Consider the following 57,671-nt stretch of genomic DNA (forward strand, 5'->3'; position numbering starts at 1 on the left):
GGTTTTGAACTCTAATGCCAAAAATCCGCATCAACAAGCTACACAGCATTGAGTCCAACCGTGCTAACACCATTTTGGAAACGATGGAACAAGCAGGGTTGCAGCCAGAATATAACTGTCGTGACGGGCACTGTGGTGCATGTCGCTGCAAGCTTGAGTCTGGCGAAGTGGAGTATGTGGGTTTTGCCATGGCCTATACACAAGGCAATGAGATTTTGCCGTGTATCTGCCGCGCGAAAACAGATGTGGTATTGAGTGACGTCAATTACGTCCTAAAAGAAAAACGCGCTTAATCTTTTTTGACCAAGAAACAAAGAGCCAGCAAAAAATATGCTGGCTCTTTTTCTTTCTGTGTGAACGTGTGAACAAAAACAAATCGCGCTTAACTCAACATATTTATTTCACTAGACTGCTCGGTACAAACATTTCTTTGACTTTCGTGACGGAGAAATAGTCCCCAAACATGGGTTTCTTTTCTAAGTAACGACGCAATACATCCGCCGCGACCGTGCTGATCACCTTATTCGCTTCCTTTCGCGCATACTCACGGTTTAACTCCAGCACCATCCCCCACTCACCACCATGCGCTGATAAAGCCACAGAGAATTGTTTTCCGTTGAGTTTACCGGTCACCAAAGCAAGGTCTGTCGCGCATTTTTCACGCGTCGCACCCGCTAAAGCAAACGCCGCAGCAAGAGGATTACTGTGATCGATAGTCTCACTGCCTTTGGCCGAAAGCACCCAGCCATGACCACTCTGCTCCGCAATATTCTGCTCAGATTGCAGCCAACTGGTTAAGTAACCATAGCTACTCTGCTCCGCCGTCGCTAAAGTTAAGTCTTTCTCTTTCAACATATGGCCAATGTGTTCTAGCATCGGCTCGTCCACGCTCACTACGTTACTTTCCAGTAATTTGTAGATCAACTGCATCACTTTGACGCGCTCATCAAGGGCATCTTTTGGTCCAAACAGTTTCACTTCAATAAATGGCAAACTTGAGCGGTAACCTAACTCGTAGCCTTGTGGCAATTTCAGCGCATCGAGCTTATCTGAAATACCAGATTCAGACAGACCAAAGGTATAAAGACGGCTACATTGATACGCTTCATTGTTTGGCCACTGGGCTTTGAGATCTGGCAGAATCTGCGTTTCAACCATAACTTTAAATTCACGAGGGACACCCGGCGTGAAATAGAACAGGGCATCATTGATGTGCATCTTGAAGCCGCAAGCCGTACCTATCGGGTTGTCTACAATTTCGGCTATTTCAGGCAACATGGCTTGCTTGAGGTTACTGTCTGGCATAGGGCGATTACGCTCACGGTACATCTCTCCCATGCGAGTCAACCACGCTTTAAACAGCACAATTTTGCATTCGGCGGCTTTGGCTGCCGCTGCCGCACTCATATCGTCTGTGGTTGGTCCTAAGCCACCATTGACGATGACAACATCGTTGTTAAAGCTCAACATGAGTAGCTCTTCGACCAAGGCATTCATTTGATCCCCAACGGTCGAACGCTTAGTCAGGGCAAAACCTTGCTCATACATGACGCTTGAAAGCCAAGCGGCATTCGTGTCGACAATGTCACCGTGAAGCACTTCTTCACCCGTACTCAACATGGCAATTTTCACGAATCGTATTCCTTAAATAATCTGGAGTCATTCACTCTTAAAGCGATATATTTCGGTTAGACCAAACTCTTATGCCAATTGTTTCGGCTAAATTGATGACAACTGTTCCCATAAAGGTCACTTTAAGGGATAATTGTGAGCTCGATCATCTAACACAACTTGGAGACCCTTTGTGTCAAAGCAAATCTTAAAAACTACAGCTTTGAGTGGACTCATTCTTACCGCTTCTGCATCTGCTACCGAACAATACGACTTCAGTAAGCACATAGAATTTTCGTACAGCACCAACTGTCTTCAAGAGTACTGTGTCAGCGACAACTTGTATAGCTACAAGCCTACGACTACGTTGTCTTTAGATGAGCCGAGTAATGAACTGAATTTAGACGCAGGTACGCAACCTAAGCACTACATTGTCCCACAAGATAAAGACTGGGACTATCTGATGGGTCAAACCTACACCATTCTCGGTTTGAGTGTGGCGACAGTAGGCTTGATGACTTTGTTACCAGAAAGCATTACCAAGTGGGATGACGATGCTCGAGACATCAGTAATCTAGGTAGCAAGTGGAAAGACAACGTTTCCTCTGGCCCAGTATGGGACCGCGACGAGCACTTCTTAAACTACATCATGCACCCTTACTTTGGTGGTGTGTACTACACGGCGGCACGCCACGCCGGATACAACGAATTTGAATCGTTTCTTTACTCTTCTGTCATGTCGACTTTCTTCTGGGAATACGGCGTAGAAGCGTTTGCAGAAGTACCATCATGGCAAGATATCTTCATTACGCCATTTTTCGGTGCCGTGGTTGGTGAAATCATGTTGGAAACGGAGCAAAATATTATCGCCAATGGCGGTGAAGTTTTAGGCTCCGAAACCGTGGGCGATGTGTCACTGTTTTTCCTTAACCCTGTTGGTCATATCCATTACTGGGTCAGTAACGCATGGGGTGGCAGTGCTGAAGTCAACTTTGTTTCTAATCCTTGGTTTGGTAATCAGGATGCGGCCAAATATGCGTTGGATTCTGGCTACGCATACGACAACCAGTTCTACGGGTTTGATTTCAAAGTCACATTCTAACCAATCATTTTTGTAGCGGGCGACCTCAACGGTCGCCCTTTTTGTGCCTTACCACTGAATTTCTCCATCCACTTTTGGGATTAGGTGAAAAACTTGACCTTAGTCAAACCTGTCATACATCGATAGCTTCTACACTGAAATCAGACAAGGATTATTTCTTTTAATCAACAAGTTGCTTGATGTGTCAGGGGGAAGTTATGAACAGTGTATTCATCGTTAATTTCGTTGGTAGAGCCTCTCCAACAACGATCAAACAGTTAGCGGCTATTACTCATGAAAATGGGGGTAAATGGCTAATCAGCAAGGTTAACTTCATTGAAGACCAAGTGGCCGCAGTGATTAAAATTGACATGCCATCACAGCACGTTCAAACCGTTAAAGATGCCTTCAGCTCTCACCCAGACTTGGTTGTTCAGTTTGTTGATTCAGACTCAACCACTCACGACAAAGAAACCATCTTCCAACTTCGTCTCGATTCGAATGATCGTGCCGGCATTGTCAATGAGATTACCCACGTGCTCGACAATCAAGGCATCAGCATTCTTGATATGGACTGCCAACGCGTATTTATTGCTGGCGGCGGCGGTGTCAGCTCCAGTTTGTTTACCGCTAATATGGCGATTAAATTGCCTGTCGAGCTTGATATAGAAGACGTCGCCAACGAGCTAGAATCCTTGAGTGAAGACACTCGCGTGATTATCGAGTCTTAACAAACAAAAAGAGCAGCCAACTGGCTGCTCTTATCTATATAGCCGAACTTACTGTACCGACCATAGTGATAAACTACGTTTGAAATCTTCGTAACCAAACTCGTTGAGTTTTTGAATCTCACCATTGGTGCGCTCACAGTATACGGAAGGCATCTTCAGACCGTTGAACCAGTTCAGTTTCACCATAGTGTAACCTGCACTATCAAGAATGTGCAGACGCTGGCCAACGTGCAGAGGCTGGTCAAACTTAGCCACACAGAATTGGTCACCTGCCAAACATGAACAAGAACCAATCACGTACTCATGTTCACCATTTTCTGATGCTTCAAGCACTGATGCAGGTTCTTTGTAGATCAGCGTATCAAGGCGGTGTGCTTCTGTTGCAGAATCTACGATTGCCGTTTTCATGCCGTTTTCAACCAAATCCACCACGGTCACAACCAAATCGGTGGTTTTAGTGATGATCGCTTCACCTGGCTCTAAATACATCTGTACGCCGTGCTTCTCAGAGAACGCTTTCAGCGCTAGACCCAGCTTTTCTACATCGTAACCTGGCCACGTGAAGAACACGCCTCCGCCCATGCTGACCCAATCAAGTTTGTTGAGATAAGCACCGAAACGCTCAGAGATGGAATCCAGTAGCGCGATGAAGGCGTCCACATCTTTGTTCTCACAGTTCATGTGGAACATCACGCCATTAATGCTATCGAATACCGCCGGATCAATATGGTCAGCCTGTACACCCAAACGTGAGAACTGGCGAGCAGGGTTTGCTAAATCTTGGCTTGCGTAACTCACACCTGGGTTCAAACGCAGACCGATAGACGCTTTGCCTTCAACGATATGACGGTGCGCTGCCAGCTGAGACTGTGAGTTGAAAATGATTTTATCGCACAGATCCGCGACTTCACGAACATCATCTTCGCTATAACCCACACTGTAAGCGTGCGTTTCGCCACCAAACTTTTCATAACCTAGCTTCACTTCGAACGGCCCTGAGCTCGTCGTACCGTCTAGGTAAGGTTTGATGATGTCGAATACACCCCAAGTAGAAAAGCACTTCAGTGCCAATACCAACTTAACCCCAGAAATTTCTTTTAACTGCTTAGCAATCTCTAGATTTTGGATCAACTTTGCTTCGTCAATCATGAAAAATGGTGTTTTCAATTGCTCTTTGTTCATATTTATCATCACTTTAACTGAACAAAGCCGGTGCAACGCACCGGCTTGAAGATAGGACTGAATAATACAGCGAAAGGCTTACTTCAGTGTATGAATCGTTGGTTGACCAGGAGCTAGCTCTAGCACATCCCAATCCAAGCCGATAGCTGGCATGGTTTCTAGGAACGGATCTGGATCCAACTGTTCCATGTTGAATACGCCAGCCTCAGCCCAAGCACCGCGGAAATACTGCAGTGCAGCAGTAATCGCAGGAACACCTGTGGTGTAGGCAATTGCTTGGTGCTCGACGTCTTTGTAAGCGACTTCGTGGTCTGCGTTATTGTAGATAAACACGCTACGCTCTTTGCCGTCTTTCTTACCTTGAACCCAAGTACCGATACACGTTAAACCGGTGTAACCTGGAGCCAAAGACGTTGGATCTGGCAGCATCGCTTTCAATACTTGCAGAGGCTGAACCACCGTACCGTCATGGAGTGTTAGTGGCTCTGGACTCAACAAACCAATGTCACGCATGCAGTTGAAGTAGTTTAGGTAACGATCACCAAAGCCCATCCAGAATTCAATGCGCTTAGCAGGGATGAACTCTTTCAGCGAGCGAACTTCATCGTGCGCCATTGAGTACACTTTGAAGTTGCCACATTTCGGGAAATCAAACTCTAGCATACGAGTGTGGCAAGGAACGCGCTTCCACTCTTCATTTTCCCAGTAGAAAGAATCCCCTTGGATTTCCAATAGGTTCGTCTCTGGGTCAAAGTTGGTTGCAAATTTCTTACCGTGATCGCCTGCGTTGATGTCCATCACGTCAATGGTGTCGATCTCATCAAATAGGTGCTTCACTGCATACGCAGCGAAAACAGAAACAACACCAGGATCGAAACCTGCACCAAGGATACCCGTGATGCCCGCTTCTTCGAACTTAGCACGGTATTTCCATTGCTCGTCATAAGCTTCTGGTACTTGCTGACCTTCACTACATAGGTCAACCGCTACCGATGTATCTAGGTAAGACACTTTCGCTTGGTAACACGCTTCCATAATGGTCAGGTTTACCCAAGGAGGACCTGCATTGATAACCAAATCAGGTTTTACTTCCTTAATTAGTGCAACCAGCGAGTCCACATCGTCAGCATTCACAGCACGAGCTTCAAGTTTCTTACTTGAATCTTTCAGGTTGTTACGACCATGAATCGACTCAATGATCTTTTCACACTTGTCTAAAGTGCGAGAAGCGATAGTAATGTCACCTAGAACATCGTTGTTTTGTGCTGCTTTGTGTGCAATTACCCAGCCTACGCCGCCTGCACCAATTTGTAAAATTGCCATAGTTTTCCGTTACCTTTATTGCGCTAGCTCAGCCGCTAGAGTGTTGATTTTAGATAGTAAAGATTCAAAATCTGACATCTTCAGACATGGGTTAAGAATCGTGAATTTCAGCGCGGTTTTGCCATCTACGATTGTTTCACCCAGGACTGCCACACCGCGAGTCAGTGCCTCCAGTCTCAGCGTTTTATTCAACTCATCCAGATCCGAACCTAGAGTAGAACGGAACAAGACAGTGGATAGTGAAGGTTCAGCCAATAGCTCGAAGCCCTCTGTATTACGCACTAAGTCAGCCACCTCAAGTGTTTGACCTAGAATGTGGTCGTACATCGCGCCTAGCGCTTTCGGACCCACGTTTTGCATCGTCATGAAGACTTTCAAAGCGTCAAAACGTTTAGTGGTTGCGATCGATTTGTCCACCAAGTTTGGCAGTTCGTCGTGTTCGCGGTTTAAGTAATCGGCATGGTGCAACAAGAACTTGAAGTTCTGCTTGTCGTTAACAAGCACAGCACCACAACTGATTGTTTGGTAAAACAATTTGTGGAAATCAACACTCACTGATTGCGCACGTTCAACGCCTTTCAAGCGCGCTTTCTGACTGCTCAGAATCAGAGCACCACCGTAAGCACCGTCAACGTGCATCCACAGATCGTGTTTTTCTGCCACGTCAGCAATGGTGTTCAAATCGTCAATCGCACCGTGGTCTGTCGTACCTGCCGTACCCACGACAGCAAATGGAATCAAACCTTCAGCTTTCGCCTGCTCTACCGCAGCTTCCAGCTTAGTCACATCCATTGTGCCATTTGCGTGTGCATCAATGGTCAGAACGGCTTTTTCGCCCAAGCCCATCCAAGAAGCGGATTTTTGCACTGTGAAGTGCGACTTCTTAGAACAGATAATGCGCAGTTTGTCAGCGTAATCTGGAAGACCAAGCTTCTGGATTGAGTGACCACTCAACTTGTCTGCAATCCAATCACGAGCCAGCATTAGGCCCATTTGGTTGCTTTGAGTACCGCCACTGGTGAAGATACCGTCTGCTTTCGCACCCAACTCATACTTGTCGCACAGCCAGTTAATTACTTTCTGTTCAACGTAAGTAGCTGATGAAGATTGATCCCATGAATCCATTGATTGGTTCAGTGCCGCGATCATTGCTTCTGCAGCCACCGCTGGCATTAGTGGTGGCGTGTGCAAATGCGCGATACAGTCAGGGTGCTGAGTAAAGATAGAGTTCTTAACAACGAGCTCTGTTGTTTCGTCGATGATCTCTTTTAGTGGCGCGTTTTTGTTGTCTAGATCAACCGCGTAAATCGCAGATTCTAACGCTTTCGGATCCATACCGGAGTACGGTGCATCCACTTCTTCAAACGCGTTCTTTAGTGCCGCAGTCGTGTGGTTCATCACCGAGGCGAACTCTTTACTGCCGTTTACGCCTGTGTGGATAAAGTGTTTTTTCCACTCGGCATTTTCTTCAACAGCTTTCAAATTGCCACCCGCAGCGAGAATCGCTTCTTCCAAAATACGTAGGGCAAAATCAATCTGCTCAAAAGAGATGATGAGAGGAGGAAGGAAACGGATAACCGAACCGTCACGACCGCCTTTCTCGACCATCAAACCGCGCTCTAGCGCAGCACGTTGAATGGCAAGAGTCAGTTGACCGTCAGACACAGGCTCACCAAACTTATTCAATTCTGAGCCTGGCTTACGAATTTCAACGCCCAGCATCAAGCCTTTGCCACGAACTTCCGCAATACAATCCACGCGTTGTTGAATTTTTTCCAAGCCGTGACGTAGGTACTGACCTGCCACATTTGCGTGTTCAACAAGGTTATCACGCGTGATAATTTCAAGCGCTTTTGCACCAGAAACCATCGCGAGCTGGTTACCACGGAAGGTGCCCGTGTGTTCACCCGGACGCCATGTGTCATGCTTTTTGTTAATCACTAGTAGCGACATTGGTAGGCCACCACCAATGGCTTTAGATAGACACAATACGTCAGGAACAATGCCCGCTTCTTCAAACGCAAAGTTATAACCTGATTTGCCGACGCCACACTGGATTTCGTCGAAAATCAATAGCATACCGTGTTCGTCACAGATACGACGAAGTTCACGTAACCAAAACGCTGGAGCAGGAATAACACCGCCTTCACCTTGAACAGGCTCAACAATGATTGCTGCAGGTTTCATGATACCTGCCTCGTCATCGTTAAGCAGACGTTCGATGTAGCGAATACTCGCTTTTGCACCTTCGTCACCACCCAGTCCAAACGGACAGCGTAGGCTGTATGGGAAAGGCATAAAATGCACATCCGACATCAAACCAGTACGACGAGCCTTGGTATTCAAGTTACCCATCATACCCATGGTGCCGTTAGTCATACCGTGGTATGCACCGCGGAAAGCAAACATGGTGTTACGACCAGTGGTTTGTTTCGCCAGTTTGATGGCCGCTTCCACAGCATCCGCGCCAGATGGGCCACAGAACTGAATCACACAGTTGTTGCCAAGCTCTTCAGGTAGGAAGGCTTTCACCGATTTGATGAAATTAGTTTTTGCTGTCGTCGCAATATCAAGCGTTTGATATGGAAGACCAGAATCGAGCTGCTCTTTTAGCGCTTGATTGATTTCCGGGTGGTTGTAACCCAGTGCCAAAGTACCCGCACCAGCAAGACAGTCCAAAAAGATCTGACCGCGAGTATCTTCCACTAGACAGCCATAAGCCTGCTTAATTGCGATAGGCAAACGGCGTGGGTAAGAACGTACTTCTGACTCGTGCTCAGCCTGATCAAGTAACACTTGATCTGGCGTTAAATCATAAATTCCTTCAACAACAGGAACTTGAGAAGAAAAGATAGTCGCGATAGTGTTAGTATCGACTTCAAAGGCGGTGCTCATACATTTTCCCTTGAAATAAAAAAATGATTCTCGCCCCCGGCGCACTCAGTAACTCTTAGTACGTAATTGGGACATGACCAAGCCTTCCGATTGGCGTTAAATAACGGGTACGGAATAGCGACCATTACATCGAATGGTAAAGTATCGGTCTTAAAATCAAGGCTCGGTAATGCTTCTGTTTTGCAAAACAGGGCATTCAGGAAGTATGAAGCTGATTAATGTGTGATTATTAAAAAAGTTCAACGTTGGGTTTCCCATTTACATGCCGCTGCTTAAGCAACATTAGTATCCCGTCTATCGACAAAAGGCTCTGTCGATACCTACCCTACGTAGTGTCACAATCAGCTTGAATGGTCACTACGCGTGTCCCCCAGAACTACTGTCCGAGATTGCGCGCGAATTTAGCACAATTAGAAATAGACTGGCAACAAGTTTTAATAATAATTTTGCCGATTAGCTCGCACTACGAAATGCAAGAATAGAGAATAACAAGAAGAAAACGGGACGAAACGAAGCACCACGGGCAACATCGACTTGAAGAATCGGTGAAAACAAAAAAGCCCAGCATTTCTGCTGAGCTTTCGTGTTTGGAGCGACACACGAGGTTCGAACTCGTGACCTCAACCTTGGCAAGGTTGCGCTCTACCAACTGAGCTAGTGTCGCATCTGTTCTCACGAACGATATTAAATGGTGCCCCGGGCCGGACTTGAACCGGCACGACTCGAAAGTCGAGGGATTTTAAATCCCTTGTGTCTACCAATTTCACCACCAGGGCACACAAAACTTGTTATGGCCTTCACCATCTCGATATCGCTTAACGCCATATCTTTAAATTTGGAGCGACACACGAGGTTCGAACTCGTGACCTCAACCTTGGCAAGGTTGCGCTCTACCAACTGAGCTAGTGTCGCAAATGGAGGCGCGTCCCGGAGTCGAACCGAGGTCCACGGATTTGCAATCCGCTGCATAGCCCCTCTGCCAACGCGCCTTACATCGCCCTTAAGAAGTTAGTCTCTCTTGGGTACGGGATGCATTCTACCCATTCATTAAAACGAGTCAACACTATTTTTTTGTTTTTTAAATCGTTTGAGCACAAAATGTGCTAAAAGCTGCAAATTGCTTATTTTAAAGGCAGATTTTTTCTAAATATAGTCAAGATTATCTAGAATAATCCTTGTCTTACACAACTTATACTTACGCCTTGCTCGCGAACTTCACGCATAAAAAAACGGGCTTGCGCCCGCTTTCTCAACATTAGTGATGTTCTTCATTCAACAAGTCATCTTTCGCAGCCATCAAGTACTGCACCATCGACCAGTAAGTAAGGAATGTGGCAATGTACAATGCGCCGAAACCTAACCAAACCATCCAATCGTCATAACGCCAAATTAATACCCATAGCGCAAACATTTGAGTCATGGTTTTTACTTTACCGACCCAAGAGACAGCAACGCTCGCTCGTTTGCCGATCTCTGCCATCCACTCACGCAGTGCTGAAATAATGATTTCCCTTGCGATCATGGTCACGGCTGGAATCGTTACCCAAATGGAATGGTAATGTTCTGTAATCAAAATCAAGGCGGTTGCCACTAGTACTTTATCCGCCACTGGATCGATAAACGCACCGAAACGAGACGTTTGACCCAGTTTTCTTGCTAACATCCCATCGAGCCAATCGGTAAAACCGGCAACCCAAAACACCATTGCCGCAGCAAAAGGAGCCCATGAATAGGGAAGATAAAACGCAACGACAAACACTGGGATGAGAAATAATCTCATTAGTGACAATATGTTGGGGATGTTCAAACGCATATTATTATTCTCTTACACTTTGCGCGCTAATGGTGCTGGATTTTCACTATTGTTTCAATGCTTGATAGATAATTTCTGCCAAAGAGTGACTGATGCCCGGCACTTTGGCGATTTCTTCAACACTTGCACGCTTGAGCTCTTGTAAGCCTCCCGTGTATTTCAACAGCGCCTGACGGCGTTTGGGCCCTACGCCTTCAATGCCCTCTAACGCACTCGTTTTACGCGTTTTTCCGCGCTTCGCTCTGTGCCCTGCGATGGCATGATTGTGGCTTTCATCACGGATGTGCTGGATTAAATGTAGAGCCGGATCATCACTTGGCAAATGAAACTCATCGCCATCAACCGTAATCAAAGTTTCCAAACCTGGTTTACGAGTGACCCCTTTTGCGATACCGATCATCACGGGTCGCTTCGGCCAATCTCCCCAGTATTGCACGATGATTTCGTGTGCTCGATTAAGTTGCCCTTTACCACCATCAATAAAAATAATGTCTGGAATTTTCTCGACATCCAGTTGTTTGGCGTAACGACGCTCTAAAGCTTGCCCCATGGCTGCATAGTCGTCACCACCAGTGATTCCGGTAATGTTGTAGCGACGATACTCTTGCTTTACCGGACCTTCACTGTTGAACACCACGCATGAGGCAATCGTGCTTTCACCCATGGTATGAGAAATATCGAAACACTCCATGCGAGCAATCGAGTCCATCGCAAGAACGTCACGTAACGCCTTAAAGCGTTGATTAATCGTCATCTTATGATTGATTTTGGTCGTCATTGCCGTCAGCGCATTGGTATTGGACAATTTGAGGTAACGACCACGTGACCCTGATGGCGAGGTATGAAATTGTACTTTCCGCCCAGCGACATCACTGAGAGCCAACTGAATCGCCTCAACATCCGCAGCCAGTTCCTGATTTAGAATGATGCGCGATGGAATCGTCCGAGCTTCGTTGTGGCTCAAATAGTATTGCGTCAAAAAGCTGTCAAACACTTCTTGCGCATTGGTGTTTTGAGGAATCTTGGGAAAATGACTGCGACTTCCCAGTACCTTACCTTGGCGAATCATCAAGATATGGATGCATGCAATGCCATTTTCTTGTGCAAAACCGAGCACATCCATATCTTCTTGGCTATCTTCCGAAACATATTGTTGTTCCTGAACACGACGAATCGCTTGGATCTGATCACGAAATTTTGCCGCATCCTCAAACTTAAGTTGCTGGCTCGCAATCTCCATTTTTTGCACTAGGAGCTCTAGAACTTGGTTATCTTTACCTTGTAAAAATAGACGTAAGTAACCCACCAGCTCTGCATAGTCGACATCAGAAATGACACTGCTGACACAAGGGCCCGCACAGCGACCAATCTGGTACATCAAACAAGGACGCGTTCGGTTAGCATAAACGGTGTCTTCACACTGTCTCACCGGGAAAATTTTCTGGATCAAGTGCAAGGTTTCACGTACTGCACCTGAGTCCGGATAAGGTCCGAAATACTCGCCTTTTCTCTTCTTAGCACCACGATGCAGAGAGACCCTAGGATGGCGATGGGCACTAAGGAAAATATAGGGATAAGACTTATCGTCTCGCAGCAGGACATTATACTTCGGCAAATATTGCTTAATGTAATTATGCTCAAGAATCAGCGCTTCCGTTTCGGTGTGCGTCACGGTCACATCAATTTTGGCAATATTACTCACCAATGCTTTGGTTTTTTCGCTGTCAACTTTTTTGCGGAAATAGCTTGAGAGGCGTTTTTTGAGATCTTTGGCTTTACCGACATAAATAACAACAGCCTCGGCGTTATACATACGATAAACGCCAGGCTGATGAGTTACTGTCTTGAGGAAAGATACCGAATCAAAAATTTGAGTCACACTAGAGAGTCTCGGTATCTAACATTCCGTGGCGAATCGCCAAATGGGTCAACTCTACGTCACCATTAATCGATAGCTTGCTAAACAAACGATAACGATAGCTGTTGACAGTTTTAGGACTGAGATTTAACTGCTCAGAAATATCTGTCACTTTCTGACCTTTCGTGATCATCATCATGATCTGAAGCTCACGCTCAGACAGATCCTTGAAAGGGTTTTCGGACGCAGGCGAAAACTGGCTTAACGCCATTTGCTGCGCAATTTCTGGTGAAATATAACGTTGCCCACTATGGACAATACGAATTGCATTCACCATTTCATCTGGGCCAGCGCCTTTGGTCAAATAACCAGAAGCCCCCGCTTGCATCACTTTAGTTGGAAACGGATTTTCCGTATGAACAGTTAAGACGATGATTTTTACATCTGGATTAACACGCAAAATTTTCTTGGTAGCTTCCAAGCCGCCAATACCAGGCATGTTCATATCCATTAAAACGACGTCTGCATGATTGCTACGACACCATTTTACCGCATTTTCACCGCTATCAGCTTCTCCTGCTACGTTCATTCCACGGACGTCTTCAATAATACGTCGTATCCCTGTGCGAACCAGCTCGTGATCATCTACAAGGAAAACATTGATCAAACTTGTATCTCCACACTATTAATTGGCTCTGTTCCACATCAAGTGTGGATATCAGTACAGTTGCCTATATTACCGCATTTACCGAGCTCGGTACTTCTATGAATATGTGCCGAAACGCAAACTTTAGCAAGGACTTATTGGATGCGAGAGCAAATATCAAAGGTCACTCTAACAATTTTGTTTTTAAAAGGAGACACTTACTTCGGAGCAATCGTCAGGAATTTTATCTCCATCATATTTATCACGCTCTAGGCGTACAAACTTTAAGCAAATGTGCAAGAAAAACCACTTAATTTCACGCGTTTGAGTGACAATTTGCTAACATCAGGGCAGTTGTTCTTAATTGGAATTCGGATTTGACCATCACTCACGGTTTTGTCTTAACTCGACATGCACGCGATCGCTTTTCAGGCACTCAAATTGAACTGTGGCTCTCGACAGAAGATGGGCCGCACCAATTGCTTATTGATGGCGAAAAACCGGTGTTTTTCATCGATGATACTCAGCGTGAAGATGCCCAACGCTTAGCAAGTGAACACCATCCCGATGTTAAAGTGGAATTCAAACCTCTTCCATTGAAAGACTTCTCACACACCCCTATGGCAGCGTGTTACTGTCAAACCAATCGAGATGCTTATACCCTCTCATCATTACTTACTCAACACGACATTACGGTGTTGGAGTCAGACATTCGCCTTGCCGATCGCTACTTAATGGAACGCTTTATCCGCGGATCTTTGGCGTTTACTGGTACTTTTAAAACGCAAAATGCCCATGTTCAAGTCACCAATGCCAAGTGTCGGCAAGGGGATTACACGCCAACGCTTAAAATGGTTTCACTCGATTTAGAGTGTTCAGAAAAAGGGATTCTTTATTCCATCGGTTTAGATAGCCCGATGGATAGCCGAGTGATCATGATTGGTGAGCCCGAAGCGGCCGACACACCCATTCAGTGGGTCCAAGATGAAAAACAATTACTGCTTGCTTTGATTGCTTGGTTTGAGCAATTTGACCCAGATGTTATCGTCGGCTGGAATGTCATTGATTTTGACTTTCGATTACTGCAAAAGCGCGCAGAGTGGCATCAGTTGAAACTGACTCTCGGCCGAGGCAACCAAACTAGCTATTTCCGCTCATCGAGCCAAAGCCAACAGGCATTTATTACCATTCCCGGCCGCGTTGTCCTAGATGGCATTGATACCTTAAAAACCGCCACCTACCACTTTCGTTCTTGGTCGTTGGAGTCGGTTTCACGAGAACTATTGGGCGAAGGTAAAGCGATTCACAATGTGCACGATCGCATGGCCGAAATTAATCACATGTTTCGCCACGACAAGCCTTCCCTCGCGAAATACAACTTACAAGATTGCGTCTTGGTCAATCGTATTTTCGCTCACACTCATCTGCTCGAGTACGTGATTGAACGGTCTAAATTAACGGGCGTCGAACTGGATCGTGTCGGGGGCTCTGTGGCGGCCTTTACCAACCTCTACCTACCGCAATTGCATCGCGCAGGTTACATTGCGCCCAATTTACAGCCTGAGAATTGGGTTGCGAGCCCTGGTGGTTACGTTATGGACTCGCTGCCCGGACTTTACGATTCTGTTTTAGTGCTCGATTTTAAGAGTCTTTATCCATCGATTATTCGATCGTTTCTGATCGACCCACTTGGGTTAGTTGAAGGGCTTAAATTAGAAAGTGGCAAAGCGCCACACCAAGCCGTTCCGGGCTTTCGTGGTGGCCAGTTTCATCGCACTAAGCACTTTCTGCCCGAGATGATCGAGACATTGTGGCATGCTCGAGATGTCGCGAAACGCAACAACGACAAAGCCTTCTCTCAAGCAATTAAGATCATCATGAACTCATTTTATGGGGTACTTGGCTCATCGGGCTGCCGTTTTTTTGATACTCGGTTGGCCTCAAGCATCACGATGCGCGGGCATGAGATCATGAAGCAGACAAAATTGCTGATTGAACAGCAGGGCTATCAAGTCATTTATGGTGACACGGACTCAACCTTTGTTTCGCTCAATGGTCGTTTCGAGCAGCCAGAAGCCGATGCAATTGGTCGCCAATTGGTTAGCCTGATTAACCAATGGTGGAAGCAACATCTTGAGCAAGAGTTCAATTTAAACTCCATCCTTGAACTTGAATACGAAACCCACTATCGCAAATTTTTGATGCCAACCATCCGTGGCGCCGAAACAGGCTCGAAGAAACGGTATGCAGGATTGATTCAACAAGGCAGCGAAGAGAGAATCGTATTTAAAGGCTTAGAAAGTGCGAGAACGGACTGGACGCCATTGGCACAACGTTTCCAGCACCAACTCTATATGATGATCTTTCACGACCAAGATCCGACTGACTATGTGCGTGAGATGGTTGAACAAACTCGAGCGGGGGCATTTGATGATGAGCTGGTCTATCAAAAACGCTTACGCAGAAAACTCAGTGACTATCAGAAAAACGTTCCGCCTCAAGTTCGGGCGGCAAGAATGGCCGACGAAATCAATGCGCGCTTAGGGCGACCACTTCAATATCAAAATCGAGCACGTATTGAGTATCTCATTACGCTCAATGGGCCAGAACCCAAGGAATACCAATCCAGCGCGATCGATTACCAACATTATGTCGATAAACAGCTCAAACCGGTTGCCGATGCCATTCTACCTTTTATTGGTAAAGACTTTAGCCAGTTAGCCGATGCGCAATTAGGTCTTTTCTAATCCACTTCCACGACTGGAGTGAGTCGGTTGGCGTTGATGCAGTATTGGATAAATGAGTTGTGTTGCAATGAACGGCTGTAATACCAGCCCTGTATCGAGATGTGCTCTTTCGCGGGAATGTGGTTCAATTGCTGTTGCGATTCAACCCCTTCAATAACCACTTCTAGTCCCAGTTGCTCGGCCACAGAAAGAAGGCTCATGAACACTTTTTTTCCTTTCTCGTTATCAAGTGCCAAAACAAAGGAACGATCGACTTTAATCGCGTCGACTTCAAATCGATTGAGGTAAGACAACGAGGAGAAACCCGTCCCAAAGTCATCAATATACACCGCTACGCCCAATTGATGTAGCAGGTTAAAAGAACGCGCCAGTACCTGCTCATCCACCAGCAACGTCTCTTCGGTGATTTCAATGTGTACTTGTGACGCGACAGGAGCCAAAATGTATTCCAGTTTATCCATACACTCTTGGTCAGCAAGAAAAGCAGGGGTAAGGTTGATGCTAACAGGCACATACAAGCCAATGCGGTTCCACTCTTGAATGTCTTTTGCGACCGTTTTCAGCACCCAAAGATCCACATCTTTCATCAAGCCCGCTTCTTCGAGCCATGGCAAGAACGTACCGGGATACACCAGCGTGCCATCGGGTTCGATAGCTCGAATTAACGCTTCACAACCAACCACACGGCCGGTTTGATGAGAAACTTGCGGTTGATATTCCAGGCAAAACTCTTTGCTACCAATGTGCTCTAATCGTTGTTCAACTTCCTGAGCACGGCGAGCGCGATCATTTGCAGTCGCAATGGGGTCATCTTTTAATGTGTCCGCTTCTTCTCTGCGTCTCACGTACACCGTATCAAGAAAATCAATTTTGATTTCGCGATTGCTGTACAACCGATTGAGGTTTCTCACCGATGGATAGTAGATCACCACACCAACGGCAATGTTAAAGAGTTGCAGCAGCACCCCACCCCAGTCACCAGATGTTGCTAACCACGCGTTAATAATAATTGGCGCATTAAAAGGCACACTTGCGCTTGGCACGTTGATAACACCGACTTCAATCGCAAGCAAGGTCGTCACCACGTGCACCGCCGGTGTTAAAAAAAACGGTAAAAACATACGTGGATTCAAAATAATGGGCAGACCAAACAGCAAAATTTCATTGACGTTAATTAAGCCAATAGGGATAGAGGCGATCGCTATTAATTTGAGACTTTTCTGCTTCGCAAACAATAACATGGCGATGACTAATGACAGTGTTGCTCCGCTCCCTCCAATGAAGACAAAGGTCCCCATCATGGAAAGGTTCATCGCATAATGTCCTTCACCTCCGGCGACAAAGGTGGAATAGTTCAACGAACTTGCTTGCTGTAACAGCTCAACCAGTGGCAACAGTGCGTAGTAACCGTGAACACCGAGGAACCATAACAACGAGTTCATCGCGGCAAAGGTGATACCAAACTCATACGGCTCATTGGCATAATCGAGTTGTACTAATTTCAACCCATCACCAAAGCTGATCATGCTGAATATTAAGTAATTAATCACCACGACAATAAACGCAGTTAGCAGTGCGGGTAAAACAAGATTCAACGATTCTTTGACCAGCTTACCTCCACTGTCGGAGTTGGTGATGCGCAATTGAGGCACGTGCAGCAAATGCGCCAAGATAGGAATCGCGTACAGCGGCGTCACAATCGCAATGACGATGTGAAACATTTTCAACGTGTCATCAGCGGGTACGACATGACCAACAATAAGGAGAAAAATAATCGAAAGTAGGGCCATCGGTGGGCGAGCTAATTTCCATTGCATCGCCAGCACATAAGAGATGGTCGCCGTCATAAGATAGGGAAAAAACGCCGCAATCGCGTTATGCACATCATACAGTGCATTGATCCAGCCACTTCGACCACCGCCAACAAACTCCCCCATACTGGCAAAGAACAGCGCAAAAGCCGATAACATCAAACAGGGAATCAGCCAAATCATCCCTTCGCGAATTGCCTGCAATGATGGGGCGAGTCGTTTGCTCACCTTCTTCAAATTGATGCCAACGACCGTCCACGATAAGCTTGCCTGCTTTTCCATGTGCTGATCCTGTAATCGCCTTCACCTTTTAAAGTTAGCACAGAACAGCAGATAGACTACATTAGTAATCACTAAATCATCAATTGAGAACGGTATGATTAGCCGATTTTAAATTCCGTTTTTTGATATTGCTTCACTAGCCACTCACCAAACCCATCCAATAGCCCTATAACCGAACGTTTGGGAATGGCTTGACCCGCCAACAATATCGTTAGACGACGAATCTCGACTTCTTTTTCTGGATGGTATTGAAGGAATTGGCGGCCACACTCTAATGGGTCGTCGTACCAACGCTGATCTTTGTACATCACCAATGAATAGCTTGCCCGCAAAAGTTTTTTAGCGATGACCTTTTGCGGTTCAATTTGTTGCTCAACGGAAGTCGCGCGAGCAATTTTGTTGCGATATACCGCAAGCCAATCCTCGACATCCATATTCCAATGCTTAGCGATTTCCCAACTAGGAACATATTCACCAAAACACTCCGCAAGATCACTACCATACACACAGACACAGCAGTGTTTGAGCATAAAGCCCCAAGTAAAAAGACTGTCTAAAGAAGCAATGTCTCGTACTTCCGCCGTTTTTACCGCCACTCCGGTCACTTGGGGAAAACTTTTTTGCACGCGCCATTTCAACGTGTTAAATACCGTGGCTCTTTGCTCGGTAAATGGACGATGGGTAACCACAACAATATCGAGATTCGACTTGCCTTCCTGCGCCGTTTTCCTTGCGACACTGCCATAAACATAGACGCTGTGGAGGTTGTCTCCCAAGCCACTTTTTAGGCACATCAATACATCTTTGATAACGGGCTCAAATTTCGCTTGGAAAGGTTGTTTGGGATCGATAACAGGTAGAGTCATTAATCGGATACGAAGTTGATAATTCTAAGAAACGCCCAATCTTCGCTTAGCTTACACGAGGAATCAAGCCTTGAGTGCGCAACTGATCTCGGTCGTCGCGACATTCAGATACAAGAGTAAGACTTTGGTGCGCAAATAGACAAGTTATTCGATTCCAGTACTCGCAAGTTACGCAGAGTTGAGTATATAATTCGGCGATTTTGATCAACCCTAAAACGCGATAGGAACTGATATGCCAAAGGCAAGTGAAATTAAAAAAGGTTTTGCAATTGAATCTAACGGCAAAACCCTTCTGGTTAAAGACATCGAAGTAACAACTCCAGGTGGCCGTGGTGGTTCTAAGATCTACAAAATGCGTTGTACCGATCTAGCAACTGGCGCTCGCGTCGAAGAGCGTTACAAATCTGATGACGTGGTAGAAACGGTGGAAATGAACAAAAAAGCTGTGTCATTTTCTTACGTCGACGGCGATGACTACATCTTCATGGATAACGCAGACTACTCTCAATACGTTTTCAAACACGCTGACGTTGAAGATGATCTGTTGTTCATCAACGAAGATACTCAAGGTATCCACGTTATCCTAGTTAACGGTGAATCCGTAGGCCTAGAGCTTCCTTCATCTGTTGAACTTGTGATTGAAGAGACCGATCCATCAATCAAAGGCGCTTCTGCATCTGCTCGTACTAAACCTGCTCGCCTATCAACTGGCTTAGTAGTACAAGTACCTGAGTACATTGCAACAGGTGATCGCGTGATCATCAACACGGCAGAACGTAAGTACATGAGCCGAGCGTAAGCATGGCAGATTTAATCTCTTACGATGATGCGATAGACGCGGCTTACGACATTTTTCTCGAAATGGCGCCTGATAACCTAGAGCCAGTCGATGTCATTCTGTTTACTGCACAATTTGATGATCGTGGCGCTGCTGAGCTGGTTGATATCAGCGATGATTGGGCTGGTCACGTTGGCTTTGACGTTGACAAAGAGATCTACGCAGAAGTACGCATTGGTCTCGTTAATGAAGAAAATGATGTCCTAGACGATGTGTTTGCTCGCATGCTGATTAGCCGCGATCCAGACCAAAAGTTCTGTCACATTCTCTGGAAACGAGATTAAGAAGCAAAAAAGGCTTGCCAATGGCAAGCCTTTTCATTTCTGCTCGTTCTCTTAGCGCTGTGGCTTAGAGCGGCTACCCGCTTGGTTGCGGCTATTGGTTTTGTTTGTTTGACCATCGGCCTTACTTGGCTTGCGTCGTGCCGCATTGTTGCTGCGACCTTTTGGCGTACTCACGCGCTCTTCATGACGTTTTACCGCGCGGCGAATCTTCTGACTACGGGCACGGTCACGCTTACGTGATGAGTTATTCAACTCAATCATGGTCTCTTTCTCTGGACGAAGCTCTACCAACTCGCGTAGGTAGTTCACGTCTTTCAGCTCAAGCTCCATCCAACCGCCACGTGGCAGTTTCTTATCAAGATAAATGTCACCATAACGTACACGTTTTAAGCGGCTTACTGTGCAATCCTGAGATTCCCAAAGACGACGAACCTCACGGTTACGACCTTCATTGATCACCACGTAAAACGTATGGTTCATACCTTCACCGCCAGTATAAACCACGTCTTCAAAGCGAGCTAAACCATCATCGAGCTCAACGCCGTTAACGAGGTTACGTACCTTGTGCTCATTCACTTCGCCAAACACGCGAACTAGGTATTCACGTTCAACTTGACGACTTGGGTGCATTAGGCGATTTGCCAATTCACCATCAGTGGTAAAAAGCAACAAACCAGAGGTGTTTGCATCAAGACGACCAACAGAGATCCAGCGAGAGCCACGGATTTTTGGTAGACGATCAAAAACAGTACGGCGACCTTCTGGGTCGTGACGCGTACAGAGCTCACCTTCAGGTTTGTAGTATGCCAACACTCGGCAAATCACCTCTTCCTGAGCTTTCACGGACACAACGTGACCATCGATGCGCACTACTGCTTGCTCATCTTCTAGTCGTTCGCCCAGTTTCGCGACGATACCGTTCACACTCACACGTCCTGATTTGATTAATGCTTCCAATTCACGACGTGAGCCATGACCAGCTCGTGCCAAAACTTTCTGTAATTTTTCGTTCATTTATCTACCTAAATTGTCGTCTTCTCAGACGTCTTAGTCTTACCAAGCTAGACCCGTTTACAATGTCTACCCGATGCTCGGAATCGAGGCGCCGATTATACGGGAAAATTTCATTCAATGTAAGATCTCCCCTTCGACGAGCTGTGGAAAACTGCGCATATCCATCCGTGATATCGAGTCAGTTAACCATCTAAGAGTATTAGAAATACCATACTCCACCACCACCAATTTCCTACTTTGGTTCATGGGTCTACTTTTCGGACACTGATAAAATTATCAAGCAATTTTATGTAACGCTTGCAGTCAATATCATCACAAAACAAAAGGAATAATCTATGTCTGGAACAACGGTTGATTTGAACTGGATATTTGGTACCGCACAAGACGACGATCTGAAAGGCACCGTAGGATCGGAAACCACTGATATATTCTTTGGCTTTGGAGGTGACGATAAGTTCGTCGGCTTCGGGGGAAACGACTATATTTTTGGCGGATGGGGTAACGATACCCTGCTAGGCGGTCGTGGTAATGATTTCATTTCCGGCGGCTCAGGAAATGACTTTCTCTCCGGAGGTTTAGGTAATGACACCCTCTTTGGCGGAAGCGGTGACGACATCATTTATGACTACGAAGGGAATAACTTTCTCAGCGGCGGTTGGGGTAATGACACGCTGGTCGTAGGACACGGCGATTCAATGCTCAGCGGTGGTTGCGGAAAGGACACGTTTGTTCTCACCAACCATTTGCCGATCAACGTACACGATCAACAAGTGCCAGTGAATGACATTGAAGTCAAAGCCGAGATCCTCGACTTTAATCTGTGCTACGACAAAATTTCGTTCAATATCGGCAAAGATACCAATGGAGATGGTATTCGCGACACCTTTCTTCAGTCACGAGATGAGCTTGATCTCTCGTTCAATCAATGGGGAGACGCTGTATTCTCCAGCGAAGAATGGGGAGTCGAACTCACCCTCACAGGCATTTCTCAATACGATATGAATTGGATTGATCATTACGGTATTGAGCTGTTTGATTTTGCTTGATAAGTGCGAGTATCGTCACTTAAAAACAAAGGGAAGCTAAGCTTCCCTTTGAACTATACGTCATCACTAACATCATTACTCAAATGGTGCTGGGTCACCAGAGCCAATACGTGCAACAACCGCATCACCTTCACTAAAGTCAATCACCGTCGTTGGTTGCTCGCCCAAGTAACCCCCGTTAAGAATCACATCAACCGCGTGTTCAAGTTTATCGCGGATCTCTTCTGGATCGGCTTCCGTTACCTCTTTGCCTGGCAAAATCAGTGATGTCGACATCAATGGCTCACCCAACGCATCAAGCAGATCTAGGGCAATACGGTTATCGGGTACACGAATACCTATGGTCTTACGCTTAGCGTTCATCAAACGACGCGGCACTTCTTTGGTCCCTTTAAAAATAAAGGTGTAAGGACCTGGAGTGTTGTTCTTTAACAAACGAAACGCCGTGTTATCCACACGTGCGTAAATGGACAACTCTGAAAGGTCACGGCACAACAGTGTGAAGTTGTGTTTTTCGTCTAAGCGACGGATCTGGCAAATTCTGTCTAATGCTTGCTTGTTTTCTAATTGACAGCCCAACGCGTATCCTGAATCGGTTGGATACACCACCACTCCGCCATTTCGAATGATTGCTACGGCTTGATTAATCAAGCGAGCCTGTGGGTTTTCTGGATGAACGTAAAAAAACTGGCTCATGGTAATTCCTCATTATCGAACCTCTCGGCTCTATAGCTCTGGGGCAATCGTAGACACGGTTTGAATTTTGTCTACCGGTTCTAAACCCCAATCTTTCCACACTGGTTCAACCCCCGCGGGTAACCAGAGGTTTCTTCCCAATTCCATCCACGGAGACGGATAATGAAAATCACTGCCTTGGGAAGCTAATAGTTTGTATTGTATTGCATAATCAGCCAAATTGCGCCTTTCTTGCTGCGATTGTTGTGGCTGCGCTACTTCCATCGCATCGCCACCGGCCTCGACAAAGGCTTGTAACAAGCGTTTCAACCATTTCGCCGTCAAGTTGTATCGCGCTGGGTGTGCAAGCACCGCTTGGCCCCCTGCGGCATGAATGGCTTTCACTGCGTCATCAATTGAACACCAGTTTGGCGGGACATAACCCGGGTTGTTACGCGTTAAGTATTTTTTAAACACCTGCTGCATCGTTTTGGCATAACCATTATCCACCAGCCATTTGGCAAAGTGAGCACGGGTAATCGGCGCTCCATCAGCGATTTGTCGCACCTCTTCGAGCACACCTTCCCGTGTCGCTTTTTGCAAACGTTGTGCAATCAGCTCAGCGCGGTTAACACGATGTTCTTGTTGCTGCTCAATCAGTTGATTCAGTGTCATGTTGTTAGGATCAACATTTAATCCCACGACATGGATGTCTTTATTCTGCCAAACCGTGGATATTTCAATGCCATTAATGATTTTAATTGGCAATTGCTTCTCATCGACATAACGATGTATTTCCGCCAACGCTTCTACCGTATCATGATCGGTCACCGCGAGCACATCCAAGTCAAACGTAAGGGCTCGCTCGATGAGTTCTTGCGGTGAAAAACGACCATCCGAGGCCGTCGTGTGGCTATGTAAATCTATTCTCATATATTTGCTACTAGGGGGTTGACTTTTTACCCTTGCACTAGTTAACTAGTACACAAATACAAAGTACCTGACTATAGGGCCGACCATGTTACAAGAATTTAACCACAACCAGAAAGCGAAACTTGCTCTGCATAACGAGAATGTCAATGCAGCAGAGCTCGCTTGGTGGCGCACTTGGACAAGTTCTTGGTGGGCTAACGTGTACTTTTAATAAAGAAAATGAATCACACAAAGCCCGCTAACCATGCGGGCTTTTTATTTTGTTGCACATCTCACAATCAACTGATTAAACATTCATCAAAACGAACAAATTCTGCGTTGGGTGAACGTTTGCTTTGTGCGAGTATGTACAGCAGGAAGACAAAGAATTGAATAATAAGGAGGTCTTGTGAACAAGGCCATTAACATCACCACACTAGGACAGCTAGAGCTTCTGTCAACGACGGTTCCTTACCATTCGGATCCTACGCGCCTTTTTCACACTTTGTGTGAAAACAAGCGCGATAGCTTATTGCTCGAATCAGCTGAAATCGATTCAAAACAAGATCTTAAAAGCTTACTGATTGTCGATTCCGCGGTACGTATGGTTTGCCATGGCCATGTCGTGACCATGACGGCACTCAGTGACAACGGCAAGAATCTGTTAACGCATTTGACAAAGAATGTCGCGCAAGAGGTTGAACATCAGTTTGATGGACAACAACTTACTCTCACCTTCTCAAGCCCAGATGACCGCCTAGATGAAGACTCTCGCTTACGTGAAGCCTCTAGTTTCGACGCATTGAGACTGGTTCAACACAGTTTTGATTTGGCGGAAAAAGACAAGCACGCGATCTTTATCGGCGGTCTGTTTGCCTATGACTTGGTGGCCAACTTTGAACCACTGGGTGAAGCCCACGCAATAAATCAATGTCCTGACTATGTCTTCTACGTGGCAGAAACGCTGATGGTGGTCGACCACCAGACCGAGAGTTGCCATTTACAAGCAACGCTTTTTGCAGACGACTCACAAAAAGAAGCACTAAATCAGCGTATTGAACAAATCCGCACTCTGTGTGCTACCCCGAAAGCGCTACCTAAAGCCATTCATCTCGATAAGGTTGAGGTCGATACCAATATCAGCGATGACGCCTTTTGCCAAGTGGTACGCGACCTAAAGCAATACGTAGTCAAAGGCGACATTTTCCAAGTCGTACCATCACGCCGCTTTACCCTGCCCTGCCCGTCACCATTGGCGGCGTATAAAGAGCTCAAAGTCAGCAACCCAAGCCCTTACATGTTTTACATGCAAGATGAACTCTTTACGTTGTTTGGCGCATCACCGGAAAGCGCGTTGAAATATGAAACGCAAACCAATCAGGTGGAGATCTACCCCATTGCTGGTACTCGACGCCGTGGCAAGCGAGCCAATGGTGAGATCGATTTCGACCTCGATAGTCGAATTGAACTCGAACTTCGCACTGACAAGAAAGAAAACGCCGAGCACATGATGTTGGTGGATCTCGCTCGAAATGATGTCGCACGCATTTCTCGCGCAGGGACACGCCACGTCGCCGATTTACTTAAAGTGGACCGCTACAGCCATGTGATGCACTTGGTCTCACGCGTTGTTGGACAATTACGTGACGATCTTGACGCACTACACGCCTACCAAGCGTGTATGAATATGGGCACATTAACGGGCGCTCCGAAAATTCGTGCCATGCAATTGATTCGTGATGTTGAAGGGGCTCGCCGTGGCAGTTACGGTGGGGCTGTCGGTTACCTCACTGGCGAAGGGACACTGGATACCTGTATCGTGATTCGTTCGGCTTACGTTGAAAACGGCATTGCACAAGTGCAAGCCGGTGCCGGAGTGGTCTTTGATTCCGCCCCCCAAGCCGAAGCCGATGAGACGCGCGGCAAAGCTCAGGCAGTCATCTCTGCCATTCAGAAAGCCCACAAGGAGTCGTAAAGATGGCGGACATTGTATTTATCGATAACTTCGATTCATTTACCTACAACTTGGTTGATCAGTTCCGCTCTTTAGGCCACCAAGTAAAGATTTACCGCAATAGTATTGCCACAGACACTATTGTAGACGCGATTGAGCAACTCGAGCGCCCAGTGGTGCTGCTCTCTCCAGGGCCAGGCGCGCCATCAGAGGCGGGCTGTATGCCAGAGTTAATTGCTCGCGTCAAAGGCAAAGTCCCAGTGATTGGCATTTGTCTCGGCCATCAGGCAATTGTGGAAGCCTACGGCGGCACCGTGGCTGGCGCAGGCGAGATCATCCATGGCAAAGTCTCGATGATGGAGCACCAAAGCCATGCGATTTATCAAGGGTTGCCATCCCCACTGGCTATTGCGCGCTACCACTCGTTGGTGGCAACACACGTACCGCAAACACTGACCGTAACCGCCGAAGTGAATGGCCTTGTTATGTCGGTGGTTAACGAAGAAGACAAAGTGTGCGGTTTTCAATTTCACCCAGAGTCCATCATGACGACACAAGGTGCGACGTTGTTAGCCAACGCGATTAACTGGGCATTAGCATAAGGATTGGGAGAAAAGATTATGGAAGCCATCATCAACAAACTGTATCAGCAAGCATCTCTGACAGAGCAAGAGAGCCAACAACTTTTCGACACCATTATTCGCGGCGAGTTAGACCCCATTCTCATGGCTTCGGCCCTAACCGCACTGAAAATCAAAGGGGAAACACCCGATGAAATTGCCGGTGCAGCCAAAGCATTACTTGCCAATGCGCAACCTTTCCCGCGTCCTGATTACGATTTTGCCGACATCGTGGGCACGGGTGGCGATGGCCACAACACCATCAATATCTCGACAACCGCAGCCTTTGTGGCCGCAGCCTGTGGGTTGAAAGTCGCTAAGCATGGCAATCGCAGCGTTTCAAGTAAATCTGGCTCTTCCGATCTACTTGATTCATTTGGCATCAACCTCGCGATGAGTGCAGAAGATACTCGCTCAGCCGTCGATAACATTGGCGTCGCCTTTTTGTTTGCACCTCAATACCATAGCGGTGTGAAGCATGCGATGCCTGTGCGCCAAACCATGAAAACGCGCACCATCTTCAACATCTTAGGCCCTTTGATTAACCCTGCGCGCCCTAACATCGAACTGATGGGTGTATACAGCCAAGAACTGGTTCGCCCTATCGCAGAAACCATGTTGAAAATGGGCATGAAACGCGCCGCGGTCGTGCATGGCAGCGGCTTGGATGAAGTCGCTATTCATGGCGACACCTTGGTCGCAGAAATCAAAGATGGCGTGATTCACGAATACACTCTCACCCCAGCCGACTTTGGCGTCAATACACATCCATTGGAAGCGATTAAGGGTGGTGATCCGGAGGAAAACAAAGCCATCATCACTCACTTACTCACCGGAAAAGGAACGGAAGCTCAATTGAGTGCCGTTGCCGTCAACGTCGCCCTGCTCATGCGTCTTTTTGGTCATGAGGATCTTAAAGCCAATACGCAACAAGCGATCGACGTAATGAACTCTGGTAAAGCGTATCAACTGGTCGAAAAATTGGCTCAACACGCCTGAGGTTTATGATGACAAACAGCAACGAAAAACTGTCAGAACACGTTTCTCTGCAGGAAGCACAAATGGCGGAAGTCCTAGCCAAGATAGTTCGCGATAAATACCAGTGGGTAGCCGAGCGTAAACACGCGCAACCATTGGCCAGTTTTCAAGCCACATTGACACCATCGGATCGCAGCTTTTACCAAGCCTTGCGGGGCCAACGCACGGTATTCATTACCGAATGTAAGAAAGCCTCCCCATCAAAGGGATTGATCCGTGAAGATTTCGACTTGGATTACATCGCGTCGGTGTACAACCACCACGCAGATGCGATTTCGGTACTCACCGATGAGAAATACTTCCAAGGCAGCTTCGACTTTCTGCCCCGAGTGCGTCAGCAAGTGCGCCAGCCTGTGTTGTGTAAAGATTTTATGGTCGATAGCTATCAAGTTTATCTCGCTCGTCACTATCAAGCCGACGCCATTTTATTGATGTTGTCAGTCCTCAATGACGAGCAATATCAAACACTGGCAGATGTTGCCCACCAGTTGCAAATGGGTGTGCTGACAGAAATCAGTAATGACGAAGAGCTTGAGCGTGCTGTGAAGCTGGGGGCGAAGGTGATTGGCATTAACAACCGCAACTTACGTGACCTCACCACCGATTTGAATCGCACCAAAGTACTCGCGCCAACTTTGCGTCGCCTAGCACCAGAAGCGATTGTGATCTCGGAATCGGGCATTTACACCCACCAGCAAGTGCGCGATCTCGCCCAATACGCTGATGGCTTTTTGATCGGTAGCTCACTGATGGCAGAAAAAAACCTCGAGCTCGCGGTACGTAAAGTGACACTGGGTGAAAACAAAGTCTGTGGTCTCACTCATCCGGAGGAAGCCGCCAAAGCCTATCAAGCTGGCGCTGTCTTTGGTGGTTTGATTTTTGTAGAGCAATCCAAACGTGCTGTAAATATAGAGCAGGCAAGACTGACGATGAGTGGCGCTCCGCTCAATTATGTTGGCGTGTTCCAAAATCACCCCGTTACCTTGGTGGCCGAAACCGCAAACCAGCTGCAACTGCATGCGGTGCAATTACATGGCAACGAAGAAGCCGATTACATCGCACAACTGCGCAAGCAACTCAACGAATCGATTGAGATTTGGAAAGCCTATGGCGTGACCGACCAAGCACCGACTCTACTTACTCAAGATGTTGATCGTCATCTTTTCGATGCGCAAGTCGGCCAACAAAGCGGTGGAACAGGGACTACGTTTGATTGGGCTTTATTGGATGATCCAAGCCATATCATGTTGGCTGGCGGTCTCAATCCAGACAATGCACAAAAGGCAGCAAGCCTTGGATGTTTAGGACTGGATTTAAACTCTGGTGTTGAAGAAAGCCCTGGGAAAAAAGATCTGACGAAGCTGCAGCAAGCGTTTGCAGCCATCCGAAATTATTGATATTGATGATCTGAACCTGAGGTTCAGTGAAGAACAAATTCTGGCACATAGCCAAACACAATTAAGGAAGCAAACATGACTAAGTTAAATGCCTACTTTGGCGAATACGGCGGTCAGTACGTACCTCAGATTCTGGTACCCGCATTAGAGCAGCTCGAGCAAGCGTTCATTGACGCCCAAGAAGACCCAGATTTCCGCAGTGAGTTTATGGGGTTACTCCAAGAATACGCAGGCCGCCCAACCGCACTGACGCTGACGCGCAATCTAACCAAAGGCACCAAAACCAAACTGTACCTAAAACGTGAAGATTTACTGCACGGTGGCGCGCACAAAACCAACCAAGTACTTGGTCAAGCACTGTTGGCTAAACGCATGGGCAAAAACGAAATCATTGCTGAAACGGGCGCAGGCCAACATGGCGTTGCCACTGCACTTGCCTGCGCACTACTGGGCTTGAAGTGTCGCGTGTACATGGGAGCAAAAGACGTCGAGCGCCAAAGTCCTAACGTGTTTCGTATGAAGTTAATGGGCGCGACGGTGATTCCGGTGCACTCAGGTTCCGCCACACTGAAAGACGCATGTAATGAAGCATTGCGTGATTGGTCTGGTAGCTATGAAACCGCCCACTACTTATTGGGCACTGCCGCGGGTCCCCACCCTTTCCCAACCATCGTACGTGAGTTCCAACGTATGATTGGTGAAGAAACGAAGAATCAGATCCTCGCACGTGAAGGACGCCTGCCTGATGCAGTGATTGCTTGTGTGGGTGGCGGCTCAAACGCCATCGGTATGTTCGCCGACTTTATCGAAGAAGAAACGGTTCGCCTGATTGGTGTTGAACCTGCGGGCAAAGGCATTGATACCGACCAACATGGCGCGCCCTTAAAACATGGCAAAACTGGCATTTTCTTTGGTATGAAAGCGCCACTCATGCAAGATGAAAACGGCCAAGTCGAAGAGTCATACTCCGTTTCCGCAGGTCTCGATTTCCCATCAGTGGGTCCTCAACACGCTCACCTTAATGCCATTGGTCGCGCTGAATACGACAGCATCACCGATGATGAAGCGCTTGATGCGTTCCAAGAGTTGGCAAGAAGTGAGGGTATTATTCCTGCGTTAGAATCGTCTCACGCTTTGGCACATGCGCTGAAAATGGCCCGCAACAACCCAGAGAAAGAGCAGTTGTTGGTCGTTAACCTATCTGGTCGAGGTGACAAAGACATCTTTACCGTTCATGCCATTTTAGAAGAAAAAGGAGCAATCTAATGGACCGTTATCAAGCGACATTTGAGCGCCTCGCCGCGCAAAAACAAGGTGCCTTTGTTCCTTTTGTTACCGTGTGTGACCCTAACCCTGAACTCTCACTCAAGATCATGGATACCTTAGTTAAAGCGGGTGCCGATGCTCTTGAACTTGGCATTCCATTTTCTGATCCATTGGCCGACGGCCCAACGATCCAAGGCGCAAATATTCGCGCGCTGGATTCAGGCGCAACACCTGATATCTGTTTTGATTTGATCGGACAAATCCGAGCTAAATACCCAGATCTACCGATTGGCCTGTTGATGTACGCAAACTTGGTCTATTCACGTGGTATCGAGAATTTCTACCAACGTTGCGCTCAAGCAGGCATTGATTCTGTGTTGATCGCCGATGTCCCAACGAACGAAAGTGCAGAGTTTGTCGCGGCAGCCGAAAAGTTTGGTGTACATCCAATCTTTATCGCACCACCAACGGCCAGTGATGAAACACTAAAACAGGTTTCACAACTGGGTGGCGGTTATACCTATCTTCTCTCTCGAGCGGGGGTCACAGGAGCTGAAACAAAAGCCAACATGCCTGTGGGTGATATGCTTGCGAAGCTAGAACAATTTAATGCGCCACCTGCACTGTTGGGCTTTGGTATATCAGAGCCTGAACAAGTCAAACAGGCTATCGATGCGGGTGCGGCAGGTGCCATTTCAGGCTCTGCAGTGGTCAAAATCATCGAAAGTCACCTCAATGAACCTGACGCGATGTTAACGGCACTGGCAAACTTTGTTTCCAACATGAAGTCTGCAACACAAAAGTAACGTGGTAGACATCTAAACATCTATGAGATCGATTTCTTATCCACTAGTAGAAATCGATCTTTTTTTTAACATTCCAACTCACTTCCACCCCAGCTTATAAACGAGCCATCACTCAATAAAATGCCACCGTTATATAAGACCAAGCTATAGCAAACGTTTGCTTTCTGCTTAAAAAATTGTCAATCGTCAATAAAACGCCTGATATTCACGCCCTCGCTTCTTATCCCATATTGCTAAATGTGAAATAAACGTGTAAAAATCTGATCGAATATTTATCCAAAGAACACTTTTTCGTTCAGTGGGTAATTCTGGATTTTTAATATTTATTAGCACAGAGGTTATGGAAGTGTTAAAAGAAAAGAGTTTGTTACGCAACATTGGTGTGCAGGTTGTCATCGCCATGATCGTGGGTACTGCCGTTGGTGCCTTGATGGGTGATAGCGCCTCTATGTTTGCTCCACTGGGGGCCATCTTCATCAACCTGATCAAGATGCTGGTTATCCCTCTTGTTGCTGTTGCCCTAATTTCTGGCGCAGCGGGCCTAGGCAATAGTCAATCTGCTGGCAAGGTAGGTTTCGTGACACTGGGTTACTTCGGTCTAACATCTGCACTTGCCGTTGCACTTGCCCTGTTCATGGGTGAAGTCTTCAAGCCGGGCATGGGTATCGATGTTTCCGGTGTCGAAGGCATGTTCTCTGCTGAGTACGCTTCTAAAGGTGAACTTCCTACTTTTTGGGCTACCATCACAGGTATGATCCCAACCAACGTTTTCCAGTCACTTAATGAAGCCAACATCCTACAGATCCTCGTCTTCTGTCTATTTTTAGGTATCGCTATCTCTAAACAAGAGAAAGAGAAGCGTGAGCCAATCATGAATGGCGTAAACTGCATTGTTGATTCCATGGTTTGGATGATCAACAAAGTGATGGTCATCGCGCCTCTCGGTGTATTTGGCCTGATGGCAGAAGCCGTAGGTACGTTTGGTTTTGGCGCCCTGATGGTGGTGTTTAAACTGTTTGTGGTTTACGTTGCGGCGATTCTTATTTTTGGTTTCGTAGCTTACCCACTGATGATTCAGCTGTTTACTAAAACCTCTGCGAAGAAATTCATCAGTGCGATGAAAAAGCCACAAGCTGTTGCTCTGTCAACCGCTTCTTCAATGGCAACCCTGCCAGTCACCATGGATACCGTTGAGAAAGAACTGGGTGTTCGCAACTCGACCGCATCTTTCGTTTTGCCTCTAGGCGCAACGATCAACATGTCTGGTAACGCCATTTACTACGGCCTCGTCGCGATCTTCTTTGCTCAGCTATTCAACATCGATTTGAGCATGGGTGCTTACATTGCCATCATTGTGACCGCAACGCTCGGCGCAGTAGGTCAAGCAGGTGTTCCTGGTCCTTCTTTCCTCGTTGTTGCCGTCCTGCTCGCAGCGGGCATTCCAATCGAAGGTCTACCACTGTTGTTCGCTCTTGACCGTATCTTCGATATGATTCGTACCGCGCTCAACATCACTGGTGATGCAGCGTGTGCCGTCATTGTCGATGCACTGCTTGATGAAGAAAATGAAAAACAAGCTGAGATGAATAAGCAAGAAGCCTAATCGCAGTTTTTGCAAATTGATTCTCAAAACGGGGTGACCAATGCGTTACCCCTTTTTTATGCCTGCAGAAAGCGCCAAAGGCGGCAAACCGAAAGTGGCACTCATATTGCTTCTTGCTCATAACCATCAGAAGCGTCAAATTCATCACGCAGTTTGTGCTTCGACGCAGAATGAGGACAGCATTATGACGTTACATCGACGCACCTATTATGGCCTTATCCATCATGGCATGAAGGCACTACTGTTAGACCGCATTGGCCATTTTACCGAAGATGAGTATCACCACTACCTTGGCATAACCACCGGCAAAACGACGTGCTTTTCAATGACTGACGACGAACTTGAGGTGACCGTTGAGAATCTTCGCACCGAAGGCTATTTGGAAGACATGAAACGTGTCATCGCCCAATTTCAGGGGGCAGCTTAAGCGCGGCGAATCTTGGGAAGCCGCCGGGCTTCCTAAGCCTCCAATAACCCATCATTTACTTTCAAGGCTTCACATTGAGCCAGTTTTGTTTAGACTGTGGGCAATTCAATCGACAGGAACCTTTTTGCCACATGAAGCAAATACTTGATTTTATTCCTCTAATTATCTTTTTCGCCCTCTACAAGATGTATGATATCTATGTTGCAACAGGCGCTTTGATTGCAGCAACAGCCATTCAGATCGTTGTCACCTACGCCTTGTACAAGAAAGTTGAGAAGATGCAGTTAATTACCTTCTTAATGGTGGCCATTTTTGGTGGCATGACCATTTTCCTGCATGACGACAACTTTATTAAGTGGAAAGTGACCATCGTCTACGCCGTGTTTGCCATTGGTTTGACGGTCAGCCATGTTATGGGCAAATCGGCCATCAAAGGCATGTTGGGCAAAGAGATCACCTTGCCTGAGTCAGTATGGGCAAACATTAACTGGGCATGGGTTGGCTTTTTCACCTTTTGTGCAGGGCTGAATATCTATGTGGCCTACCAGCTTCCTTTAGATGTTTGGGTGAATTTTAAAGTCTTTGGTTTATTAGCGGCGACGTTGGTTTTTACCGTCCTCACTGGCGGCTATATTTATAAACATCTCCCTAAAGAACAAAATGGCCAGTCATCGGACGTGCCAACGGATGAATAAACTGCATTTTTTGCTATAATCCTGTTCTTATTTTTCGCAGCGACCCTTTGGTCGCTGTTTTGTTTGTTGTGGATGTCAAAATGAGTCAGGAATTTCACTCTCCAAAGGGTCAGTTACTGTTAAGAACCCTCGCCATGCCAGCCGATACCAATGCCAATGGGGATGTATTTGGCGGTTGGATCATGTCTCAGCTCGATCTCGCCGGTGGTATTTTGGCGAAAGAGATCTCGCACGGACGAATCGTCACTGTATCCGTGTCCGGAATTACCTTTAAAAAACCAGTCAGCGTGGGCGATGTCGTGTGTGTTTACGGTGAATGCACCAAAATTGGTCGCACTTCAATGTCGATTAATCTCGAGGTTTGGGTGAAGCCCGTACGCGACCACGGAATCGAAGATCGCTTTATGGTTTGCGATGCCACGTTTAACTATGTCGCCATTGATGCAGACGGCAAACCACGGCCTATCGTTACGGCATAAATTCCGTAGAGTTTCACAGTTTCTCGAATTTAGCTGTTCTAACTCCCTGTAATTGAGATAGATTAGGCCAAGTTAGTATCACCATTAGAAAGGAAAAGAGAATGTGGTATGTCATTTTTTCTCAGGACGTTGAGAATTCGTTGGAAAAACGCCTTAGTGTGCGCCCACAACACCTAGAGAGATTGCAAGCATTGCAAGACGAAGGACGTCTATTAACTGCAGGCCCGATGCCAGCCATCGACTCTGACAACCCTGGTGAAGCAGGTTTCACAGGTTCTACCGTGATCGCTGAGTTTCCTTCTTTGCAAGAAGCTCAAGCCTGGGCGGATGCCGATCCTTATATCGCAGCGGGTGTTTATGCCAATGTGATCGTTAAACCTTTCAAGAAAGTGTTCTAATGTTTAAAAAAGTACTCTCTGCATCGTTAGTGTTGTTGGCATTAGCGGGCTGTTCTTCAAATGGTGAGAAAGAGCGCCAATTAGAGCTCATGGCGTCTAACCGCGCTGGCGTACTCTCGGCGGGATTACCGATTGAATACGGTCCACTTAAAGTCATGCGTATTTCATCATCGAAAAACATTGTTGAGATCATGATGATCTACAACACCGACGCGACTGGTGCAAAACCGACACAAGAGCTGCTTTCCACCAGCGTAAGTAAATACTGTGAAGACGCAACCGTGCGAAACCAACTCGATATGGGGCTGATGTATCGCATCAAAATTCGCAACTCTCGTGGGCAACTGATCATCGATGAGATGGTGACGGCGGCTAGCTGTCAGCCACAATAGCGGCTTGCTTCGAAAGCCGCGCTCAATAACAGCAAAAACGGAGGTCATGACCTCCGTTTTATTTAAGTTCACTTCACGACATCTGATCGCAAATTCCCTAACGTCCAATGCCCTCACGACCGTGGTCACTGTCCAAATCCAAATTGGGGCCTAATGGCACAACTTGCGTTGGATTAATCCCAATGTGACTAAAATAGTAATGGCGTTTAATGTGGTAGAAATCTGTCGTTTCAGCAATCCCTTCGATCTGATACAGCTCTTTCATGTAGCCATTAAGATGGGGGTAATCCGCAATACGCTTTTGATTACACTTAAAATGACCAACGTACACCGCATCAAAGCGGATCAGTGTGGTGAACAGGCGCCAATCGGCTTCAGTCATTTGGCTGCCCGCTAAGTAACGATGCGTCGCGAGATGATGCTCCACACGATCGAGTGCAGAAAAAAGAGCGTTATACGCTTCTTCATAAGCCTCTTGCGTCGTGGCAAACCCACAACGATAAACGCCGTTGTTGATGTTGGGGTAAATGAAGGCGTTCCACTCTTCGATCACCTCACGTAATGAATCTGGATAGTAATCATCTTGATTCCCCGTCAGTTGATTAAACGCCGAGTTAAACATGCGAATGATTTCCGATGATTCGTTGCTCACGATTGTATTGGTTTTCTTGTCCCAAAGAACGGGAACCGTCACTCGCCCAGTATAATCAGGTTTTGCTTGGGTATAGATTTGATGCAATTTGGTATGACCAAACAAGGGCTCTGGCAACCCCATCTTCCATCCATCACTGAGCATGTCAGGGCAAACCACGGTGACATCAATATGCTCTTCCAGCCCCTTTAATTTGCGGAAAATCAGCGTTCGGTGTGCCCAAGGGCAAGCTAACGAAACATAAAGGTGATAGCGACCCGATTCCGGCTGAAAGGGTGCTTGTGGTTTATTTTCAATCCAGTCACGAAATCCTGCATCTTCACGCACGAACTTTCCTTTGGTCTGCTTTGTATCGTACCAAACGTCGTGCCATACCCCTTCAATTAATTTGCCCATGAACCCTCCTCACTTTTTTCTCAGTATAGGAAAAGGACGTGATTTATTAAGCGCTAATATTTGCAAGTGATATTCGAAAAATTTGAACGTATCACCGACAAGGCAAGATTGAACTCAAATAATAGAGATAAAAAAAGCGCGGCTCATAAAGAAACCGCGCTTAAGCCCGTCACAGGCTGAATTACGTTACATCTCTACATGTAAACAAGACACTGCGTGTGTGTCATTACCTTGAATCGTTGGTTTGGTTTGCGCACACGCCTCTGTTGCCTGTGGGCAACGAGTGCGGAACACACAACCAGACGGCGGATTCATCGGTGAAGGCAGGTCGCCTTCAAGCATTTGAATGGTTTTCGCGCGCTCCAACTTTGGATCTGGAATGGGCACAGCCGACATCAATGCGCGTGTGTATGGGTGTTTAGGGTCCGCAAACAAGGCTTCAGAGGTGCCGAGTTCAACCGCATTACCCAAGTACATCACCAAAACACGATCAGAAATGTGTTTTACCACCGAAAGGTCATGCGCAATGAACACCAAAGAAAGGCCTAGCTCTTTTTGCAGTTCTTTCAAAAGGTTAACTACCTGAGCTTGAATAGATACGTCAAGTGCTGAAACCGGTTCATCACAGATGATCATTTTCGGATTCAGGATCAGAGCACGTGCAATACCGATACGCTGACACTGACCACCAGAAAACTCGTGTGGGTAGCGGTTAATCACGTTGGGTAGCAGACCTACTTTGGCCATCATCTCTTTCACGCGAGACTTCACTTCCTGCTTACCAAGTTCAGGGTAGAAGGTTTCTAGTGGCTCAGCGATGATGTCACCGATGGTCATACGTGGGTTAAGCGAGGCAAGCGGATCTTGGAAAATCATCTGCATGTCTTTGCGTGTTTCGCGACGTTGCACTTCTTTCATCTTAGTGAGGTCTTGACCTAGCCATACCACTTCACCTTCAGTCGCATTCACCAGACCAATGATGGCACGCGCGAAAGTAGACTTACCACAACCGGACTCGCCCACTACACCAAGGGTTTCACCTTCATAAAGACGAATATTCACACCGTCAACCGCTTTAAGACTCGACGGTTTGCTCCATGGCCATGCCGACTTGGATGCAATGCTAAAGTGAACTTTAAGGTCTTTTACATCCAGTAGGATTTTTTTCTCTTGTGCACTCATTTTGTCCAAGCCTCCCATTCAGAAAAACACGCACGCTGACGACCATCGGCAAATGGGGTCAAGATTGGCGCTTCACGTTTACAACGATCTATTACGCGATGGCAACGCTCTTGGTAAGGGCAGCCAGGTGGTAGGCGCAGTAGGTTTGGTGGGTTACCAGGAATGGTTGGCAGAATCTCACCTTCGGTATCCAAACGTGGGATCGCCTTAAGCAGACCTTCCGCATATGGGTGGCTTGGGTTGTAGAAAATTTCGTCAACAGTGCCATATTCCATGGTACGACCGGCGTACATAACCAGCACTTTGTCACAAGAGCCAGCCACGACACCAAGGTCATGAGTGATCATGATGATGGCAGTGTTGAACTCTTGTTTCAGCTCGTTGAGCAGATCCATAATCTGTGCTTGAACCGTTACGTCAAGTGCGGTCGTCGGCTCGTCGGCAATCAACAATTTAGGACGGCACAATAGCGCCATCGCAATCATCACGCGCTGACGCATACCACCCGAAAATTCGTGTGGATACATGGTAATACGCTTGCGAGCTTCTGGAATCTTAACCGCTTCTAACATGCGCACAGACTCTTCAAACGCCTCTGCTTTGCCCATGCCTTTGTGCAGCATCAACACTTCCATGAGCTGATCGCTCACCTTCATGTAGGGGTTCAGAGAGGTCATCGGATCTTGGAAGATCATCGCAATCTGTTCAGCACGAACTTTATTCAGTTCTTTCTCTGGCAAGTTCAGAATTTCTTTACCTTCGAACTTTGCGCTGCCTGAGATAATACCGTTTTTGGCCAGCAGACCCATGATCGCAAATACGGTTTGCGATTTGCCTGAACCTGACTCACCTACGATCCCGAGTGTTTCACCCTGATTGAGTGAGAAATTTAAATCGTTTACTGCGGTCACGATACCATCTTGCGTGGTAAATTCGACGCGCAGATCTTTGACATCTAATAAGCTCATCATTGCTTCCTTAATCTTATCGTTCTAATTATCTGTCTTTTGGATCCAGCGCATCGCGCAAGCCATCACCGACGTAGTTGAAACAGAATAGAGTGACAACCATGAACAGGGCTGGGAAAGCCAACTGCCAAATAGCCACTTCCATTGTTTGAGAGCCTTCTTGTAGAAGTGCGCCCCAACTTGTCATTGGCTCTTGAACCCCAAGACCAAGGAATGAAAGGAAAGATTCAGTCAGAATCATGCTCGGAATCAATAGTGTTGAGTAAACCGCAACAATGCCAAGTACGTTTGGCACAATGTGGCGAGTGATGATCTTCCACTTGCTCACACCACAAACGTGGGCGGCTTCGATAAACTCTTTGCTACGTAAGCTCAGTGTTTGACCACGTACAATACGCGCCATATCCAACCAAGCAATCGCACCGATAGCCACGAAGATAAGCACAATGTTACGGCCGAAGAATGTCACCAGTACGATAACAAGGAACATGAAAGGCACTGCGTAAAGGATTTCAAGAATACGCATCATAATACGGTCAGTACGGCCACCAATAAAACCTGAGGCCGCGCCGTAGAGCGTACCAATCGTAACCGCGACCAATGCACCAAGTACACCCACCATTAGCGAGATACGACCACCAATCAAGGTACGGACGTACAAATCTCGGCCTAAACTATCCGTACCAAACCAATGCTCAGCATTTGGTCCAACGTGCATGGCATACCAGTCAGTATCATCAAACGTGAAAGGTGCTAGCATTGGTAGGAAAATGACAGCAAGTGTCATCACCATAAGGATAAACAAACTCACCATCGCAGCTTTGTTGCGCATAAAGCGAATGCGGGCATCTTGCCATAAGCTGCGGCCTTCAATTTCTAGGTTTTCTGAAAACTTCTCAAGCGCTTCCAGATTCTCTTTTTTCGTCAACATAACCATATACGTCCCTGTTAGTAGCGAATTTTCGGATCAATCATCGCCAACAGAATATCTACAATGGCGTTGAACAGAATAAACAAGAAACCGATCAGAATCGTTACGCCCATAACCAGCGAATAGTCACGGTTAAATGCGGCGTTAACAAATAGCTTACCAATACCTGGTAGACCAAAGATGGTTTCGATAACAACAGAGCCGGTAATAATGCCGACAAACGCTGGACCCATGTAAGAAACCACAGGCAACATAGCGGGTTTGAGTGCGTGCTTTACGATGATGTAAGGGTAGCTCAACCCTTTCGCTCGAGCTGTACGAATAAAGTTACTGTTGAGCGTTTCGATCATCGAACCACGAGTGATACGTGCGAAGGTCGCGACATAAAGCAGCGACATACCGATAACCGGTAGGACAAGATACTTCAGACCGCCATCATGCCAACCGCCTGCCGGGAACAGATCCCAATGCAGCGCAAAGAGATAGATCAGCGCGGGGGCTAACACAAACGATGGCATAACCACACCAATCATGGCCGTAGACATAATGGTGTAATCCACCCAAGTATTGTGTTTGAGTGCGGCAATGGTGCCGACCGTGACCCCGAGAATAACGGTAAAGATAAACGCAATGAAACCAACTTTCGCCGATACCGGCAACGCAACGGAAATCAATTCGTTTACTGAATAGTCAAGGTATTTAAACGACGGGCCAAAATCGCCCTGAATAACGTTAAATAAGTAAGTGGTGTATTGTTCGATCACCGGCTTATCTAGGCCATATTTGGCTTCGATATTGGCCATAACTTCAGGTGGAAGTGGCTTCTCACTTGAAAATGGGTTACCTGGTGCGAAACGCATAAGAAAGAAAGATACGGTGATCAAAACCAACATGGTTGGAATCGCCTCAAAGATCCTTTTAATGATGAATTTAAGCATAAACTCACTCTTTCAGTCTGTGACAGTTTAAATGAAATTAGACGCTGCATGCGGCTATACCACATGCAGTGTCTCTATTTTTTATAGTTATCAGCTTAGGTGATTACTTCGCGATGATGTAGAGATCTTTTGAGTAGATCTTCTCTTCCGCATTGTTTGATGGGAAACCACCAACACGTGGATTTAGTAGACGCGAACGTACATATTGGTAGATTGGTGCGATAGGCATATCTTTTGCCATCAGATTTTCAGCATCCAAGTACAGCGCAGTACGCTCTGCTTCAGATGTTGACTTCAGCGCTTTGTCGATCAGAGCATCATACTCTGCATTACCCCAGTGCTGACCACCCGTTGTATTCGCGCTCACCATCAGAGTTAGGAACGAAGATGCTTCGTTGTAGTCGCCACACCAACCGGCGCGTGCCACTTCGAAATCACCTTGATCTTTAGTAGATAGGTAAGTTTTCCACTCTTGGTTTTCAAGATTAACATCTAGACCAAGTGTTTTCTTCCACATAGAACCGAGCGCAACGGCGATCTTCTTGTGGTTTTCGTTGGTGTTGTAAAGCAAAGTAAACTTCAGAGGGTTGCCTTTGCCGTAACCCGCTTCTTCAAGTAGGCGAGCCGCTTCTGCGTTACGCTCTTTCTGAGACATTTTACCGTACTCAGGAAGTTCTGGGTTGAAGTTTGCAGTGATCTCTGGCGTTAGGAAATACGCAGGCTTCTGACCCTGACCTAAGATCGCGTTTGCTACGATGTCACGGTCAATCGCGTAAGAGATCGCTTTACGTACACGTACGTCATCAAACGGCTTTTTCTTCGTGTTGAAAGAGTAGTAGTAAGTACATAGGCTGCCTTCAACAGAAACCGATTCTGGGTGTTCTTTTTTCAGACGCTTGAAGTGTTCAGTTGGTAGAGTTGATGTAAAGTCAATTTCACCCGAAAGGAAACGGTTCATTTCTGCAACCGCGTTTTCGATTGGTAGGAAAGTGACTTTGTTGATCACTGTCTTAGAGTCATCCCAGTACTTGGTGTTACGAACCATTTCTAAACGTTCGTTAACAACCCATTTGTCTACAACAAACGCACCGTTACCGACGAAGTTTTCTGGCTTAGTCCATTGATCACCAAACTTCTCTACCGTTGCTTTGTGTACTGGTTTCATGGTGGTGTGGCCAGTCATCATCACAAAGTAAGGAACCGCCGTTTCAAGCTCAATCACTAGCGTGTAATCGTCAGCCGCTTTTACACCAAGCTCAGACTTGTCTTTCTTCCCTGCAACGATGTCTTTCGCGTTTTTCATCTTGGTGTATTCCATGTACCAAGAGTATGGCGATGCTGTTGCTGGATCGACAGCACGTTGCCAGCTGTATACGAAATCTTGCGCGGTAACAGGGTCGCCGTTAGACCATTTTGCATCTTTACGTAGGTGGAAAGTAAAGGTCTTGTTGTCCGTCGTTTCCCAGCTCGTTGCGACACCAGGAATGGTGTTGCCGTCTGCATCTTGGTTTACTAGACCTTCCAATAGGTCACGAATTACATGCGACTCTGGCACGCCTTGAGATTTGTGCGGGTCGATAGTAGCAACCTCAGTACCGTTACCACGAACGAGTTCTTGTTTTGCTGCTAATTTAGTTCCAGCTGGTACGTCTGCGGCAAGAGCAGAAAGAGAGGTAGTTGCGAGTGTTAGACCAGCACCAAGAAGAAGTGCTTGGGTGATTTTGTTCTTATACATGCATAAACTCCAAGTTTTATATTTGCATCCATGACTTCTTTGCCAAAACACCAGAACGGCAGTGTTTTAGAACTTTTTAGCTGCGTTTTAGAAAACAAAACAACTAAAAGCATTGCAAAGATTGCGGCACACATTAGCAATCATTGAAGTAATTTGCCATAAAAATGTAGCAAAAAACTCAATAATCCTGACTGAACGCCACGAAAATAGCACCTTATGCCAGTATATTAATTTCTTATGGTTATTTTCATTTACCAGACCAATCAGCCATAGCTATAAGTGCCAATAAATCTAAAAAATAACCACATACCAGCATCTTGTGCTAGATAATTAGCCAAAAATTAACATTTACGACACATGACGTCTAACGAATTGTGGGAATTGTATTGTCAGAAAATTGAAGAGTGTGAAGAGACTCACCGAACGGAAATTGAAGAAGGAAAAATTGTTAGAGCATTTGTTCGGTCACAACAAACTGCTCTGTCACAGCAAAATAACAAAAGCGATGGGTCGAACCATCGCTTTGAATCACAAATTTAGCATATAGCGGAAACCGCTATGATTGCCAACGCTCAGCCGCTTGGGCATCAGACTCTCTAGACTCAACCCATCGAGTCGTTTCAGTTGTACGTTCTTTTTTCCAGAAAGGCGCTTTGGTCTTGAGATAATCCATAATGAACTCACAAGCCTCAAACGCCGCACCGCGATGTGCACTCGACACCCCAACATACACGATTTGATCACCGATATTGAGGTCTCCAACTCGATGGATAACACGGACATTCAGCAACGGCCATCTCTGCTCGGCTTGATCACAAATCTCACCCAGCGCTTTTTCCGTCATACCTGGATAATGCTCCAAACTTAGGCCCGTGACATTATCGCCCAAGTTCATGTCTCTCACCTTGCCAACAAAAGTCACCACAGCGCCTGCCGCGCTCCCCTGTGACAACCACGCATATTCTGCTGCGATGTCGAAATCTTCGACTTGAACTGAGATACGATTATCCACGCTACCCCCCTGTCACGGGAGGGAAAAAGGCCACTTCGTCACCATCTTGCAGTGTTGTTTCCAGTGGAACAATCGACTGATTGACTGCAGCAAGCAATTTCCCAGCCTCTAAAGCAAGTGACCACTTACCTTCTTGCTCTGCTAAATGTGCTCGAAGTGATTCAACGGTGTCGAAGTTCGCCTCTACATCGACTGAATCCACACCCACCAGCTCACGGGTTTGAGCAAAGAATAAAACCTTAATCATGCTTCCACCTTAAAGTGTCCAGACTTGCCACCCGTTTTCTCTAGCAAACGCACGGGGCCAATCACCATGTCTTTTTGTACCGCTTTACACATATCGTAAATTGTCAGTGCCGCGACAGACGCCGCGGTCAGCGCTTCCATCTCCACACCCGTTTTGCCTGCCAGCTTACACACAGATTCAATACGCACTTTATTTTCAGCTTCGATGGCTTGTAACTGCACTTCAACTTTTGAAAGCAATAACGGATGACACAATGGGATCAAATCCCAAGTTTTCTTCGCCGCTTGTATGCCTGCGATTCTCGCCGTGGCAAACACATCCCCTTTGTGATGCTGACCAGAAACAATCAGCTGTAATGTCTCTGGTGCCATATGCACAAACGCTTCCGCACGTGCTTCGCGTACCGTTTCAGCTTTGGCAGACACATCCACCATGTTTGCTTCGCCAGAGGCGTTGATGTGAGTAAACTGGCTCATGGGCTCTCCTTTATACGCTCAGGTGAGGCATAAAGTTGCAAGGACGATGGCTCGCATCCAATTGTTGCTTGATGATTTTAGTCCAACCCGTACGACAAGCCCCCGTTGAGCCAGGCATAGCAAAAATCACTGTATGATTTGCAAAACCGGCAATCGCGCGAGATTGAATCGTCGAAGTGCCAATTTCTTCATAAGAAACCAGACGGAACAACTCACCAAAACCTTCAACCTCTTTATCAAAAAGCGGTTTCAGTGCCTCTGGAGTACTGTCGCGAGAAGTGAATCCGGTACCACCAGTGATCATGATCGCTTGCACGTTTTCATCTGCGATCCATTGAGAGACGATCGCACGAATCTTGTACATGTCATCGATGACAATTTGTTTGTCGACCACGTTGTGGCCTGCTTCTTTTGCATTTTCGACGAGGTACGCACCAGAAGTATCATTTTCTTCCGTGCGTGTATCAGAAACAGTTAGAACAGCGATATTCGCTGGTTGGAATTTACTTTCAGCGTGACCCATGTGTTCACCTTTTCTCTTGAGTTAATAGCGTTATCGGTGGTCATCATCGTGACCGCCTTAGAGGTATTCTTTGTTCTGTATTAGCCGCCAATAGATGCTAAGTGCGGCGTCATGCCCGTCTGACCTTCGTTTAAGAAATGGCTGACAGATTTAGTCTGTAACTCCGACTGAATTCGGGCAATGAGATCAGACTCTTGATCGTCTTGTTGCAGCAGGTCGCGCAGCTCGACGCCTCGATCACCAAATAGACACAAATGCAATTTGCCTTTTGCAGAAACTCGTAAGCGGTTACAGCTCGCACAAAAGTCTTTTTCGTAAGGCATGATCAAACCAATCTCACCTTGATAATCAGGGTGAACGAACACTTGCGCAGGGCCATCATTAGCCGCCTTCACTTTCAGTAACCAGCCATTTGCGATCAGATGATTGCGAATCGCCACACCGGAGACATGATGTTGTTGGAATAAAGTGTCCATCTCACCCGTTTGCATCAGTTCGATAAAACGCAATTGGATCGGGCGATGCTTAATCCAGTGCAAAAAAGCAGGTAACTCGTTGTGGTTGAGATCTTTCATCAACACAACGTTGACTTTCACTTGTTCAAAACCCACTTCAAACGCGCGATCAATCCCCGACATCACTTGGTGAAATTTATTCTCGCCAGTGATTTGATGGAACATACGTGGGTCAAGGCTATCCACGCTGACATTAATTTGGTTTAAACCTGCTTCTTTCCATTCTCCAATATGCTTTTCCATTCGATAGCCATTGGTGGTAGTGGCAACTCGCTTAATGCCTTGAGTTGATGCGACCGTGTGGATAATGTCAGTAAAATCTTTACGCAGACTTGGCTCTCCGCCAGTAATGCGCACTTTACTTGTGCCACAGTCAGCAAAAGCCTTAACGACTCGACGGATTTCAGAGAGGTTTAAAAAAGACGAGTTTTTCTGCCCCGAAGGTTGGTAACCATCAGGCAGACAATAGGTACATTTGAAATTACACACGTCCGTCACAGACAAACGCAAGTAATAGAATTTGCGGTGGAATCTATCTTCGAATTGTTGCGCCACGGAACACCTTTCCAAACACGGGAGGCGTAGTCATTTCCAATTACGCCCTTGTGACATCATGTCACTGGCTTAAGCTGCTTATCATTCCATCATTGAAATAAAATAACTTAGCAAGTTAAGCTCGGAGTTATGGCAACCCTTGAACTTGTTCGTTCAAGTGGTAGCTTTGCTCGATAAAATACTTAATATTTGTAGTGGAATCTAGCTCTAAACGAGAAAAACCTCACTAAAGCCACAATTTACCACCTTGTGAGTACCTGATATTAACGGGATACTCTAAATTGTAGTTGGTTATGAAAAAATAAGAAGAAGAGAATGAACATATACGCTTCCAAAAAAGTTGTTGCCGTTGGCGGAGGTCACGGTCTAGGAAGGATGTTGGCTGCACTCAAGGATTTTGGCAGTAACGCGACAGGCATCGTCGCCACTACCGATAATGGTGGTTCAACTGGTCGCATCCGCCACTGCCAAGGGGGCATTGCGTGGGGGGACACACGCAACTGCATCAATCAGTTGATCACCGAACCTTCGATCAGCTCGATGATGTTCGAATACCGTTTTAAAGGAAGCGGTGAATTGGATGGACACAACCTTGGTAACCTAATGTTGACGGCCCTAGATAACCTTTCTGTCCGCCCTTTAGATGCCATCAATCTGGTTCGAGATTTATTGAAAGTCGAAGTCAATATTTTACCAATGTCCGAACATCCCTCCGATCTCACCGCCCTTTCGACAGATGGACGCTGGGTAACCGGAGAGACGAATGTGGATGAAATGGAAACGGATTTGCGCCGCTTAGATCTCTCCCCAGAAGTGCCGGCCACCAAAGAAGCTGTTACCGCCCTTGAAGAAGCCGATGCCATCATCCTTGGCCCCGGCAGTTTTCTAACCAGCATTATGCCGCCATTGTTGCTGCCTGAACTTGGCAAAGCGATTGCCAAAAACACCAAAGCCAAATTGATCTTTGTCGCAAACCTAAGCCCAGAGTTTGGCCCAGCAGGCCGAATGAGCTTTGAGCAGAAATTGGAGTGGTGCGAGCGCGCCTGCCAAGGCAGAAAAATTGATGTGGTGCTCGGAGATACCGAACACCCAGAATTGAAAGATCAATGGCACTTCGTCACCCAATCCTTGGCTTCCGCCAATCGCGATTGGCGTCATGACCGTAAAAAATTACGCCTCGCCATAGAACAACAGCTCACCGAATAGCGATTGAGCATACGAAGCATTACTTAGAACTCAGTAAGTAGGACTCAGTAAGTCCCATGTATTTTGATAGTAAAACGGCTCGTATCTACGAGCCGTTATTTCAGAAGCCGTTTGCCTGCCAGGAGAGGTAAGCCTGCTGGGTTTGATGCAGGCGGTCAATCATTGCTACCACATCTTGCGTTTCATCCAAGGCATCCCCTTCTTTTGCTCGCGTGTCGATCTCGACGGCAAAATGACACAGTGCATCCGCACCAAAACTGGCAGCACTGCTTTTTAAGGCATGACTGATGTCTTTGAGATAGACGAGCTTGTCACTGTAGGTGGCATCGCACAGAACCTTCAAATAGCTCTCAAGCTCGCTCAAAAATATCTCCAACAACACGGGGACATTATCGGCGCCTATTTCCTCAGTCAACGAGGCAATTTTCTTCTGATTTAGTAATTCCATTATGCTTTCTGTTTTTCTTCTTTTTCGTTCCACGCCTGTAACTTGCGATAAATTGTTGACGGGCTGACATCCAGATAGCCAGCGGCTCTCGGAATGTTACCATCACACGCTTTGATCGCTTGTTCAATCGCCAGTTTCTCTGTCAACCACAATGGACAAATATCCCTGACGGAAATCAACTCACTCAGATCAGGCTGCACACTTTCTTTGCGTTCAAAGGGCTGGTTCAAAGGAGGCGGCAGCATCTCCATGGTAATCTCTTTACCGTTGTTAAGAACCACGACATTACGCAGCACATTTTGTAACTGACGCACATTGCCTGGCCACTCATATTCGTTAAATCTATCTATCACAGGTTGAGAGAAACGAACAAAGTTTTTCCCTTCCTCGTGTGACATGTAACCCAGTAACGAGTAAGCGATCTCGATGACATCCTCTCCACGCTCACGAAGTGGTGGCAAGTGCAGTGGAATCACATAAAGTCGGTAGTACAAATCTTCGCGAAAGCGCCCTTCTTGTACCTCTTTCCAGGGGTCTCGGTTTGTCGCGCACACAAAACGCACGTCAACACTCTTCATTTTCGAAGAGCCTACTTTTTGGAAAGTACCCGTTTGGATAAAACGCAGCAATTTTGTTTGCAGATCCAGGTCCATTTCACACAACTCATCCAGGAAAAGTGTGCCCCCATCAGCGAGCTCTGCCGCCCCTTGGCGATCGGTCGCAGCGCCGGTAAACGCACCTTTGACATGACCAAATAGCTCGCTTTCAATCAAATCCTTGGGAATTGCAGCACAGTTAATCGCGATAAATGGCTTGTCTCCACGTCGACTGGCCGCATGAATGGCTTCTGCGCACACCTCTTTACCTGTACCACTTTCACCTGTGATAAAGATGCTTGCTTTACTGCTCGCCGCGGAGTCAATGGTGCGATAAACCTGCTGCATTTTTTGGCTACTGCCGATAAAGCCTTGATAATTTTGGCTGCCTGCACTGTCCGCATCATTCTTCAATTTACTCGCTTTGCGGATAGCGTTGTTTACCGTGACCCTCAAGCGATCCGCTTCGCATGGCTTGATAAGAAAATCCTGAGACCCATGTCGCATTGCTTCAACGGCAGTATCGATCGAGCCGTGTGCGGTCATGAAAATGATAGGAACATCAGGGTGACTTGCTTTCACTGCATGCAATACGTCCATTCCCGTCATGTCCGGTAGACGTAAATCCAGCAGAATAAGATCTGGAATGCGATGTTTTAGACTGTCTATCGCGTCACGTCCAGTACCCACGATATTGATATCGATACCCAATGGCATGAGATAGGAGCGATAGAGGGCTGCGACAGAAGCGGTGTCTTCTACCATCAGCAAGTAACGCTGTTTCGTTGTCGTTATTTGTTGCATAGTCTAGCCAATTGTTATTTGTGTTTTGAATAATAATCGCATTGCGCGATGCATTTTGCAAATAACAATGGCAAATATTCACTTTTAGCGGTAAATAATCATCACTTAGCGGCGTTAAAACTGGCACAAACAATGCAAAAACGAAAGTGACCCCTCGGGTCACCTAGCCAACTGACGTTGTTAGTGAACCTAGTGTTCACAATTGATAGCCAATAGTGAAATGACTGTTGGCTTTTTTTTGTTCATTTCAAGCGCTAATTCACCACACTTTGGTTAGCTGTTAGCAATAAACTGCTGACGCAACTTTTCAATTTCATCACGCTTCTGCGCGGCTAACTCAAATTCCAAATCCTGAGCGTGTTTGTACATTTGCGCTTCCAGTTTTGTGATTTCTTTTTCCAGTTGCTGTGGCGTCAACACATTATAGGACAGTGATGGTTCAGCCACTTTCGACAATGGCACCGTTTTGCTCACTTTCTGCTTGCGGGATTTCGTAATATCGCCCAGCTCCATAATATCTTTGATATTACGCTTCAAGGCTTGAGGCTGAATGCCCATCTTTTCATTGTACGCTTGCTGTTTCTCACGGCGTCGTTCAGTTTCATCCATCGCTTTCTTCATCGATTTGGTGATGGAGTCTGCATACAAGATCGCTTTACCATGGAGGTTACGGGCTGCACGGCCAATGGTCTGAATCAATGAGCGCTCTGAACGTAAAAAGCCTTCTTTATCAGCATCGAGAATCGCAACCAAAGACACTTCAGGCATGTCGAGACCCTCGCGTAACAAGTTAATCCCCACCAACACATCGAACTCCCCTAGCCTCAAGTCACGAATGATCTCCACTCGTTCAACCGTGTCGATATCAGAGTGTAGGTAACGCACTTTCACATCGTGCTCATGCAAGTATTCAGTTAGATCTTCCGCCATACGTTTGGTCAGTGTTGTCACTAACACGCGTTCATCTTTCACCGCGCGAATGCGGATCTCAGAAAGCAGATCATCCACTTGAGTCGCCACTGGTCGCACTTCCAGTACAGGATCGAGCAATCCGGTCGGACGCACCACTTGGTCAGCAATTTCGCCCGCACTTTTCTCTAGTTCGTAATTACCCGGAGTGGCTGAAACGAAAATAGTTTGTGGCGCAAGCGCTTCGAACTCTTCAAATTTCAATGGTCGATTGTCCAATGCTGAAGGCAAACGGAAACCATATTCAACCAAGGTCTCTTTCCGTGAGCGGTCACCTTTATACATTGCGCCAATTTGTGGCACTGTCACGTGAGATTCATCAATGATCAACAAACCGTCGTGTGGTAAGTAGTCAAATAACGTTGGAGGCGGCTCACCTTCCGCTCGACCGCTGAGGTAACGCGAGTAGTTTTCGATGCCCGAGCAGAATCCCAGCTCATTCATCATTTCAATATCGAATTGGGTACGCTGACTAATACGTTGCTCTTCCAACAATTTATTGTTGTCACGCAAGTAAGTTTGTCGCTCACGCAGCTCTTGTTTGATGTTTTCAATCGCCTGCAGAATACGCTCTCGAGGTGTGACGTAGTGAGTCTTAGGGTAAATAGTAAAGCGGGGTAAATCGCGTTGTTTGACCACTCCGGTCAGTGGATCAAACACACTGATGCAGTCGATCTCATCATCAAACATCTCGATGCGCACCGCATCTTGGTCCGATTCAGCCGGAAAAACGTCGATCACCTCTCCGCGCACGCGAAATTGGCCTCGTTCAAAAGCAATATCGTTACGGCTATATTGCAGCTCAGCCAAACGGCGCAGTATGTCGCGTTGATCCATCACATCACCACGGCGTATATGCAACATCATTTGCAGGTAGGCCTCGGGATCACCCAAACCATAAATAGCCGAAACAGAGGCGACGATAATAGCGTCTTTTCGCTCCAATAACGCTTTGGTGGCCGATAAACGCATTTGTTCAATATGAGCGTTGACCGATGAGTCCTTCTCTATAAAGGTGTCGGTGGTTGGCACATAGGCTTCAGGTTGGTAATAATCGTAGTAAGAGACAAAATATTCGACCGCGTTATTGGGGAAAAACGCTTTCATCTCGCCGTAAAGTTGGGCGGCAAGAGTTTTGTTTGGCGCGAGCAGAATTGCAGGACGTTGTGCTTGAGCAATCACATTAGCCAAAGTAAATGTTTTACCGGATCCCGTCACCCCAAGTAAGGTTTGGTGAGCCAAGCCAGCATCTAACCCTTCTGTCAGTTGTTTGATCGCCGTTGGTTGATCTCCCGATGGCGCATAGTCAGAAACCAGATCGTAAAGTTTGCTCATTTTCCCTCTCACTACAGCACAACGTAAAAACTGTATAAATATACACTCCCAACCTTCATAAGAACAGTTGCAATTTAGGCATACACCACACCTTTTAGTCAGCCAAGCGAATCAGGCGACAGTGACCACTTTTTATTGTTGAAGAGAGTTAACCATTTCATGACATTTTTCTGGCTTATCAATTTCAACTCTGATATCCTCCTCCGCCCAATCATTGCTCCATCTGCAAAAATGACGTTTTTGTCATCCACATCTTTTCCCCACTTTTTGTTTTTTTCTTTCATTCCAGCCTAAATCAAGAAAATTATCCACAAGCTCTAGAAATACCAATTCCTAATAAAAACCTTTCAAATTCAACACTTAAAAAGAAACACCATACTTTAAAGCAATTGAGTACTTGCTCTAATTCGTATCTGTTTTTATTTTGCTCAAGTTTCACTAACACACTTATCCACAAATTTGGTGGATAAGTAAAGGCAGGCCAATAAAGAAAAGGGGTGCAGAAAAGTAAAGCACTTTTTTTACAGTTTCTTGGCAATTTGTCTCATTATTATTATTGACACACCCAAACCTGCTGAGTAACATGCGTCACGCTTTTAAGTGAAGCAATTCCTCCTTAGCTCAGTCGGTAGAGCGACGGACTGTTAATCCGCAGGTCGCTGGTTCGAGCCCAGCAGGAGGAGCCAAATTCTAAAAAACGCCACACCTTCGGATGTGGCGTTTTTTTATATTTCCCAGCCTAAACATCTCGCACGACCTTAAGTCAATCGTTTACCACGTATAAAATTCCGTCAGCTACTCAAAACCTTACCTTTCATTGGTTGTTATTACCCGGACAAAGCACGATAATATCGGGATCGGATTTGCAGAACGTAATAATTATGACCGAATATATTTTGTTGTTGATTGGCACCGTCCTCGTAAACAACTTTGTACTGGTGAAGTTTCTCGGATTGTGTCCCTTCATGGGCGTGTCAAAAAAATTGGAAACCGCAATTGGTATGGGCTTGGCAACGACCTTTGTCCTTACTATGGCTTCCGTGTGCGCTTATCTTGTTGAAAGCTACATTCTTGAGCCATTGCACATCGAATACCTACGAACCATGAGCTTTATTTTGGTGATTGCGGTGGTGGTCCAGTTTACGGAAATGGTGGTTCACAAGACCAGCCCAACCCTCTATCGCCTGCTGGGTATTTTTCTACCTTTGATTACCACCAACTGTGCCGTGTTGGGGGTTGCTCTACTGAATATCAATGAAAACCACTCGTTTGTTGAATCTATCATCTATGGTTTTGGTGCAGCGGTTGGTTTCTCTTTGGTACTGATTCTGTTTGCTTCGATGCGTGAGCGCATTTCTGCAGCGGATGTGCCCGCGCCTTTTAAAGGGGCTTCCATTGCGATGATTACAGCAGGATTAATGTCGCTAGCGTTTATGGGCTTTACGGGGTTGGTGAAATAAGATGACAACCATCATGATTGCCGTGCTAGCCATTGCACTGCTGGCTACGCTATTTGGCGCTATCCTTGGTTTTGCCTCAATTCGCTTTAAAGTCGAAGCGGATCCAATCGTGGATCAAATCGATGCCATATTGCCACAAACGCAATGTGGTCAGTGTGGCTATCCTGGTTGCCGTCCTTACGCAGAAGCCATCGCGAATGGAGACAGCATCAATAAGTGCCCACCAGGAGGCCAAGCGACCATTGAAAAACTGGCCGATCTTATGGGCGTTGAAGCGGAAGAATCCGCCCATGATCTCGAAGGCAAAGTCAAAAAAGTCGCGTTTATCCACGAAGACATGTGTATTGGTTGCACCAAGTGCATCCAAGCATGTCCGGTCGATGCTATTGTTGGTGGAACCAAAGCTCTACATACGGTCATTAAAGATGAATGTACGGGCTGCGATTTATGCGTGGCTCCTTGCCCGACAGACTGTATTGAAATGATTCCTCTGGAGACAACCACGGAAACATGGAAGTGGCAGCTTAATGCTATACCTGTGGTCAATATTTCCGAAGCTAACCCTAACTCTGCCACCAGCAGAGATCAGAATAACTAAAGGGCAAAGAAGATGTTGTCTTTAATTGAACAAATTCGTACAGGCGCGCTTTGGGATTTTCCAGGTGGTGTTCATCCTGCGGAAAACAAACGCCAGTCAAACCAGCAGCCTTTGGTGCACGCAGCGCTAGCCAATGAGATTGTGTTACCGCTCAAACAACACATCGGCAAACCGGGAAACATCTTGGTAAACGTAGGCGATCACGTCTTAAAAGGGCAATTGCTCACCCAATCGAATGCCGGTTTTACACTTCCAATTCACGCCTCGACTTCCGGAACCATAACAGCTATTGAAACACGCACAGTGGCGCACCCTTCTGGTTTGAGCGAAATGTGTGTGGTCATCACGCCAGATGGCCAAGATACTTGGTGTGAAAAACAACCTGTCATCGATTATTCACAACAAAGCAGTGACTATCTTTTGGATGTGATTCGCATGGCGGGCATTTCCGGAATGGGAGGCGCAGGCTTTCCGACCGCGAAAAAAATCCAATCTGGCTTAGGCCGAACAGAAATTTTGATTGTCAACGCGGCAGAATGTGAACCGTACATCACCGCAGACGACAAGCTTTTGCAAGAACACGCGGAAGAGGTTCTACAAGGTATCGAAATTGTAGAACACATTTTGCAGCCTAAACTTACCATCATCGGAATTGAAGATAACAAACCCGAAGCAATTAAAGCCCTTGAATCCGCCGCACAAAATAGAGACATCGTTATTCGTGTTATCCCCACCAAGTACCCCTCCGGTGGCGAAAAGCAGCTTATTAAGGTTCTGACAAATAAAGAAGTTCCCGCGGGCGGTATTCCTGCGGATATTGGTATCCTTGTTCAAAATGTCGGATCGCTGTACGCGATTAAGCGCGCGGTAATGGACGGCGAACCAATGGTCAATCGAGTCGTCACCTTAACGGGCAACACCTTCGAGACACCACGTAACGTTTGGGTACCGCTGGGCACACCAGTACATGCTTTATTAGAACAATTTGGCTACCAAGCAGACAAAAAGTTACCACGTTTGATCATGGGCGGTCCGATGATGGGCTTTAGCCTGCCTCATGCAAACGTTCCGATCACCAAAACGTCCAACTGTATTTTGGCTCCAACCCGCAAAGAGATTTCTCCTGCGGGTTACGAAATGGAATGTATTCGCTGCGGCGCATGCGCTGAAGCTTGTCCTGCTTCACTGCTTCCTCAGCAGCTACAATGGCACGCTAAAGCCGAAGAGTTCGACAAGTGTGAAGAGCTAAACTTAAAAGATTGTATCGAATGTGGCGCTTGTGCCTTTGTGTGCCCAAGTGAAATCCCGCTTGTCAGCTATTATCGTCAAGCTAAAGCCGAAATTCGGACGCGCGCTCAAGAAGCGGACGCAGCAGAGCGTGCCAAACTGCGCTTTGAAGAGAAAAAAGCACGCATGGAGCGCGAAAAAGAAGAACGCGAGAATCGCTTTAAAAAAGCCGCGGAAGATCGCCGTAAGGAAATGAAATCCACTGGAGGCGACGACGCCATTGCCGCCGCCATCGCTCGTGTTAAAGCGCAAAAAACTCAAGATAGCGAGCAAGCACCAAGCGTTAAACCGGCAGTTGCTGCAGCCATTGCCAAAGCAAAAGCCAAACAAGCCGCCGCAGCTGACTCCGGTTCGTCTGAACCAGACAATTCAGAAATGGTGAAGTTACGCGAAGAACGTAAGCGTCTTGCTCGCGAGCGCAAAGCAGAGAAAGAGCAATCTAAAACCCCAGACTCTGAAGAGCAAGGGGATAAAAAATCTGCCGTTGCCGCCGCCATTGCAAGAGCAAAAGCGAAAAAAGCGCAGCAACCACCACTTGCTTCATCCGAATCATCGGCGGATGAACCTGAAGATAAGAAAGCCGCTGTTGCTGCAGCGATTGCTCGCGCCAAAGCACGAAAAGCGCAGCAAACAGACGAACCTGCACCTGAGCAAAACCGCGAAGAATCGCAAGCAGCAGAAGACGCTCCTAAGAAAGCGGCCGTCGCCGCGGCGATTGCCCGTGCCAAAGCACGAAAAGCGCAGCAAACAGACGAATCTGCACCTGAGCAAAACCGCGAAGAATCGCAACCAGCAGAAGACGATCCTAAGAAAGCGGCAGTCGCCGCGGCGATTGCCCGTGCCAAAGCACGAAAAGCACAGCAAACAAGCGAGCCCGCACCTGAGCAAAACCGCGAAGAATCGCAACCAGCAGAGGACGATCCTAAGAAAGCGGCAGTCGCTGCGGCGATTGCCCGTGCCAAAGCGCGAAAAGCGCAACAAACAGACGAGCCTGCACCTGAGCAAAACCGCGAAGAATTGCAACCAACAGAAGACGATCCGAAGAAAGCGGCAGTCGCCGCGGCGATTGCTCGTGCCAAAGCACGAAAAGCGCAGCAAACAGACGAACCTGCACCTGAGCAAAACCGCGAAGAATCGCAACCAGCAGAGGACGATCCTAAGAAAGCGGCAGTCGCTGCGGCGATTGCTCGTGCTAAAGCACGAAAAGCGCAGCAAACAGACGAACCTGCACCTGAGCAAAACCGCGAAGAATCGCAACCAGCAGAAGACGATCCGAAGAAAGCGGCCGTCGCTGCGGCGATTGCTCGTGCCAAAGCACGAAAAGCGCAGCAAACAGACGAACCTGCACCTGAGCAAAACCGCGAAGAATCGCAACCAGCAGAGGACGATCCTAAGAAAGCGGCAGTCGCTGCGGCGATTGCTCGTGCCAAAGCGCGTAAAGCTCAACAAGCAGAACAAAAACAAAATACTGAGGAGAACGAGTAATGTCGTTTTTTATTGCGAGCTCACCACACGCCCACAGTCGCAAAAGCACCCCAGATTTAATGAAATGGGTAGCACTATGTGCATTACCCGGATTGTTGGCGCAAACCTACTTTTTTGGTTGGGGCACATTAGTTCAACTCATTTTGGCAATCACCATCGCGTTATCTTTAGAAGCACTCGTGATGCTATTCAGAAAACGTCCACCAATGCGAGCGCTACGCGATCATAGTGCTCTGGTCACCGCTTGGTTACTGGCCGTCGCCATCCCCCCAATGGCCCCTTGGTGGATCATCACAATTGGCCTTTTGTTTGCGATCGTGATTGCAAAGCATCTCTATGGTGGTCTAGGGCAAAACCCGTTCAACCCTGCCATGATAGCTTATGTGGTACTTCTGATTTCCTTCCCAGTGCAAATGACCAGTTGGAGTGCTCCTCTACCTCTGATTGAAGCAGGACACGAAGTGGCCAAAGATCCAGTGACATTCGGGGATCTTCTTTCCCTGATCTTTACCGGACTCACTATCGATGGTTCTTCTCTGCAACAAGTTCGTGCAGGCATCGATGGCATTACCACGGCAACGCCGCTTGATGCTTTCAAAACGGGTCTGCACAGCGGAGCGACATCGTCAGAAATTCTCAGCCAACCTATTTTTGAAGGTTTTGCGGGTGTGGGCTGGCAATGGGTTAACCTTGCCTACTTGGCGGGTGGTCTGATTTTGCTCAAGCAACGCGTTATCCAATGGCATATTCCTGTCGGATTTTTAGGTGCGTTGCTTGTGATGAGCAGCTTTTTCTCCCTGTTCTTCCCTGGTGAAACAGCATCACCACTGTTTCACCTCCTTTCCGGTGCGACGATGCTTGGCGCATTCTTTATTGCAACGGATCCCGTATCCGCTTCAACAACAATAAAGGGGCGTATCCTCTTTGGGGCGATCATCGGTACTCTCGTCTTTATCATACGTAGCTGGGGAGGCTTCCCAGACGGTGTGGCATTTGCAGTGTTATTGGCCAACATGTGTGTACCTTTGATCGATTACTACACCAAACCAAGAACTTACGGGCACTAAAAGGCAGGAAATGAAATGTTAAACGCAATACGAAAGAACGGTTTAACACTAGCAATATTTGCCTGTGCTACCACAGGGCTAGTGGCCATGACGCAATATTTAACTAAGGACCAAATCACACTTCAGGAGCAAAAGCAGCTCTCTTCGATCCTTAATCAAGTCATCCCGCAAAGCGCACATGACAACTTATTGTTTGAATCTTGTACATTGGTGAGCGATTCCGCGCTAGGCTCCGATAAGGCGATGCCAGCCTATATTGCTACACGTAATGGCCAAGCCACCGCCATTGCTATTGAGTCCGTAGCACCAGATGGCTACAACGGTGCCATTAAGATCATTACGGGTATCGATACCAGCGGTACCGTGCTTGGCACGCGCGTACTTAGCCATCAAGAAACTCCAGGGTTAGGCGACAAGATCGACCTTAGAGTGACAGATTGGATCACCAGTTTCACCGGAAAACAGTTAAACGATGGCAACTATAACAGTTGGAAAGTGCGTAAAGATGGTGGAGAATTTGACCAGTTTACCGGCGCGACCATTACACCTCGTGCGGTTGTTAAAGCGGTGCGCAACACCGTTGAGTTCGTCAATACCCATCGTGAACAGATTCTGAATCAACCACTTAACTGTGGAGGCCACTATGAGTGAGCATAAAAAATTACTTAAAAATGGCATGTGGGACAACAACCCTGCACTGGTCCAGCTACTTGGTCTGTGTCCGCTACTGGCGGTATCGTCAACCGTCACCAACGCACTTGGTCTCGGCATAGCAACATTATTGGTTCTCGTTGGCTCCAACGTCACTGTTTCTCTGATTCGTAACTACGTACCAAAAGAAATTCGTATTCCGGTATTCGTTATGATCATTGCCTCACTGGTCACGTGCGTTCAATTACTGATGAACGCCTACGCCTATGGCTTATACCTATCATTGGGCATTTTCATTCCTTTGATTGTGACCAACTGCATCATCATCGGCCGTGCTGAAGCGTACGCATCAAAAAATGATCCTTTGCCTGCGGCATTAGATGGCTTTTGGATGGGCATGGGTATGACCACCGTGCTTGTCGTTCTGGGCGCAATGCGCGAAATCATCGGCAACGGTACCCTTTTCGATGGCGCGGATCTTCTGCTGGGTGAATGGGCGAGCGCACTGCGGATTCAAGTATTCCAATTTGACAGTAGCTTCCTACTGGCGCTGTTACCGCCCGGGGCATTTATTGGTGTCGGCCTGCTCATCGCGTTGAAAAATGTCATCGATACACAGTTAAAAGCTCGCCAACCTAAACAAGAAAAACCCGCGATTGAACGCGCTCGCGTGACTAACGCATAAGTCACTGTCTAGGCTCATCAAAATATGCACCGCTAGAGTGCCCATGAGCCTAGAACAACTGGAAGTCAGCAATGAATAAAGACAAACGCATACAAATTCTCGAACGATTACGAGAAAACAACCCCAACCCACAAACCGAACTCAATTGGAACTCCCCTTTTGAGCTGCTGATAGCGGTTTTGTTATCAGCACAAGCAACGGACGTCAGTGTCAATAAAGCCACCGACAAACTGTTCCCAGTCGCCAACACCCCTCAAGCG

At 46.9% G+C, this 57,671-nt stretch carries 56 protein-coding genes, 5 tRNA genes, 1 riboswitch and 1 other annotated feature (2 of these 63 only partly in view); of the genes, 30 read left to right on the forward strand and 31 right to left on the reverse strand.

All coding sequences use genetic code 11. The features are described 5' to 3' along the window. On the forward strand, positions 1 to 15 hold the end of the coding sequence (gene nrdB / locus VV1_RS14410; RefSeq protein WP_011080847.1) for a class Ia ribonucleoside-diphosphate reductase subunit beta. It extends 1,119 nt beyond the left edge of the window; only the last 15 of its 1,134 coding nucleotides appear in the window; the start codon falls outside the window, past its left edge; the stop codon is at positions 13 to 15. Further along, positions 15 to 293: a class I ribonucleotide reductase maintenance protein YfaE gene (gene yfaE / locus VV1_RS14415; RefSeq protein ID WP_011080848.1), complete on the forward strand. Its 279-nt coding sequence runs from the start codon at positions 15 to 17 to the stop codon at positions 291 to 293. The genes nrdB and yfaE overlap by 1 nt, the downstream gene beginning before the upstream one ends. A gap of 103 nt (positions 294 to 396) precedes the next feature. Here the strand turns inward: yfaE and VV1_RS14420 are convergent, their stop codons facing one another. Further along, positions 397 to 1,632: a CinA family nicotinamide mononucleotide deamidase-related protein gene (locus VV1_RS14420; protein ID WP_011080849.1), complete on the reverse strand. Its 1,236-nt coding sequence runs from the start codon at positions 1,630 to 1,632 to the stop codon at positions 397 to 399. Between the two features lie 184 nt (positions 1,633 to 1,816). Here VV1_RS14420 and VV1_RS14425 point away from each other — a divergent pair, with 184 nt between their 5' ends. Further along, positions 1,817 to 2,713, forward strand: coding sequence for a DUF3943 domain-containing protein (locus tag VV1_RS14425; protein ID WP_170861605.1), 897 nt, complete (start codon positions 1,817 to 1,819; stop codon positions 2,711 to 2,713). A gap of 197 nt (positions 2,714 to 2,910) precedes the next feature. Beyond that, a complete protein-coding gene (locus VV1_RS14430) occupies positions 2,911 to 3,423 on the forward strand; it encodes a glycine cleavage system transcriptional repressor (protein ID WP_011080851.1) in 513 nt (170 codons plus the stop codon). 48 nt (positions 3,424 to 3,471) lie between these two features. Here the strand turns inward: VV1_RS14430 and nspC are convergent, their stop codons facing one another. The 10 genes from nspC to uvrY form a co-directional block, all read right to left on the reverse strand. After that, positions 3,472 to 4,605: a carboxynorspermidine decarboxylase gene (gene nspC / locus VV1_RS14435; RefSeq protein ID WP_011080852.1), complete on the reverse strand. Its 1,134-nt coding sequence runs from the start codon at positions 4,603 to 4,605 to the stop codon at positions 3,472 to 3,474. 78 nt (positions 4,606 to 4,683) lie between these two features. Then, entirely contained in the window at positions 4,684 to 5,928 is a 1,245-nt protein-coding gene (locus tag VV1_RS14440) for a carboxynorspermidine synthase (RefSeq protein WP_011080853.1), read from the reverse strand. Between the two features lie 15 nt (positions 5,929 to 5,943). Further along, entirely contained in the window at positions 5,944 to 8,823 is a 2,880-nt protein-coding gene (locus VV1_RS14445) for a pyridoxal phosphate-dependent class III aminotransferase (RefSeq protein WP_011080854.1), read from the reverse strand. Between the two features lie 588 nt (positions 8,824 to 9,411). Further along, a tRNA-Gly gene (locus tag VV1_RS14450) sits at positions 9,412 to 9,487 on the reverse strand. Positions 9,488 to 9,512: 25 nt separating this feature from the next. Further along, positions 9,513 to 9,599: transfer RNA gene (locus VV1_RS14455), tRNA-Leu, on the reverse strand. 60 nt (positions 9,600 to 9,659) lie between these two features. Then, positions 9,660 to 9,735 (reverse strand) — tRNA-Gly (locus VV1_RS14460). Between the two features lie 3 nt (positions 9,736 to 9,738). Then, positions 9,739 to 9,812: transfer RNA gene (locus VV1_RS14465), tRNA-Cys, on the reverse strand. A gap of 266 nt (positions 9,813 to 10,078) precedes the next feature. Further along, entirely contained in the window at positions 10,079 to 10,636 is a 558-nt protein-coding gene (gene pgsA / locus VV1_RS14470; RefSeq protein WP_011080855.1) for a CDP-diacylglycerol--glycerol-3-phosphate 3-phosphatidyltransferase, read from the reverse strand. A 46-nt stretch (positions 10,637 to 10,682) separates the two neighbouring features. After that, on the reverse strand, positions 10,683 to 12,515 hold the full coding sequence (uvrC, locus tag VV1_RS14475) for an excinuclease ABC subunit UvrC (RefSeq protein ID WP_011080856.1): 1,833 nt from the start codon (positions 12,513 to 12,515) through the stop codon (positions 10,683 to 10,685). Between the two features lies 1 nt (position 12,516). Beyond that, entirely contained in the window at positions 12,517 to 13,161 is a 645-nt protein-coding gene (gene uvrY, locus VV1_RS14480; RefSeq protein ID WP_011080857.1) for a UvrY/SirA/GacA family response regulator transcription factor, read from the reverse strand. Positions 13,162 to 13,517: 356 nt separating this feature from the next. On the opposite strand from uvrY, the gene VV1_RS14485 reads away from it, so the two are divergent. Continuing rightward, entirely contained in the window at positions 13,518 to 15,887 is a 2,370-nt protein-coding gene (locus tag VV1_RS14485) for a DNA polymerase II (RefSeq protein ID WP_011080858.1), read from the forward strand. Here VV1_RS14485 and VV1_RS14490 read toward each other — a convergent pair. Both VV1_RS14490 and VV1_RS14495 read right to left on the reverse strand, forming a co-directional pair. Next, entirely contained in the window at positions 15,884 to 17,980 is a 2,097-nt protein-coding gene (locus VV1_RS14490; RefSeq protein ID WP_011080859.1) for a PTS sugar transporter subunit IIC/EAL domain-containing protein, read from the reverse strand. The genes VV1_RS14485 and VV1_RS14490 overlap by 4 nt on opposite strands. Before the next feature lie 98 nt (positions 17,981 to 18,078). After that, complete coding sequence (locus tag VV1_RS14495; RefSeq protein WP_011080860.1) at positions 18,079 to 18,846, reverse strand: nucleotidyltransferase domain-containing protein; 768 nt, start codon at positions 18,844 to 18,846, stop codon at positions 18,079 to 18,081. A gap of 232 nt (positions 18,847 to 19,078) precedes the next feature. Here VV1_RS14495 and efpL point away from each other — a divergent pair, with 232 nt between their 5' ends. Then, the gene (gene efpL, locus VV1_RS14500) at positions 19,079 to 19,645 is read left to right on the forward strand and encodes an elongation factor P-like protein EfpL (protein ID WP_011080861.1); all 567 of its coding nucleotides are present in this window, start codon (positions 19,079 to 19,081) and stop codon (positions 19,643 to 19,645) included. 2 nt (positions 19,646 to 19,647) lie between these two features. Continuing rightward, a complete protein-coding gene (locus VV1_RS14505) occupies positions 19,648 to 19,968 on the forward strand; it encodes an HI1450 family dsDNA-mimic protein (protein WP_011080862.1) in 321 nt (106 codons plus the stop codon). Positions 19,969 to 20,019: 51 nt separating this feature from the next. On the opposite strand, the gene rluB is transcribed toward VV1_RS14505, so the two are convergent. Then, positions 20,020 to 20,982, reverse strand: coding sequence for a 23S rRNA pseudouridine(2605) synthase RluB (rluB, locus tag VV1_RS14510; RefSeq protein ID WP_011080863.1), 963 nt, complete (start codon positions 20,980 to 20,982; stop codon positions 20,020 to 20,022). Between the two features lie 335 nt (positions 20,983 to 21,317). Here rluB and VV1_RS14515 point away from each other — a divergent pair, with 335 nt between their 5' ends. After that, complete coding sequence (locus VV1_RS14515; protein ID WP_011080864.1) at positions 21,318 to 22,028, forward strand: calcium-binding protein; 711 nt, start codon at positions 21,318 to 21,320, stop codon at positions 22,026 to 22,028. A gap of 75 nt (positions 22,029 to 22,103) precedes the next feature. Here the strand turns inward: VV1_RS14515 and VV1_RS14520 are convergent, their stop codons facing one another. After that, positions 22,104 to 22,724 carry an L-threonylcarbamoyladenylate synthase gene (locus tag VV1_RS14520; protein ID WP_011080865.1) on the reverse strand — a complete coding sequence of 207 codons (621 nt, stop codon included), beginning with the start codon at positions 22,722 to 22,724 and terminating at the stop codon, positions 22,104 to 22,106. A 30-nt stretch (positions 22,725 to 22,754) separates the two neighbouring features. Next, complete coding sequence (gene rnm, locus VV1_RS14525; RefSeq protein WP_011080866.1) at positions 22,755 to 23,636, reverse strand: RNase RNM; 882 nt, start codon at positions 23,634 to 23,636, stop codon at positions 22,755 to 22,757. Between the two features lie 85 nt (positions 23,637 to 23,721). Between rnm and trpL2 the strand changes: the two genes are divergently transcribed. From trpL2 to VV1_RS14590, 13 genes are all read left to right on the forward strand, one after another. Next, positions 23,722 to 23,847 carry a tryptophan operon leader peptide gene (trpL2, locus tag VV1_RS14530; protein ID WP_011149930.1) on the forward strand — a complete coding sequence of 42 codons (126 nt, stop codon included), beginning with the start codon at positions 23,722 to 23,724 and terminating at the stop codon, positions 23,845 to 23,847. Next, positions 23,794 to 23,896 (forward strand) — a sequence feature (Trp leader region). It overlaps the preceding gene by 54 nt. 128 nt (positions 23,897 to 24,024) lie before the next feature. After that, positions 24,025 to 25,590: an anthranilate synthase component 1 gene (locus VV1_RS14535; protein ID WP_011080867.1), complete on the forward strand. Its 1,566-nt coding sequence runs from the start codon at positions 24,025 to 24,027 to the stop codon at positions 25,588 to 25,590. 2 nt (positions 25,591 to 25,592) lie between these two features. Beyond that, positions 25,593 to 26,171, forward strand: coding sequence for an aminodeoxychorismate/anthranilate synthase component II (locus tag VV1_RS14540; RefSeq protein WP_011080868.1), 579 nt, complete (start codon positions 25,593 to 25,595; stop codon positions 26,169 to 26,171). Positions 26,172 to 26,189: 18 nt separating this feature from the next. After that, positions 26,190 to 27,188, forward strand: coding sequence for an anthranilate phosphoribosyltransferase (gene trpD, locus VV1_RS14545; protein WP_011080869.1), 999 nt, complete (start codon positions 26,190 to 26,192; stop codon positions 27,186 to 27,188). Positions 27,189 to 27,193: 5 nt separating this feature from the next. Next, positions 27,194 to 28,624 (forward strand): bifunctional indole-3-glycerol-phosphate synthase TrpC/phosphoribosylanthranilate isomerase TrpF, encoded by a 1,431-nt coding sequence (gene trpCF, locus VV1_RS14550; RefSeq protein WP_011080870.1) that lies wholly within the window; start codon positions 27,194 to 27,196, stop codon positions 28,622 to 28,624. A gap of 75 nt (positions 28,625 to 28,699) precedes the next feature. Continuing rightward, positions 28,700 to 29,890 (forward strand): tryptophan synthase subunit beta, encoded by a 1,191-nt coding sequence (gene trpB / locus VV1_RS14555; protein WP_011080871.1) that lies wholly within the window; start codon positions 28,700 to 28,702, stop codon positions 29,888 to 29,890. Beyond that, positions 29,890 to 30,696: a tryptophan synthase subunit alpha gene (gene trpA / locus VV1_RS14560; protein WP_011080872.1), complete on the forward strand. Its 807-nt coding sequence runs from the start codon at positions 29,890 to 29,892 to the stop codon at positions 30,694 to 30,696. The genes trpB and trpA overlap by 1 nt, the downstream gene beginning before the upstream one ends. Before the next feature lie 298 nt (positions 30,697 to 30,994). Beyond that, positions 30,995 to 32,299 (forward strand): dicarboxylate/amino acid:cation symporter, encoded by a 1,305-nt coding sequence (locus VV1_RS14565; protein ID WP_011080873.1) that lies wholly within the window; start codon positions 30,995 to 30,997, stop codon positions 32,297 to 32,299. A gap of 184 nt (positions 32,300 to 32,483) precedes the next feature. Next, on the forward strand, positions 32,484 to 32,726 hold the full coding sequence (locus VV1_RS24970) for a hypothetical protein (protein WP_026050800.1): 243 nt from the start codon (positions 32,484 to 32,486) through the stop codon (positions 32,724 to 32,726). A 131-nt stretch (positions 32,727 to 32,857) separates the two neighbouring features. Further along, a complete protein-coding gene (locus VV1_RS14575; RefSeq protein WP_011080875.1) occupies positions 32,858 to 33,421 on the forward strand; it encodes a septation protein A in 564 nt (187 codons plus the stop codon). A gap of 80 nt (positions 33,422 to 33,501) precedes the next feature. Further along, positions 33,502 to 33,900 carry an acyl-CoA thioester hydrolase YciA gene (gene yciA, locus VV1_RS14580; RefSeq protein WP_011080876.1) on the forward strand — a complete coding sequence of 133 codons (399 nt, stop codon included), beginning with the start codon at positions 33,502 to 33,504 and terminating at the stop codon, positions 33,898 to 33,900. A gap of 101 nt (positions 33,901 to 34,001) precedes the next feature. Beyond that, entirely contained in the window at positions 34,002 to 34,298 is a 297-nt protein-coding gene (locus VV1_RS14585) for a YciI family protein (RefSeq protein WP_011080877.1), read from the forward strand. Then, complete coding sequence (locus tag VV1_RS14590) at positions 34,298 to 34,690, forward strand: GspS/AspS pilotin family protein (RefSeq protein ID WP_011080878.1); 393 nt, start codon at positions 34,298 to 34,300, stop codon at positions 34,688 to 34,690. The genes VV1_RS14585 and VV1_RS14590 overlap by 1 nt, the downstream gene beginning before the upstream one ends. Before the next feature lie 97 nt (positions 34,691 to 34,787). Here VV1_RS14590 and VV1_RS14595 read toward each other — a convergent pair whose 3' ends face one another. The 11 genes from VV1_RS14595 to moaA form a co-directional block, all read right to left on the reverse strand. Next, on the reverse strand, positions 34,788 to 35,738 hold the full coding sequence (locus VV1_RS14595; RefSeq protein ID WP_011080879.1) for a glutathione S-transferase family protein: 951 nt from the start codon (positions 35,736 to 35,738) through the stop codon (positions 34,788 to 34,790). Between the two features lie 186 nt (positions 35,739 to 35,924). Next, positions 35,925 to 36,920, reverse strand: a complete 996-nt coding sequence (gene oppF / locus VV1_RS14600; RefSeq protein ID WP_011080880.1) for a murein tripeptide/oligopeptide ABC transporter ATP binding protein OppF — start codon at positions 36,918 to 36,920, stop codon at positions 35,925 to 35,927. Beyond that, complete coding sequence (locus tag VV1_RS14605; RefSeq protein WP_013572107.1) at positions 36,917 to 37,888, reverse strand: ABC transporter ATP-binding protein; 972 nt, start codon at positions 37,886 to 37,888, stop codon at positions 36,917 to 36,919. The genes oppF and VV1_RS14605 overlap by 4 nt, the downstream gene beginning before the upstream one ends. Positions 37,889 to 37,916: 28 nt before the next feature. Further along, positions 37,917 to 38,819, reverse strand: coding sequence for an oligopeptide ABC transporter permease OppC (oppC, locus tag VV1_RS14610; protein ID WP_013572108.1), 903 nt, complete (start codon positions 38,817 to 38,819; stop codon positions 37,917 to 37,919). A 17-nt stretch (positions 38,820 to 38,836) separates the two neighbouring features. After that, positions 38,837 to 39,757 (reverse strand): oligopeptide ABC transporter permease OppB, encoded by a 921-nt coding sequence (gene oppB / locus VV1_RS14615; protein WP_011080883.1) that lies wholly within the window; start codon positions 39,755 to 39,757, stop codon positions 38,837 to 38,839. A 103-nt stretch (positions 39,758 to 39,860) separates the two neighbouring features. After that, positions 39,861 to 41,492 (reverse strand): ABC transporter substrate-binding protein, encoded by a 1,632-nt coding sequence (locus VV1_RS14620; protein WP_011080884.1) that lies wholly within the window; start codon positions 41,490 to 41,492, stop codon positions 39,861 to 39,863. 556 nt (positions 41,493 to 42,048) lie between these two features. After that, positions 42,049 to 42,504, reverse strand: coding sequence for a molybdopterin synthase catalytic subunit MoaE (moaE, locus tag VV1_RS14625; RefSeq protein ID WP_011080885.1), 456 nt, complete (start codon positions 42,502 to 42,504; stop codon positions 42,049 to 42,051). Position 42,505: 1 nt separating this feature from the next. Beyond that, entirely contained in the window at positions 42,506 to 42,751 is a 246-nt protein-coding gene (moaD, locus tag VV1_RS14630) for a molybdopterin synthase sulfur carrier subunit (protein WP_011080886.1), read from the reverse strand. Then, complete coding sequence (gene moaC / locus VV1_RS14635) at positions 42,748 to 43,227, reverse strand: cyclic pyranopterin monophosphate synthase MoaC (protein WP_011080887.1); 480 nt, start codon at positions 43,225 to 43,227, stop codon at positions 42,748 to 42,750. The genes moaD and moaC overlap by 4 nt, the downstream gene beginning before the upstream one ends. Positions 43,228 to 43,237: 10 nt before the next feature. Further along, positions 43,238 to 43,750, reverse strand: coding sequence for a molybdenum cofactor biosynthesis protein B (gene moaB / locus VV1_RS14640; protein ID WP_011080888.1), 513 nt, complete (start codon positions 43,748 to 43,750; stop codon positions 43,238 to 43,240). Positions 43,751 to 43,830: 80 nt separating this feature from the next. Further along, positions 43,831 to 44,820, reverse strand: coding sequence for a GTP 3',8-cyclase MoaA (moaA, locus tag VV1_RS14645; RefSeq protein WP_039553216.1), 990 nt, complete (start codon positions 44,818 to 44,820; stop codon positions 43,831 to 43,833). Next, positions 44,809 to 44,959: riboswitch (molybdenum cofactor riboswitch) on the reverse strand. Its footprint overlaps the gene before it by 12 nt. Before the next feature lie 176 nt (positions 44,960 to 45,135). Between moaA and VV1_RS14650 the strand changes: the two genes are divergently transcribed. Then, a complete protein-coding gene (locus VV1_RS14650; RefSeq protein WP_011080890.1) occupies positions 45,136 to 46,026 on the forward strand; it encodes a YvcK family protein in 891 nt (296 codons plus the stop codon). A gap of 100 nt (positions 46,027 to 46,126) precedes the next feature. Here VV1_RS14650 and luxU read toward each other — a convergent pair whose 3' ends face one another. The 4 genes from luxU to VV1_RS14670 all read right to left on the reverse strand — a co-directional run bounded on the left by luxU (position 46,127) and on the right by VV1_RS14670 (position 50,462). Then, positions 46,127 to 46,474, reverse strand: coding sequence for a quorum-sensing phosphorelay protein LuxU (luxU, locus tag VV1_RS14655; RefSeq protein ID WP_011080891.1), 348 nt, complete (start codon positions 46,472 to 46,474; stop codon positions 46,127 to 46,129). After that, positions 46,474 to 47,874 (reverse strand): quorum-sensing sigma-54 dependent transcriptional regulator LuxO, encoded by a 1,401-nt coding sequence (gene luxO, locus VV1_RS14660; protein ID WP_011149911.1) that lies wholly within the window; start codon positions 47,872 to 47,874, stop codon positions 46,474 to 46,476. Before luxO ends, luxU begins: the two co-directional genes overlap by 1 nt. A gap of 273 nt (positions 47,875 to 48,147) precedes the next feature. Beyond that, entirely contained in the window at positions 48,148 to 50,178 is a 2,031-nt protein-coding gene (gene uvrB, locus VV1_RS14665; RefSeq protein ID WP_011080893.1) for an excinuclease ABC subunit UvrB, read from the reverse strand. 98 nt (positions 50,179 to 50,276) lie between these two features. Then, on the reverse strand, positions 50,277 to 50,462 hold the full coding sequence (locus tag VV1_RS14670) for a hypothetical protein (protein WP_011080894.1): 186 nt from the start codon (positions 50,460 to 50,462) through the stop codon (positions 50,277 to 50,279). A gap of 326 nt (positions 50,463 to 50,788) precedes the next feature. Between VV1_RS14670 and VV1_RS14675 the strand changes: the two genes are divergently transcribed. The 8 genes from VV1_RS14675 to nth form a co-directional block, all read left to right on the forward strand. After that, positions 50,789 to 50,864 (forward strand) — tRNA-Asn (locus tag VV1_RS14675). Positions 50,865 to 51,059: 195 nt separating this feature from the next. Beyond that, a complete protein-coding gene (gene rsxA, locus VV1_RS14680) occupies positions 51,060 to 51,638 on the forward strand; it encodes an electron transport complex subunit RsxA (protein WP_011080895.1) in 579 nt (192 codons plus the stop codon). A gap of 1 nt (position 51,639) precedes the next feature. Next, the gene (gene rsxB / locus VV1_RS14685; protein ID WP_011080896.1) at positions 51,640 to 52,236 is read left to right on the forward strand and encodes an electron transport complex subunit RsxB; all 597 of its coding nucleotides are present in this window, start codon (positions 51,640 to 51,642) and stop codon (positions 52,234 to 52,236) included. 12 nt (positions 52,237 to 52,248) lie between these two features. Further along, entirely contained in the window at positions 52,249 to 55,008 is a 2,760-nt protein-coding gene (gene rsxC / locus VV1_RS14690; protein ID WP_011080897.1) for an electron transport complex subunit RsxC, read from the forward strand. Next, positions 55,008 to 56,075: an electron transport complex subunit RsxD gene (gene rsxD, locus VV1_RS14695; RefSeq protein ID WP_011080898.1), complete on the forward strand. Its 1,068-nt coding sequence runs from the start codon at positions 55,008 to 55,010 to the stop codon at positions 56,073 to 56,075. Before rsxC ends, rsxD begins: the two co-directional genes overlap by 1 nt. Positions 56,076 to 56,090: 15 nt before the next feature. Beyond that, a complete protein-coding gene (rsxG, locus tag VV1_RS14700; protein ID WP_011080899.1) occupies positions 56,091 to 56,726 on the forward strand; it encodes an electron transport complex subunit RsxG in 636 nt (211 codons plus the stop codon). Next, on the forward strand, positions 56,719 to 57,411 hold the full coding sequence (locus VV1_RS14705; RefSeq protein ID WP_011080900.1) for an electron transport complex subunit E: 693 nt from the start codon (positions 56,719 to 56,721) through the stop codon (positions 57,409 to 57,411). Before rsxG ends, VV1_RS14705 begins: the two co-directional genes overlap by 8 nt. A gap of 71 nt (positions 57,412 to 57,482) precedes the next feature. After that, positions 57,483 to 57,671, forward strand: the start of a protein-coding gene (gene nth, locus VV1_RS14710) for an endonuclease III (RefSeq protein WP_011080901.1). Its footprint extends 453 nt past the window's final position; the window shows 189 of its 642 coding nt (coding positions 1-189); the start codon lies at positions 57,483 to 57,485; its stop codon lies beyond the right edge, outside the window.

Source organism: Vibrio vulnificus CMCP6 (assembly GCF_000039765.1).
GTDB lineage: Bacteria > Pseudomonadota > Gammaproteobacteria > Enterobacterales > Vibrionaceae > Vibrio > Vibrio vulnificus_B.

Bases quoted from the DNA above. Each gene is read 5' to 3' on its own strand.
- moaC (WP_011080887.1), bottom strand. From the start codon at position 43,227: ATGAGCCAGTTTACTCACATCAACGCCTCTGGCGAAGCAAACATGGTG.
- rsxD (WP_011080898.1), top strand. From the start codon at position 55,008: ATGTCGTTTTTTATTGCGAGCTCACCACACGCCCACAGTCGCAAAAGC.
- rsxA (WP_011080895.1), top strand. From the start codon at position 51,060: ATGACCGAATATATTTTGTTGTTGATTGGCACCGTCCTCGTAAACAAC.
- rsxC (WP_011080897.1), top strand. From the start codon at position 52,249: ATGTTGTCTTTAATTGAACAAATTCGTACAGGCGCGCTTTGGGATTTT.
- VV1_RS14620 (WP_011080884.1), bottom strand. From the start codon at position 41,492: ATGTATAAGAACAAAATCACCCAAGCACTTCTTCTTGGTGCTGGTCTA.
- VV1_RS14705 (WP_011080900.1), top strand. From the start codon at position 56,719: ATGAGTGAGCATAAAAAATTACTTAAAAATGGCATGTGGGACAACAAC.
- VV1_RS14490 (WP_011080859.1), bottom strand. From the start codon at position 17,980: ATGGAAAAGCAGGCAAGCTTATCGTGGACGGTCGTTGGCATCAATTTG.
- VV1_RS14540 (WP_011080868.1), top strand. From the start codon at position 25,593: ATGGCGGACATTGTATTTATCGATAACTTCGATTCATTTACCTACAAC.
- rluB (WP_011080863.1), bottom strand. From the start codon at position 20,982: ATGAACGAAAAATTACAGAAAGTTTTGGCACGAGCTGGTCATGGCTCA.
- VV1_RS14575 (WP_011080875.1), top strand. From the start codon at position 32,858: ATGAAGCAAATACTTGATTTTATTCCTCTAATTATCTTTTTCGCCCTC.
- VV1_RS14445 (WP_011080854.1), bottom strand. From the start codon at position 8,823: ATGAGCACCGCCTTTGAAGTCGATACTAACACTATCGCGACTATCTTT.
- pgsA (WP_011080855.1), bottom strand. From the start codon at position 10,636: ATGCGTTTGAACATCCCCAACATATTGTCACTAATGAGATTATTTCTC.
- VV1_RS14650 (WP_011080890.1), top strand. From the start codon at position 45,136: ATGAACATATACGCTTCCAAAAAAGTTGTTGCCGTTGGCGGAGGTCAC.
- luxO (WP_011149911.1), bottom strand. From the start codon at position 47,874: ATGCAACAAATAACGACAACGAAACAGCGTTACTTGCTGATGGTAGAA.
- VV1_RS14605 (WP_013572107.1), bottom strand. From the start codon at position 37,888: ATGAGCTTATTAGATGTCAAAGATCTGCGCGTCGAATTTACCACGCAA.
- rsxG (WP_011080899.1), top strand. From the start codon at position 56,091: ATGTTAAACGCAATACGAAAGAACGGTTTAACACTAGCAATATTTGCC.
- oppB (WP_011080883.1), bottom strand. From the start codon at position 39,757: ATGCTTAAATTCATCATTAAAAGGATCTTTGAGGCGATTCCAACCATG.
- moaD (WP_011080886.1), bottom strand. From the start codon at position 42,751: ATGATTAAGGTTTTATTCTTTGCTCAAACCCGTGAGCTGGTGGGTGTG.
- efpL (WP_011080861.1), top strand. From the start codon at position 19,079: ATGCCAAAGGCAAGTGAAATTAAAAAAGGTTTTGCAATTGAATCTAAC.
- luxU (WP_011080891.1), bottom strand. From the start codon at position 46,474: ATGGAATTACTAAATCAGAAGAAAATTGCCTCGTTGACTGAGGAAATA.
- oppC (WP_013572108.1), bottom strand. From the start codon at position 38,819: ATGTTGACGAAAAAAGAGAATCTGGAAGCGCTTGAGAAGTTTTCAGAA.
- VV1_RS14595 (WP_011080879.1), bottom strand. From the start codon at position 35,738: ATGGGCAAATTAATTGAAGGGGTATGGCACGACGTTTGGTACGATACA.
- yfaE (WP_011080848.1), top strand. From the start codon at position 15: ATGCCAAAAATCCGCATCAACAAGCTACACAGCATTGAGTCCAACCGT.
- moaB (WP_011080888.1), bottom strand. From the start codon at position 43,750: ATGGGTCACGCTGAAAGTAAATTCCAACCAGCGAATATCGCTGTTCTA.
- VV1_RS14430 (WP_011080851.1), top strand. From the start codon at position 2,911: ATGAACAGTGTATTCATCGTTAATTTCGTTGGTAGAGCCTCTCCAACA.
- rsxB (WP_011080896.1), top strand. From the start codon at position 51,640: ATGACAACCATCATGATTGCCGTGCTAGCCATTGCACTGCTGGCTACG.
- VV1_RS14440 (WP_011080853.1), bottom strand. From the start codon at position 5,928: ATGGCAATTTTACAAATTGGTGCAGGCGGCGTAGGCTGGGTAATTGCA.
- uvrB (WP_011080893.1), bottom strand. From the start codon at position 50,178: ATGAGCAAACTTTACGATCTGGTTTCTGACTATGCGCCATCGGGAGAT.
- nspC (WP_011080852.1), bottom strand. From the start codon at position 4,605: ATGAACAAAGAGCAATTGAAAACACCATTTTTCATGATTGACGAAGCA.
- oppF (WP_011080880.1), bottom strand. From the start codon at position 36,920: ATGAGTGCACAAGAGAAAAAAATCCTACTGGATGTAAAAGACCTTAAA.
- VV1_RS14520 (WP_011080865.1), bottom strand. From the start codon at position 22,724: ATGAGCCAGTTTTTTTACGTTCATCCAGAAAACCCACAGGCTCGCTTG.
- VV1_RS14515 (WP_011080864.1), top strand. From the start codon at position 21,318: ATGTCTGGAACAACGGTTGATTTGAACTGGATATTTGGTACCGCACAA.
- VV1_RS14505 (WP_011080862.1), top strand. From the start codon at position 19,648: ATGGCAGATTTAATCTCTTACGATGATGCGATAGACGCGGCTTACGAC.
- trpCF (WP_011080870.1), top strand. From the start codon at position 27,194: ATGATGACAAACAGCAACGAAAAACTGTCAGAACACGTTTCTCTGCAG.
- trpD (WP_011080869.1), top strand. From the start codon at position 26,190: ATGGAAGCCATCATCAACAAACTGTATCAGCAAGCATCTCTGACAGAG.
- trpL2 (WP_011149930.1), top strand. From the start codon at position 23,722: ATGTTACAAGAATTTAACCACAACCAGAAAGCGAAACTTGCTCTGCAT.
- rnm (WP_011080866.1), bottom strand. From the start codon at position 23,636: ATGAGAATAGATTTACATAGCCACACGACGGCCTCGGATGGTCGTTTT.
- VV1_RS14670 (WP_011080894.1), bottom strand. From the start codon at position 50,462: ATGAAAGAAAAAAACAAAAAGTGGGGAAAAGATGTGGATGACAAAAAC.
- trpB (WP_011080871.1), top strand. From the start codon at position 28,700: ATGACTAAGTTAAATGCCTACTTTGGCGAATACGGCGGTCAGTACGTA.
- VV1_RS14590 (WP_011080878.1), top strand. From the start codon at position 34,298: ATGTTTAAAAAAGTACTCTCTGCATCGTTAGTGTTGTTGGCATTAGCG.
- VV1_RS14585 (WP_011080877.1), top strand. From the start codon at position 34,002: ATGTGGTATGTCATTTTTTCTCAGGACGTTGAGAATTCGTTGGAAAAA.
- VV1_RS14495 (WP_011080860.1), bottom strand. From the start codon at position 18,846: ATGACTCTACCTGTTATCGATCCCAAACAACCTTTCCAAGCGAAATTT.
- trpA (WP_011080872.1), top strand. From the start codon at position 29,890: ATGGACCGTTATCAAGCGACATTTGAGCGCCTCGCCGCGCAAAAACAA.
- VV1_RS24970 (WP_026050800.1), top strand. From the start codon at position 32,484: ATGACGTTACATCGACGCACCTATTATGGCCTTATCCATCATGGCATG.
- yciA (WP_011080876.1), top strand. From the start codon at position 33,502: ATGAGTCAGGAATTTCACTCTCCAAAGGGTCAGTTACTGTTAAGAACC.